Below are 49,899 nucleotides of genomic sequence, written 5' to 3' on the forward strand. Positions count from 1 at the left end.
CACCCCCCCCCCGGGGGCCCCCCCGGCGCCCCCCGGCGGGCCGGGCCGCCGCCCCCCCGGCGGGGGGGGGGGCGCGGCCCCCGGCCCCCCCCCCCCCCGGGGGGGGGCCCCCCCCGCCCCCCCCCCACTCTGCTCGGTCGTCCGCAAGCCTTCCCCACCAGCTGCTTTCCGGCAAGGAGGACGGACGCCCGGCGCAGAAGATGACTCAAGAGGAATGGCGGGCGTTCCTCCCGGCTCCGCCCGGACGGGAACCACGGGACACTTCCGGCGACGGCGGAAGCCCGCGCACCGCCGTGGGCCGGTCGGCGCAGCCGCCCGTCAGTGCGGCCCCGCGGGCGGCCCCACGGAGTCGAGCAGCCGGGCGGTGTGCACCCGCCCGGCGTACTCCACCAGCCTGACCAGCACTTCCTTCCCCGAGTCCTTGTCCCGCGCGTCGCACAGCACCACCGGCGTGCCCTGCTCCAGGTCCAAGGCCCGCGCCACCTCGTTCGCCCCGTACCGCCGGGCGTCCGTGAAGCAGTTGACGGCCACCACGAACGGGATCCGCCGGTGCTCGAAGTAGTCGACGGCCGGAAAGCAGTCCTCCAGGCGCCGGGTGTCGGCGAGCACCACCGCGCCCAGTGCGCCCTGCGACAACTCGTCCCAGAGGAACCAGAACCTGTCCTGCCCCGGCGTGCCGAACAAGTACAGCGACAACCCGGCCCTGATGGTGACCCGTCCGAAGTCCATCGCCACCGTCGTGGTGGTCTTGCGGCCGACGCCTCCCGTGTCGTCGACCAGCTCCCCCGCCCGGCTGAGCAGTTCCTCGGTCCGCAGCGGCCTGATCTCGCTGACCGACCCGACCAGGGTGGTCTTGCCCGCCCCGAAACCACCCGCCACGAGGATCTTCAGCGCGAGCGGAGCCGACTCCGCGTCCGCTCCGGCGTCTGCTCCGGCGTCCGGGGCCGGTCCGTCGTCCTGCAGTCCCATCACAGTGCTCGCAATCCATCGATAACTTCCCGCAGAATCCGCTCGTCGGGCAGCCGGGCGGGCGGTACCGGGCGGCTGACCTTGACGTGGCCGCCCTCCAGCAGGTCGCCCAGCAGCACCCGCACGACGCCCACCGGCAGGTCGGCGTCGGCTGCGAGTTCCGCCACCGACTGCGTCTGCGCCCCGCAGAGCCCGAGCAGTACACGGTGTTCGGGGCCGAGCAGCGCCTCGTCCCCCGCGGCCGGGCCCGCCCCGCCCACCACGACCAGGGCGATCAGGTCGAACCTCACCCCGTGCGGGCCCGGCTTGGTGCGTCCTCCCGTCATGGCGTACGGACGCACGAGCGGACCCGCCTCCGCGTCGTACCAGTGACCTTCCATCCGTGCGGCCGCCGCCCTCAGCCGGCGGCCGGCGGCCGCGCCGGGAAGCGCGGCGGGGTGCGGAGGTGTTCGCCGACGCGCTTCACCAGCCGGGCCATCTCGTAGGCGATCAGCCCGATGTCGGCGCCCGCGGCGCTGAGCACGGCCATGCAGGAGCCTTCCCCGGCGGCCGCGACGAACAGGAACCCGTCGTCCATCTCCACCATCGTCTGGCGCACGCCCCCGGCGTGGAAGTGCCGCCCCGCGCCCTTGGCGAGGCTCTGGAAGCCCGACGCGACGGCGGCCAGGTGCTCGGCGTCCTCGCGGCTCAGCCGACTGGAGGAACCGACCGCGAGGCCGTCGTCGGACAGGACCACCACGTGGCGGACCTCCCGGACCCGCACCACCAGGTCGTCCAGGAGCCAGTCCAGTTCGCCGGATCCGTGGACCGCGCCGAGATCGGGTCTCCGCTGTTCGAACATCAGCATTCTCCTTCGCTGCCGTCATGAGGGGACTCCCCACCGGCTCCGCGCGCCCAGCCGGCCTGGTACGCCGCCGTCCGGTCCCGGACCTGCTCGGGGCTGCGGCCCGGTGGCTCCCCGGAGCGGGTCGCCCCGACGGGCTCGGCCGGGGTGGGGACCTCGCGCAGTTGAGGGACCAGGCTGGCCTGGCGGACCCTGCGCGGCAGTTCGCCCGCCGCCGCGGGATCGGGTGGAGGAGCCGCTTGCGGGACCTGCCCGCGGGTGCCGGCGCCACCGGAGCCGCGCGGCCCGAGCGGGCGTTTCGTGCGGGCGGCCCGTAAGGCGGGGCGGGGCGGGGCGCGCTCAGCGGGCTCCTACGGCGCCGTGCCCGAGGCCGCGCGCCGACGCCGAGGCGGCCCGTTCGTCGGCGGTCGGGGACAGGGCGACGAACGCGCAGGTGAGGAAGAGGTAGGAGCCGAGCCCGACGGCGAGGGGGAAGACGAACTGCATGGCGGTCGCGCCGGGCAGGGCCGTGTCGGAGGGGGTGACGCGGACGGCGACGGCCAGCATCCCGGTGTAGTGCATGCTGCTGACGGCGGCGCCCATGACGAGCGAGGCGGTGGCGACGGCCTGCGGCGACCTGGTGTGGAGCGCGGCCCACAGGGCGACGGTGGCGGCGAGGACGGCGAGGACGGCGATGGCAATCGAGAGCGCGACGGTGAGCGTCGGACGCTAGTGCGGGTGAGGGCGCGAACAAGGGGCGCATTTCGAAAGCCGCTGTAACTGCTGGAATATGACAGAGCTACGTTCGTCTTCGATCAGGCCGCATGTCACCTTGTCCACAGGGCTCGCACGGGGCGGGCGGCAGGTGCGGAGCGGGGGCCGTGCGGCGCCGACGTGGGAGATCATGGGCTCATGAGCGAAGACCACACGCATGTCCGGGAGTTCTTCGGGGCGCGCGCCGCGGACTGGGACCGCAAGTTCCCCGACGACGGCCCCGCCTTCGCGCGCGCCGTGACCGAGTCCGGCCTGCGGCCGGGAGACCGGGTGCTCGACGCGGGCTGCGGCACCGGGCGGGCGCTGCCGGCCCTGCGTGCGGCCGTCGGGCCCTCGGGGACGGTGATCGGTGCGGATCTCACCCCGCAGATGCTCGCCGCCGCGCGGGAGGCCGGCCGGGGCGAGGCGGCGGCCCTGCTGCTCACGGACGTGGCGCGGCTGCCGTTGCGTGACGGTGTGCTGGACGCCGTGTTCGCGGCCGGTCTGATCGCGCACCTGCCGGATCCGGAGTCGAACCTGGCCGAACTCGCACGTGTGGTCCGCCCGGGCGGGCGCCTCGCGCTGTTCTACCCCGTCGGGCGGGCGGCGCTCGCCGCGCGCCAGGGCCGCGAGCTGACCCCGGACGATCTGCGGGCCGCCCACAACCTGGGCCCGCTGCTGTCGGCGGCCGGCTGGGAGATGACCTCGTACGCGGACGAGGACGACCGTTTCCTGGCCCTGGCCGCCCGCCGCCCCTGATCTCGCGCACACCACCGGCCGGGCCGGGCCTCAACTCCTCGCGCCCCCGCCCGGCTTGAAAATCGCGTCCCGCGAGCTCTCGACGGGTGAGTTACCCACTGGTTAAGGTGCGCCGACGAGCGAGCGACCGGATCGGATCGGGAGGAGGCCACGTGTCAGAAGCGGAGGATGACGGGGGTTCGCTGTACGTGCTGACCGCGGTGCTGGTGACCCCCACCCAGTTCCCGGCCGTCCTGGGCGACGACTACCCGCAGGCGTGCGCGCTCCTGGGCGTGGAACCGGTCGCGGACGGGTACGGGCTGGTGCTCGGACAGGACGAGGAAGGCGCGCGCTGGACGGTCGTCGTGGACGACGTCGCGCTGGTGGCCACCGCGATCGCCTCATGGGACTGCGGCATGGAGTACGACCTGTCCCCGGACGAGCGGACCATCGTGGTCTCGCTCGCGGGCTGGCCGCTGGAGCTGACGGTCTCCGCCTCCGGCCTTCCCGAACCGCACGATCCCGAGCAGGGCGCGGACGGTACGGGTCGCGTGCCGCTGGCCCCGCCCTCGGCGGAGGTCTGGGGGCCCGTGCAGCGCAGGCTCGGCGCGGACCAGATCGCCCGGGACTGGGCCGACTGGCGCGAGCGGGTCGCCACGGACGGCGGGGCGGCCGCCGTCGCGCACCCGGGGCTGGCGCGGGCGCTGGCGGAGGCCGCGGGCTACGCGGCGCAGGCGCCTCCGCCGGGCCGGGTGCGGTCCTCCTTCGCCGAGGAGGGCGCGCGGACGCTCCGGGCGGACGGCCCCGGCTGGTCGCTGGTGGCACGCACCGGCGAGACGGCGTTCGTCCTGCTCGACGAGGAGCCGGGCGAGGTCCTTGCGGTCCCCGGGGACGGCCATCCGGACCACCCGGAGCTGCCGAAGCTGCCCGACCTGCTGGCGGCCCTCACCCGTATCGCCGTACGACCCGTCTGAGGGGCCGCCTGCGGCCCGTCTGGGGACCACGGGAGGCTCCGGCCGCCCACCCCCGCGGCCGGCTGCGTCAGACGCGTTCGAGCGGTATGTGCGGGCCCGGCGGCAGGGTGACGGTGATGGGGTCGCCCGGGCGGATGGTGCCGCCGTGCTGGACGACACCCATGACGCCGGCCTTGAGCACCGGACGGCCTTCCTCGTCCCGGCCGACGACCTGCTTGAGCAGCCCCTTGCGGAAATTGTCGATCTGCAGGCACGGGTTGCGCAGGCCGGTCACCTCCACCACCGCCTCCTCGCCGAGGCGCAGCAGCGTCCCGACGGGCAGGGCGAGGAGGTCCACGCCCTCCGTGGTGACGTTCTCCCCCAGCTGGCCCGGTCCGACGGTGAAGCCGGCTCCGGCGACCTCGTCGAAGAGTTCCCGGTGGATCAGGTGGACCTGCCGCAGGTTCGGCTGGCTCGGGTCCTTCGCCACTCGTGAGCGGTGTTTGACGGTGACCCCGGCGTGGACGTCTCCCTCGACTCCGAGCCCGGCGAGCAGCGTGATGCTCTCCCGCCGGGGCTTGGTGAACGAGTAGACGCCGTTGCTGCTGACCGCCGTCACCTGCGCGCTGCCCATGTGCTACCCCCTGGCCGCCGTCAGCGGCCGATCTGCTTCCTGGATATACCGCGGAGCCGACGCCGCTGGGAGGAGTCCAGCACGAAGTACGCCGCGGTGGGCACCCCGATCAGGACCAGGAGACCGGCCCAGAATCCGACCGTCGCGAACAGCACGATGGCTGCCACCACGCCGGCAACCGCGACCTTTCCGCCTGTGGACATCTGCGGACACCTCCTTCTGCCTCGGCCACTGCCCGTTCAACGCGCGGCCTGCGCCATACGTTCCCGTGCTCAGGGTGCGGGAACGCGTACCAGCCCGGTGACGTGGTCGGTGATCATGTCCAGGATCTCGGAGGCGGCCTCTTCGTCTCCGAGGACGAGGAAGCGCAGGGTCAGGCCGTCCGTCATGGCGGCGAGGTAGCGGGCGAGGACCGGGGTCGGGGCGGCGAGTTCGAAGTCCATGGCCGTGCGCAGCTGGTCGATGAGGTCGCCGTAGGTGTCGGAGTACAGCTGGTGCTGGCGTCGGGCGAGGTGGGCGAAGCCGGGCTGGCGCAGGGCGTACTGGGTGAGTTCGTAGGTGAGCATGTGCTCGCCCGGGTGGGCCACCACGTGGTCCCAGTAGGCCTGGAAGCCGGCCCGGATCGTCTCGTGGAGGGTGGCCCGGGGGCGGAGCGCCTCCCGGACCACCCGGATGCAGTGTTCGGTGATCGTCTCGATGACGGATTCCAGCAGTGCCTGCTTCGAGTCGAAGCAGTAGTGGAAGACGCTCAGCGACAGCCCGGCCTCGGCGGCGATGGACCGGGTGGTCGTCCGGGCGACCCCGTCGCGGGTCATCGCCCGGATCGCGGCCTCGGTCAGCTGGCGCCGCCGGTCGGCCAGGGGCATGCGTCCCATGCGTGTTCCTTTCGTACGCGTCGTGCGCGCGCGCCTCGTTCGCGTCGTACGCGCTCGCCGCCGGGGGACGCATGCCGCGCGCGGTCAGCTGCTGTAGACGCCGACCTCCTTGAGGGAGTAACCCCACTGCGTGCCGCGCCCCTGTCCATGGATGCGGACGTAGCGGGCCGGGACGCCGGCGAACTGGGCGGTGTCCAGGCCGCCGTCACCGGTGGTGGTGGACCAGACCGTCTGCCACTCGGCGCCGTCGGCGGAGGTCTCGATGCGGTACGCCTTGCCGTAGGCGCGTTCCCAGTCCAGGGTGACGCGCTTGACCAGCTTCGAGGAGCCGAGGTCGACGCTGAGCCACTGGTCGTCGTTCCAGTCGCTGGCCCAGCGGGTTCCGCGGTCGCCGTCGACGGCCCGGCCGGGTGCGTAGCTGGTGAACGGGTTCCATTCCGAGGCACTGGCCGTCGCCGCCGCACCCGCCGCGAGGTTGACCCCGGCTTGGTGGTGCTCGGACGCGCCCCACGTGCGGAGATACGATTCAGCGCCGCGGAAGAGGTCGTCCACGATGCCCTGTCCCCCGACGATCCGGATGTCCTCGATCCAGTCCGGGACCAGACCGTAGTGCGCGGCTCCGTCGGTGTTGAAGTCCCAGGTGCGCTGCCCGGCTGTCTGCCGGTCGATGACGGAACCCCCGTCGGTGCTGCGGAACGGGTACGTGACGGGGTTCGGGGTGTTGGCGCCGCGCGGGCCGGGCCAGCCGCCGACACCGTTCATGTCGGTGCCGTAGCCGTAGCCGACGCCGTACTTCTCGCGCAGTGCCTGCGTACGCTTCGCCTCCGCGGTGAAACCTTCGGAGCCGTTCATGTACTGGGCGGCGAATCCTCCGAGCTTGTAGAGCCGCTCGGTCCAGCCGAGGTCCATCCAGCTGTGCGAGGAGATCACACCGGGGTAGGACTCGGTCTCCAGGATGTCGAAGGCCTGCCCTGCGGCCTTGACGCTCATGTGGTCGACTTCGAGCATCATCTTGCGTTTCATCATGCCGCGCACCGCGTACTCGCCGAGCGCCGTGAGGCCCCGGGTGTTGCACTGGGCGTCGGCCGCGTACGACGGAACGGTGACGCCCGGCGGCAGTTCCTTCTGCGCCTGCGGCGCGGGGGCGAGGCCGACGGGGTTGTCGTGCTGCGGGCCGGCGCACTTCTCGGTCTGCCAGAAGGTGCCGGTCGACAGGAACTGTCCGACGTTGATGGCCGTGCCGAGGGCGCCTTCGTCGAAGCGGACGCCGCAGAGGGCGTTGTCGAACTTGTGGCAGAGGAACATGCTGCGGACGCCGAGGCGGTAGAGCTCGTCCAGGCCCCGGTCGACGTCCTCCTTGCTGCACTGGGCGACGTCGAGGATCTGCTTGCAGCCGAACGGCTCGGAGGTCTCGACGCCGAGGACGACGGCGAGCTTGCCCTGTTTCACCACGTCACGGGCCTGGGCGGAGTCGGTGACGATACGGAACCAGCCCTTTCCGGGGCCGCCGTACATCTTGTCGATGAAGGCCTGCATGTCGTAGGTCTTCTGCGCTTCGAGGCGGATGGCGTCCATCTCGTTGCAGCCCCGGTCCTTGAAGAAGTAGACGGAGCAGATGACCCCGTTGGTGACGAGGTCGTTGACGAGCACCCGCTGGCCGCCGCGCCAGGCGCGTTCGATCCAGGCGTAGTAGTTCTGCTGGTGGGTCAGCGAGTCGTGGGCGGGCCAGTCCTTGAAGGTGGGCCAGCCGGTCGGGTCGTGCTTGCCGTCGCCGCCCTTGGTGATGAAGTCGAAGACGGCGAGGGAGCCGTCGGGGTAGTGCTCGGGGCAGTCCTTGAGGGCGTCGGCGACGCCCAGGTCGGAGAAGGCCTTGCCGCAGATGAGGCGTCCGCCGAAGCCCTCGTTCGACATGATGTGGTCGTGGGCGTCGACGAAGCCGCGTACGTTGCCTTGCGCGTCGGTGCCCTTGAAGGGCTCTCCGGTGACGTTGATGCCGGAGTCCGGCGCCGGCCGGGCGACGGGGTCCCACCAGCCGGGGTCGGCCGCGGCGGCCCCTTGGGTGGGGCCGAGGACCATGGCGAGCATGGCCAGGAGCAAGGACAGGACCGCGATCGGCCTGCCTCCGCTGTGCGGCTGTCGGGTCACGGCGATCACCATGTCTCCGGTCGGCGGACGGCGGGTGGATTGACATGTCCCGCGCAAGGTCAACCGAGAATCCCGACTGCCGCCACAAGAGTCAATAGTCCGGGACGATTGACCTGACGGGCCGTCGGTTCCCGGTGTGCCGACACCCCGCCGCCGAGCCGACGCCCCGCCGGGCAGGGCGTCGCCTGCCCGGCGGGGCGAGCGGTCCCGCGCCGTCCGGTTCAGCGGCACTGGCCGGAGCGGGGCTCCATGACGGTGTTCTGCGTCTGGCGCGGCGGCGGCTCGTTGCCCTCGCAGCGCAGCGGACCGGTGACCCGGTTGCCCACGATCACCACGCCTCCGATGTTGGCGTCCACGCTCACGGCCCCCGTGAACCGGTTGCCGGCACAGGTCCCGGCGTCCGCGGGGCCGTCCTCGTCGGAGCCGAGCAGCACCGGGCCGGTGCTGCCCCGCACACTGAGCGGACCGGCCAGCGTGGACCGGCAGACAGTGAGCGCGAGGGCGCCGTCGCCGGAGACGGGGCCGGTGACCTCGGCGTCCAGTACGGCGAGCGCGCCCCCGGGCCGTACGGTGACCGGGCCGTCCTGCCTGGCGCCGGAGGAGAGGCAGACCGCCTGGCCGGCGGCTACCGTCAGCGGCCCGGAGCGGGCCGTCGTGACGCAGGGGCCGCTGAACCCCACCGTGATGCCGGCCGGGTCCGCCGTGGTGCTCGCCTCGTCGGCCGCGTCCCCGGCGTAGGAAGCGGTGAGGGCGTGGGCGCCGGGCTGGAGACCGCTCGTGGTGAACGACGCCCGGCCGCCGGCCAGCGGGACGGTCGCCAGCCCCTTCGCCCCGTCGGAGAAGGTGCCGGACCCGGTGGGGCCGCCTGCCGGGTTCGCCGGTGTCACCGTCGCGGTGAGGGTGACGGGGTAGCCGAACAGCGGGGTCCCGGTGTCCGCGATGAGGGTGGTGGCCGTCCCGTAGCGGAACGGGACGACCGCCTTGCCGTCGCGTGGCGCACTCCGGAGAGGAGGACGGCACCGGTCGCGGACGGGGCCGCGAAGCTGCTGCCTCCGCCGCCGCCCGCGGCGTACAGGTTGCCGGGGTTCCCGCCGCCGGAACCGCCGTGCCGTTGATCTTGTTGCCGTTGGACGAGGTGCCGGTGCCGATGGCCTGGTCGATGCCGCCGCCCGCGACGAGTCCGGTGGAACAGTCCTCGTGGGTCGATATCTCGGCGAAGGCGGCGGCAGGCCCGGAGGTGGCGCCGGGCGTCCTGACGGTCACGCCCACGGTGTTGGCGTATGCGGTCGCGGGTACGGCCAGGGCCAGTGCGGCGCCGATGACGAGCGCCTTCCCGGTGACGCGGCGGAGCAGAAGCCCCTTGGACATGGAGTCTCCCTTTGGGATGCGCGGCGGGGAACGGGGCACGGCGGCGTGTGCGGTGGCGCCGTGCCCGCGGAAGTGCCGAACTCTGCGGTGAGGGTGGGCGAACCGGTGTGCCGGGCCGCGGGGAGGGGGCCCGGGATGTGGGGCCGGATACGGAACGGCCGGTTCGCCGCCCTCACCTGCATTGCGCATGCGGGCTCTAACAAGCTTTGAGCACCGCATCTACGATGTCGAGAAGTACCTCGTGATAGCATCTGCGGCGGCCAGATCGGGTCCGGGAGCGGAATGTGACGGAAGTCTGACGGCGCGCCGCTCCCCCTGGTGGCCGGCGGCCGGTGATGGTCGAATCGGTGCGTGAGTACAGAGCAGACCGGCCCCACACCGCCACTCGCGGACCCCGACCCCGACCCCGACCCCGACGCAACCGGAACGCCCGTCGGACGACGGCTGGTCCTCGGCATGGTCGGGCTCGGCGCCGCCGGGCTGCTGGGTGCGCCCGTTCTGCAGCGCGCCCTGGAAACCGCGCTCGGCGCGGCAGCCGACAAGGATCCGACGGGGCTCACGGGGCTGCTGCCGAACGGCGGCGGGTTCCGGTACTACTCCGTCGCCTCCTCGGTGCCCGAACGCGGCCCCGCCGACTACCGGCTGACCGTCGACGGCCTCGTCGAGCGGCCGGCCGCGTACGACCTCGACGCGCTGGGGCGCCTCCCGCAGACCCGCGTGGTGCGGGACGTGCAGTGCGTCACCGGCTGGCGCGTGCCGGGTACCGCCTTCGAGGGCGTCCCGGTGGCACGGCTGCTCGACGCGGCGGGCGTACGGCCGCAGGCGCGCGCCATCCGGTTCACCTGCTTCGACGGCACCTACACCGAAAGCCTCACCCTCGCGCAGGCCCGCAGGGACGACGTGATGGTGGCCTTGCGGATGCAGGACGAGCCGCTGGGCCACGCCCACGGCGGGCCGGCGCGGCTGTACGTGGCTCCGATGTACTTCTACAAGTCCGCGAAGTGGCTCTCGGGCATCACCGTCACCGACGAGGTGGTACCCGGCTACTGGGAGCGGCTCGGATACGACGTCGACGCGTGGGTCGGCAGATCGAACGGACGCGACGATGCCCCTACTGTCTGAAACACCCGTCCGGGTACGCCGGTTCGGCAGGGCCCAGCGGTGGGTCCACCGCGCTACGGCCGCACTGATGGGCGTGTGCGTGGCCTCCGCCGGGTGCCTCTACCTGCCTGCGCTCGCGGAACTGGTGGGACGCCGCCGACTGGTGGTGACCGTCCACGAGTGGTCGGGACTGCTGCTGGCGATCCCCGTCCTGTTCGGCCTGGCGTCCCGCGCCCTGCGCGCCGACCTCGGACGCCTGGGGCGGTTCGGGCCGCACGACGGGGTGTGGCTGCGCAGCGCCCTGCGCCGGCGTGGCGAGCGGCCCGCCGGGAAGTTCAACGCCGGGCAGAAGGTGTACGCGGGCTGGCTGGCCGGGGCGGTGCTGGTGATGCTGGGCACCGGGCTGCTGATGTGGCTGACCGGGCTCGCCCCGTTGGTCCTGCGGACCGGCGCCACCTTCGTGCACGACTGGCTGGCCCTGACGCTGGGCGTCGTCGTCGCCGGGCACATCGGCATGGCCCTGCGCGATCCGGAGGCCCGGCGCGGCCTGCGCACGGGCTCCGTCGACCGGCGTTGGGCGGAGCGCGAGCACCCGCTCTGGCGGCACGGCGGCTGACGGGCGGCCCGACCCGTCGAGGGGGGCCGTCCGCCTCCCGCCGTACCGCCGCCGGCCCGTCAGCCTCCGTCGCGCACCGCGACGATGCCGTTGAACACGCCGATGTAGGCCGTGCCGTCGGGACCGAGGGTGATCGGAGCCCAGTTGTTGTCGTACAGGGGTCCGGTGCCTGTCAGCTGCCGCCAGCGGCGCTCACCGGTGCGGAAGTCCACCGCCGTGAGGTACCAGGCGTCGATGCCCCAGGCGTTGGGTTCCTTCTCGTAGAAGTACAGCAGCCCGTTGCCGGTGGACAGTTTGGGTACGACGGAGGGCGAGCGGACGGCGCTCTGCCAGACCGTGTCGCAGCCGCTCCCGTCGGGGCGGACGTCGATGCGGCTGACTCCCCCGACGACCGACGTGCCCAGCAGCAGGCTGGTGGGGTTCTCGTAGCCGTAGTTGTTCTCGACGACGATGCTGTTGCCCCAGGTGATCAGGGAGTTGTCGGTGATGGCGACGTAGCCGTCACCGAAGAGGTCCGGGGTGGTGCCGGACCCCTGGTTGACGGAGCCGGGTTTGGTTCCCGTCCCGCGGTCGTAGGTCTGGCGCCACTGGGCCTCGGGGGTGCCGTCGGCGGCGGCACGGAAGCTGTACAGCGCGTGGTCGGTGACGATGGAGACGCCGTCCTCGGCTACGGAGAAGGAGTTCTGGATCTCCTCGCCCTCCAGGCGGACGGAACGGATCCGGGAGGTCGTCGGGTCGACGGTGCCCACGCGCCCCTGCCGGGTGACCCACCAGATGCGGCCGTCCCAGTCGGGCATCACGGAGGTGACGGGATCGCAGGTGCCGCTGGGCCACAGGTTGGTCCAGCCGACGCAGTCGTGCGGGACCTGCCCGGTGAGGTCCCAGTCGGCGTCGACGGTGAACTTCCAGCTGCCGTCGGGGGTCTGGGAGTGGGCCAGGCGCAGGATGTGCTGGCGCGAGTCGGCCAGCACGGCGCGGTCCTGGTCGTCGAGGTAGAAGTAGGCGCCGCCCGAGGTGTCCTTGAAGATCTTCGAGAAGTCGAGACATCAGGCCACTGGAACGCCTTGACCTGCAAGAGAGTCCCCACCAGTCAGCTGTGTGGGAAAAGACTGGGAAACCTCTTCGGCTTGGGCGCTCCCAGCCGGCTGCTTCTGCAGTGACAGCCAGCGCTGCTCCAACGTCTTCTGGATGGCCATCTCCATCGCCACCGTCACACTGCTGTAGACGCCCTCGACACCCGGGACTTCGTGCCCCATGCGGGACTCCACCGCGAACTTGCTGTGCCCGTCTTCGTCCAGCCATGCCTTGTGTCCATGGCGCACGAGGTACAAGCGCTTCCCCTGGAACGACGGCACCTTCTCCATCGGCGCCCTCGCGAACCTTCCTTTGCGCTCCGGCGCCCCATCTGCGATCAGCCGCCAGTAGGCGTAGTCGAAGTTCACAGCGGCCAAGGAGCCGCCTTCGATGGCAGGGAACACCCAATCCTTGTCGTGGCTGTTCAGGAGCTCCTCGAGCATGGCCGCAAGGAAGGGCGGCACTACGAGGGTGCGGGAGCTTCCGTACTTCGGTGGGAAAAACTGCAGCTTGCTGTCAGCGTACTGAACTTGGCGTTCAACACGAATGGCCTGCATCAGCCCGACTCCCTTGCCGTAGCGCCCCATGTCCTCCTCATAGCGCTCAGCCTCGTCTGGATCGGGCCGCGGGTCGGAAGCCGGCCAGTTGGGATAGCAGTAGTCGCGCGTCAACCCGTACAGCTCAGACGGGCGCATGCCCGTCATGGCCATCGTCCAGATGAACACGTAACCAGAGCGGCCGAACAAGATCTCTGCGTTGCGCGCCAACCGTTCCACGGCCTCCGGCAGCATGTCCTTCTTCCGCTCCTTCGGCCTCCTGACGAACTTGCCGCGCCGCCTGGTGCGCTCGACCGGGGACGTCTTGATCAGCCTCGGCACCGCATCGTCGAGGATCATCCCGAGGACCATCATGATCTGCCGTGCCGAACGGTCCGCCATGATGCTGTGCACATGCTTACGGAACGCCCTGTACGCCAGGATGTCGATCTCAGAGACCGACTTCCGCTTGAAGTACGGACGGATGTGGGTCTCGACGGCAGAGCGGTAACCCTTTTCCGTCAGGTGCGAGTGGTCCATTGCCGCCAGCCAGCTGTCGAGCCAGTCGCTCATCAGGGTGGACCCGTCGTGGTTGCTGACGTGCACGCCATGCCGGATGTCATGAGTCTGGTCGAGGCCATGCTGGTACGCCTCGTCCTCGTCGGTGAAGCCGCCTTTGGACTCGAACCTCTTACGGCCGTTTGCGTGGTAGGCGCCCGTCCACCACTTCACGCGGCAAGTGCCGCCGCGCCACTCGGTGTACACATCAAGGGCCCTCTTGGCCATGAACGTCCCCTTGTTGTACTCGCCGTCGCGGTGCTCGGCAGCCCCATGCTGCCGAGACTCACGACGTGCTCCCGTGCGTCAGGCCGGGGTGCCGATCGAGCACCTGCGGCAGCTGTCGCAGTTACCGCCAAGCCGTCGAACGAGCTCTCGCATCAGCGGCCTGGCCGTGTCACGGGCTGGTTCCTGGCCTGGTACTACGCAAGCGATCCCGTTGCCGGACCGGACGGCCTCACCGCGGAAGTGAGGCCCATAGTCGACCATGAGCGCGCCGTTGTGAAGCATGGCTCCCCCTAGTGTCAGGGATGGTGCGGGAGCCTCCGAGGACGTGTTCCGACTGTGCCACGTCTTGTGGAATTTGGAACTACTTGAGCCCAAAGTGATCAGAGAAATTCTGGGTGTTACGGCCGGTACCCAAAAGGTTGTACGCGAATCATCTGATTCTGGGCTCAGATCAGGCCGGCGGCGCGAAGATCCTTGACCGCCCGCTCGCTCAGGGCGCGGATCTGCTCGGACGTCAGGCCGTCGGTAGTGGCAACGACGGCCAGCTGGATGACGCCACGAGCTTCGGCGTCGTGCGCCTCGGGCGGGAGCTCAGAGACGACAGTCCCGCGCTCCGCCTTCGATGGGTCGACGGGCACGGGTGCGCCGCCTTCAAGGATGGCGATGCAGCTTCCGGGGGCCCACTGGAGGAGGCCGTCGATCTTGACGTAGTTCGTCTCGCGGATTGCTTCGCCTTTTTCGACCCGCTGCCAGGTGCCCTTCGAGGTGCCTCCGGCCTTGGCATTGAGGTCGTTCAGGGCGAGCCCGAGTTCCCGGCGGCGCTTGCGCGCAGCGATAGCAAGACGGTCGAGGTCACTGGGTGCCATGCCCCCATCTTGGCAGGACTCGGCGGGACCAGCCAGGACTGGACCAGATGTTGGCCACAAGTCGACACCGAATCTCCGCAGGTCAAGGGCATGTAGGGCTATCTCAGTTCCAGATCGGGGTAATCAATGGGCAACTGTGTCTAGACAAGGTGGGCAACTGTGGGTAAGTTCAATGCATGCACCAACCCCCAACCACCTTCGAAGTGGAGGGGGCGGCGATATGTACCAAGCGCATGCAAGCGGGGTTCTCAGTGAGGCAACTCGCTGAGCAGGTCGGCTGCAGTGACAGCTACCTGCGAAAGCTCGAACGAGGCACCCGCAACCACATGGGCCCGCAGTTGTACGTCCGCCTCCGCACCGCACTCCATGCGACCGATGACGACCTCCTTGGACTCCCCAGGAGCGACTGAAAGGAACAACGTGACGACCACCCGGTCCCCTGACACTGACACCGACATCAACGGCGCGAATACGCCGAAGAAGCCGGAAGACCTGAATGCGCTCGTCTTCGACCTCCGCGAGATGGCATGGCTGCTCAAGTGCAGCGTCAAGACAGTGAGGCGGCGCGTCGCCGAAGGCTACCCGCACACCAGGAAGGGACCTCGCTCCCCGATCAAGGTGAACCGGGACGACCTGCCGTACTGGCTGGAGGCCGACCGAATCGGCCCCCCGCTCAACCGAAGCAAGCGCCGGCCGAGTCGCGCCGCCTAGCTGCGGCTATGCGGCCCCGACCGCCGGGCCTTACACCGCCGGCCGAGGCCTACGAGATCCACCCGAATCTCCTGCACCTACATGCAAGAGGAAGAGGACCCCATGTCCCACATCATGCCCGCCTCGTCGGGCGACACCAACCCCACCGCCGAATTGCGCGCCGACATGCTGGCCGAGGCCGACGAGACTCTCGACTGGCTGATGGGCCTCGGCACCAGGGACCGCAACACGATGGCGGGCCTGCTGGAGAACGCCGCGTCCGGCTGGATCCACGAGCTGCACGACGACGACTGCGACGACGACGCCTGCACCGGCTGCGCCGACGCCGAGGTCGGTGAGTCGCGATGACCACGACGCCTCGCCGTATCGCTGACCTGGATCGCCCGCTCGTCGAGCTGGAAGCCGCTGCCCGTACTGCGCCGCGGCCCCCGTACACGCCGTCGCCGGAGGAGCTGGCTCGTCGGGCCGCCGCTGCCGAAGAGCTGGCCGCTGCCGCAGCAGTGCGCGGCCTGTCGCCCGAGGAGTACATCCGGCTCGGCACCCGCGCCGTCGAGGGGCACCTGCTCCACCACGCCGACCCGGCCGACACGACCCGCCCGTTCCCCGACCTGTCCAAGGGCATCCCGGCCCGACTCCTCGACGGAGGCCAGTCGTGAGCGCCCCGACGGAGCCGCGACCTGCGGCAGACGTGGTGCAGGACGCGCTCGCTCGTGCCGACTTCGCCTTCCAGGAGCTGTTCGGCCCGCCCGACCTGTGGTCGGAGGCCGTACTCACCGAATACCGGCTGGATCAGCACATCGCCCGTAGGCGGGCCACGAACTGGGGGGAGGCGGCATGAGCGTCGATGAGGGCACCTGGATCCGCCGAATGAAGCCGGAGGCCGAAGCGGAGCTGATCCGACAGCTCGCCCAGAGGCGCACCGACAACGCGATCGGTCACCGGCCTAGCTGGTGCAGCTGCGACGTATGCCGCATCGAGTGGGCGGCTGTCCGCCGCCAGGTCCGCGCGTACAAGCAAGCCGCGAGGGCGGCGTGATGGCCCGCACCGAGATCGTGACGTCAGTCTTTCTGTCCGACGTGCCGCCTGGACCTGAGGTACCGGACCGCACCGTCGACCCCGACTTCGCGGCCACGGTCGCCGCCGGCTACGTCGAGTCGGACTCCGAGTTCGCCGTCCGCATCGGGGGCCAGCCGTGACCCTCCGCCGCGCCGCTGTCCTGGACGCCCTCGCGGCCCTCGCATCCATCGCGCTCATGCTCCTCGGGCGCCGCATCCACCGAGGAGGACCCCGTGCCTGACCTGTACCCCGTGATCGTCGAGACGCGCGAACGCCATGTCGTCTGGGAAACGGCTGACAGCCTCGAGGACGCGATCGCCCACCTCTCCAAGGACTCCGAGATCTACCTGAGCCTGAGCTCGTCGACGCTGTTGGAGAACGGGCTGGACCTGTACGTCGAAGCTCCGAGTGAGTGGGAGTGGGACGACCTGGTGGACCTGCGACCCGAGGCGGCGGCGCTACGACCGGCAGAAGAGGAGGCCTCCGATGGCCACTGACCGACTCGCCGAGATCGCCGAGTCCCACCCGGGCGACTGGTACAGCGGCGAGTGGCGTACCGAGTACGTCGAAGGAAGGTCCGACGAGCCCAGCTGCTACGTCGTGAAGCACCAGGAGTCCGGCACGGTTCTCGCGGAACTCCCGGACTGGGCGGGACCGATCGCCCTGTTCATCGCGGACGCTCACGACGCCGTCCCCGAACTCGTCGCGGAGGTGCGCAGCCTCAACGACGAGACGAGCAAGCTGGCCAACATCATCGCTGGCACCGGCCTCGCCCTGTGGGAAGAGGAGCGGGACACCGCCCGCCTGCGACTGGCCTGGCAGTCCGCCCGGCAGCGCGCCGCCGCTTACGGCGAGGGCATTCTCCGCGTCGTCAGGGACCGCGAGGCGTGGGAGGGGTGGACCAAGTCCGCCGAGGCCGAGGTGGTCCGGCTTCGGACCGTGCTCGCCGAACGCGACGAGCAGATCGCCTACCTCATCGCGGCCGAGCCCACCCTCGACGACGACCAGCCGGGGGCCCCGCAGTGAGCGACGAACTGACCCGCCTGCAGGCCAAGCTCGAGAAGTACGTCGGCAAGGAGCCGACTCTCCGCGAGGAGATGGCCTACCTGAACCGCTGCCTGAACGCTGTGTTCGAGGTGTGCAGGGAAGCGGAGAAGCAGGCCACTCGCTGGGAGAACCCACTGCCCGTACCGGAATGGGTGTCCATGGTCCGCAAGGCCGCTGCTGGTGAGCGGGAGGACCAGCCCGATGACAGGCGCCGCCGGCTCTACCTCGACGGCGAAGGCAGCGTCTGGGTCGACGGCAGCGTCACCAGCGACGGGACCCAATGGATCGGGTACGTCCACCCCTCGGGCGGCCAGTCGACCCTCGACGAAGTTCGTGCCCGGACCGGCGAGCTGCACGAGATCGGCAGGACGTGGTGAGCCTCCTTCACATATCCCGCCCGCGTGGCCAGCACCGGGCGATCGACCGGGTCGCCGTGCTGGAGCAGCAGCTGGCGGAGGCGAAGGCCCGGGCGTCCGTCCTGCAGTACCGGCTCACCATGGCCACCGCCGAACGGGACGACTTGATCGCGAAGGCCAACCGGCTCCGGGAGGAACTTGCCCGGGCGGTCGAGGCCACGCGACAGAACACCGCCGCCGTCTCGTCGCTGGCCGCGCACCCGGCTGTCGTCGAGACCCAGCCGATCCCGGTCCTGCCGCTGCACCTCTCGCCGCTCGCTGGCCCCAGCCCGAGCCACGTGCCGGGGAGGCAGTGATGGCCGACGAATGGAACGCCTTCGAGCGACTGCGGCACGCGGTACTGACTGAGGTTCCGTCTCTGATGGGCGACGGCACATGGTGCCTAGCGGAGGCGGGGCGCGTGATGAAGGACGCCCCCGATCACCGCAGGCAGCTCAGCTTCATCCAGAAGCAGCTCGACCGACTGGTCCTCAAGGGCCTGTTGCGGGAGGAACGCGGCGTGTATGTGCCCGTCAAGCCGGTGAATCGTCCGGCAGCCGCCTAGAGACCGCCGGGCCGGCGGATGACACCGGCCCCCGAGCCCGGCCCCCAACCACCAGCCCCGGACGGGTGCACGCCGCCCGCCCGCGGCCCGTCACACCCTGAAAGCGAGTGCCATGAGCACCGAACTCGTCAAAGCCCAGCTGCCCGCCCCAGGCAGCATGGCCCTGTCGCTCAGCAGCATGAGCCCCCGCGAAGCATGGCTCTTCTGCGAGTCCCTCGCCGCCACCCCCCTCCTCCCGGACGCCTACCGCAAGCAGCCGGCGAGCGTGCTGTGGGCGATGGAGTACGGCCGCGCGCTCGGCCTCGACGTGGTCACCACCATCACGACCATCCACGTCATCAAGGGGAAGCCCTCCCAGTCCGCCGACCTCATGCTGTCCCGGGCACGAACCGCGGGCCACAAGGTCCGGATCAGTCCCAGCAGCACGTCGTGCGTCGTCAGCATCTGGCGCTCCGACGACCCCGAGTTCGAGAACCGCGTCGAATGGACCCTGGACGACGCCGTCACCGCCCGGCTGTGCGAACTCCGCGACGGTCGCCCATACTCCCGCAGCAAGCAGAACGAGCCTCAGTCCTGGGAGAAGTACCCGAGGGCCATGCTCCGGGCGCGAGCCATCGCGGAGTGCGTGCGTCTCGCCTGCCCCGAGGTGCTACACGGGGCGATCTACACCCCCGAAGAGCTCGGCGCCCGCGTCGACTCCGAAGGGCTGCCGATGGAAGCTGAGGTACAGCAGCTGCGGGTCGTCCGGCAGGGGGAGCCCGACCCGTGGGCCACCCCGGCAGCAACGATCCAGGCTGCCGTCGCCGACGTGCCCGCCGAGTCGCTGACCCCTGGGGGCCGTGACTACCTGCACGAAGCGATGAAGGCCGCCGACGCGGCGACCGTCCGACTGATCTGGAAGGACGCTCAGACCGAGGGCGCCCGCCCCGAGTACCTCGCCCAGATTGCCGAGGTGGGCAAATCCAAGGCGGCTGCACCCGCCACGACGCCGACCGACACGGTCACCGACGCCGAGTTCGTCGACCCAGTGGCCGAGGCAGAGCAGCAGCTCCGCGCGACCGCTGCCCGGGTCGGACTCGACACCCTCGACGCCGACTTCGAACAGTCCTACGGCCTGCCGATCTCTAAGGCTGGCGCGCAGCAGCTCAAGGAGATGAACAAGATCCTCGGCGGGGCGGCGGCATGAGCCTCAAGGACGCAGCCGCCCGCGAGGCCACGCTGAGGACGCTCCTCGACGTCATCGACGGCGAGTACAAGGCCGCCCGCGCCGAAGTGCAGGAACTCCTGGACGCGGCCTCCGCGGAGACCGGCACCACGCAGATCAAGGCCACGCTGCCGGACGGCACGCCGGTCGCCACCGTCAGCATCTCCAGCGGCTCCGCCGAAGCCAGGGTCACCGATCCCGAGGCGTTCACGGCCTGGGTCCTGGCCAACGCGTCTGGGGAGATCGAGCGTCGTTTCGTCACGGAGGTCCGGCCGGCGTTCACGAAGAAGCTCCTCGCCGAGCTGACCGCGACCGGCGGAACGGAGTGGGCGGACCCGGAGACCGGCGTCATCCACGAGGTACCCGGGGTGGCCATTCAGCCGGCGCGGGCCCGCGGCCACCGGGTCCTGTTCACAAAGACCGGCCGCGACCAGGTGATGGCTGCCTGGCGTGCGGGCCAGCTCGCTGGCGTGGCCCTGCCGGAACTGGCCGCGGAGCCGGAGCCGATCCGCTGCTCCCGCTGCCAGGGCGACGACGGCCCGTTCACCGGATCAGGGCCGGACGCGCTCTGCGACGCCTGCGCCCGCCCCGTCCCGTAGCAGCACCTGGGGGTCGGCCGCAGGCAGCGCGGCCGACCCCGCCCCAAGCAGACCACATCGAGAGGACACCGTCATGACCATCTCGCTCTGCAAGCACAGCCACTCAGTGCTTCCGCCGCACGGATCGATCTTCTACCCCGGGCCGTGCACCGGCTGCGGCGCCGCCTTCGAAGCCATCCAGGCCGAGCTCCACCGCCAGGAAGAGGCCCACATCCTCGCGACGGCGCACGACGGCACCTGCCCCAACTGCTTCCAGCCTCGCCGTCTGTTCCGGTTCCAGCCCGCGGCGCGCCCATGGCACGAGTTCGACTACGAGCCCCCCGTCACCTTCCTGTGCATGGGCTGCTGGAACGACGCGGCCATCGCCGACGAGGAAGCCGCCGACGCCCTCATCAACAGCATCTAACCCGGCCCCACCCCGGAGGCAGTCATGAACGCCGTGCAGCCCGCCCTCGACGGAACCATACCCACCCCCAAGATCCCCGCAGCCCGCCGCAAGGCCGAGGACTTCGAGACCTGGCTCGACGAAGTCTGGCCGTACTACGTAACCGCCGCCGCGACGGGCCGCACGTACACGATCTACGAAGTTGCCGAGGAGCATCGGCTGCCCGAACCCCCGGACAGTCACATGTGGGGCAGGCTCGCCACCCTGTTGCGTGAAGCCGGCTACCACCGGCCGGTCGGCTGGACCACCTCCCCACGGCCCACCTCCCACGCTTCGGGCCTTCGCACGTGGAGGGGCACCGCAGCCGCACGCAGGGAGCAGGCCGCATGAGCGCCGGGGACACGGCACTCGCCTGCATCGGCGTCGCCATCGGACTCGCCTGCCTCGCGCCCGCCGTCTTCGACGCCTGGCACAAACCCCGCACACACCGTCGCTTCCAGCGCAGCGCCCAGCAGGCCGCCCGGGCCCCGCGCACCGAAGCCGAAGTCCGTGCGGACCTCGCCGCGGCCCGAGCCCTCGTCGAGCAGCACGTCACCGACATCAAGTTCGCCCGCATCATCGCCGACCAGTTCCCGGCCGGCATCCCCCACCAGACCCGCCGGACGGAGGAAGACCAGTGACCACCCGTCGCGAAGCTCCGCACCACAACACGCTGACCTGCTACACCCGCTATGGATGCCGCCTCCCCGCCTGCGTGGAACGGAAGCAGAACTGGGCGGAAGAACGTACCGCAGCCATGCGCAACGGCACTTGGAAGCCCTACGTGGACGCCGCTCCGGTCCGCCAGCACATCAAGGCCCTTCTCGCTGCTGGTCTGACTCAGGACCGTATCGCCGCGCTCGCCGAGCTCCCCCACCAGAGCGTCGCTGACTTCACGGGCGGTATCCGGGGCCGAGGGATCCGTCACCGTACCTCAGCTGACATCGCAGCCCGCATCCTCGGCATCGACCCCAAAGTGGCCTCGCCCGTCCGCATCGGGGCCACGGGCACCCATCGGCGCATCCAGGCTCTCATCGCAGTCGGCTGGCCCCTGACCCACCTCTCGACGCGGTCCGGTCTGCACGCAAGCCGAGCCGACCAGATCCTGCGCCAAGACACCGTGCGCATCGAGACCGCCCAGCGCATCCAAGAGGGCTACGACACCCTGCGGCGACTGAGGCCGGAGCGCCACGGGGTCCCGGAACACAAGGCACGGCTCTCCCGAGACCGCGCCGCAGCAGCCAAGTGGCCGCCGCCGAAGTACTGGGATCGCTTCCCCGACGCAATCGACGACCCGCACTTCACGCCCGAGTACGGCCGGACGAAGGCGGACCTGCTCGCAGAAGAGGCGACGTGGCTCGTCACCACTGCTGGCCTGACACGAGCTGAGGCCGCCATCCGCCTCGGCAAAGACAAGACGTACATCGACCGGGTCCTGGGACCCCAGCGCAAAGACATGCGAAAGGCCGCCTGATGTCCTACCGCAACGACGACACCGAGCTCACGGTCATGGACTGGTTCTGCGGTGCCGGCGGATCCAGCCAGGGCGCCCACGCCATCCCCGGCGTCCGCGTCGCCCGCGCCGCGAACCACTGGGAGCGGGCCATCGAGTCCCACGCCGCGAACTTCCCCGAGACCGACCACTACCGCGGCGACATCCGCGAAGCCCCCGTAGACCGCTGGCCCGTCACCGACATCTTCTGGGCCAGCCCCGAATGCCCCCAGTGGTCGAACGCCCGCGGCAAGAAGCGCGACTTCGCCGACAGCCTGCAGGGCGACCTCTTCGGCGACGCCTTCGCCCCCTCCGAGGAAGTCGAGCGTTCCCGCGCCCTCATGGAAGAAGTCCCCATGTACCTGCGCGGAGTCCAGGAACGCGGCGGCCTCGTCAAAGCCGGAGTCGTGGAGAACGTCGTCGACGTCCGAGCCTGGGACCAGTGGGACCGCTGGATCGGCGAGATCAAGAAACTCGGCTACCTCACCCGCACCATCGCCCTGAACAGCATGCACGCCGACCCGCGGGCCCTGCACGCAGCACCGCAGTCCCGAGACCGGCTGTACGTCGCCTACTGGCACCAGAGCCTGAACCGCACGCCCGACTGGAACAAGTGGCTGCGACCCCGCGCCTGGTGCACCGGCTGCGAAGCCTGGATCCGGGCGGTCCAGGTCTTCAAGGACCCCGCCAAGGACATGGGCCGCTACCGGCAGCAGTACGTGTACCGCTGCCCGCAGGTGAAGTGCCGGAACCAGATCGTCGAACCGTCCACCCTCCCGGCCGCCGTCGCCATCGACTGGAGCATCCCCGGCCAGCGCATCGGCGACCGGACCAAGCCCCTCGCCGACAAGACGCTCGCCCGCATCCAGGCCGGCCTCGACAAGTTCGCCCGCCCCATGGTCGTCCCCGCAGGCGGCACCTGGCGCGACGTCGGCACGCCCCTCGACGAGCCGATGCCGACCCGGACCACCCGCGAGAATGACGGCCTCGCTATCCCACCGCTCCTCATCCCGGTCGAAGGCCGCGACGGCAAGGAGCCCGCGTCCGCTAATAGCCCGCTGCGAACCCAGACCGCACGCAACGAGACCGGACTCGCCTGGCTCCCCTTCATGGTCACCATGCGCGGAGGCGGCGACCAGCTCCGAGGCCGCGCCATCCACGAGGCCCTCGGCACAGTCTCCGCCAACGGCAACCACCACGGCCTCGTCACGCCGAACGTGCCCGCCTTCGTCATGCGGAACAACGGCAGCCGGAGCGGACCCGGTGGCGAGCACTGCACCTCCGCCGCGGAATACCTCCGGACGATGACCACCGCCGGACACCAGTCGCTCGTCACTTGGGATCACCTGCTCGTCCCCTACTACGGGAACGGCACCGCCCGCCCGGTCGCCGAACCGGTGGGAACGCTCTCCACCCGCGACCGGTACGCGCTCGTCACCGGAGACGTCGACGTCCAGGACGTGCTGTTCCGGATGCTCGAGCCGCACGAAATCGGCCGGGCCATGAGCTTCGCCGACCAGTACATCGTCCTCGGCAACAAGCGCGAACGCGTCCGCCAGTACGGCAATGCCGTCACCCCGAACGCCGCCGAAGTCATCCTCTGCGCCCTCACCGAAGCCATCAGCGGCGAGGAACTCGACCGTCACGTCGAGCCGGCGCTCGCCACCGCCGCCTGACCGCGGCACCACCACCCGCACCAGCCAGCCAGCCAGAGAGAAGACGCCCGTGAGGATCCGCCGCAGCAGGCTGACGAAGGACTTCCTGCAGGTCCCTAACGCCACCGTGCGCGACGACCGCCTCAGCCACATGGCCCGCGGCATCCTCGCCGAGCTCCTCAGCCGACCCGACGGATGGCAGGCCACCGCAGACGACATGTGGCAAGCGTCAGTTGCCAAGCACGGTAAGGCCAGCCCCGGCCGACGCCAGTTCCGAGCCGCGTTCGCCGAACTCAAAGAGCACGGCTACCTCCAGACCGAGCGGGAGCTCGTCGCCCGTGGACAGCACGCCACCGTTCTCATCCTGAGTGACGTTCCCGCAGGTCGCACCGACGTACCACACGCTGGCACGTCGGCCCCACCAGCCAAAAGAGAAGAAATCCCAGGTGGGACCGACGTACCACACGGTGGTACGTCGGAGGGGTCCGCCGACGTACCACACGCCGGTACGTCGGCCCCACCTGCGGAAACGAACGAAGAAGCAGGTCGCACCGAGGTGCCACCTGGTGGCACCTCGGTCCCACCTGCGGAAACAAGCATCAGCGCAGATCGCGCCGACGTACCACACGCTGGTACGTCAACTACAGAAAACGGTGAGAAGAACACGGGGAAGAACACGTCTTCTTCTGCCGGCTCGACTCCCACAACCGAGGACGAGGAAGACAACCACCTCGACGCCTTCGGAGCCTTTTGGATCGTCTACCCGAAGAAGATCCACATGGCGAAGGCCAAAACCGAGTGGATCGCGGCAATCCGCCGAGGGGCCGACCCCAACCACATGGTTGCCGCCGCCCAGTCCTACGCCCGAGCAGTCGCCGGCAAGGACCCGCAGTACACGAGCTATCCGCAGAACTGGCTCCACTACGAACGGTACTTCGACGAGTACCCCGAAGCCGACGGCCGCCCCGGTCTCCGCGCCGTTCCCGGGACCAACCACAGCCGCCAGCAGCAAGACACCGACGACCTCTTCGACCGCGCCATGCAGCGCGCCAAGGCCCGCATGCAGCAGCAGGAGATCTCATGACACCCGACGAGACAGTAGTCCTCGCCCGCTACGTGCGGGCGCTGTGTCCCCAGCAGAAGTTCGACGAGTACACCCCCGACGCCTGGCACGACGTCCTTGGCGACTACCCCTTGGCCGCGGCCCGGCGAGCGGCGGCCACGGTTGCCAGGAGGCAGCCGTTCATCAGCCCCGCCGAGATCATCGAGGTCATCGAGCAGCAGCGGGCCGAGGCCGCCTCCGACTTCCAGGGGCCCGGCCTTCCCGCCGAGGTGCCGGACGCCAACCCCGACGACCCGGCCGCGTACATCGCCGCCCTCCGCGCCCAGCGCTATCGGGCAGCGAACGGCCACGAACTCAAGCCCCGGCCCATGAAGCAGCTGATGACAGGCGTCAGTCGGAAGATTCCGAAGCAGCCCAACCCCGAGCTCGACACAGTCCGCCGGCCCGGCCCGCTCGGGATCGCCTGCCCTCGCTGCAAGGCGGCCCGAGGTCGCCCGTGCAAGAAGCCCGGTTCCAGCGAGCGGTTCCCGCTCGGCGAACCGATGCGCGAGCCGCACCCGATCCGGATCGCCGTGGCCACCGATCAGCCCATCCCTGCCGGCCATGACGCCCACGCAGAGGCGGCTGGCAAGGAAGCCTCCCGCCTCGCCCTGCTCGACCTGGCCGACGCCGAGATCGTCGAACCCGAAGGAGAGACCGCATGACCGTCGACAACTTCCCCGCCATCAACTGCGACGGGCCGGGCTGCACCAACGCCACCCACGCCGTCCAAGTTCGGACCGCGACCGAGGTCCGCCGCCTCCGCCGAGCCGACGGATGGCGCACCCGCCCGAAGGGCCGCGACATCTGCCCCGACTGCTGGAAGGCAGGCCACCGATGACCGCCCGCCCCCGCTCGGCCCCGATGCCCGCCAGCCTCCGTAGCGGCCGGCCCCGGCACCCCGCCTACGACCACCGCTGCCCCCACTGTGGCGCCGCCGAGAAAGCCCGCTGCACGACGATCTCCGGCCGCCACACCAAGACCGACCCGTGCCCCGCCCGCATCGCCGCCTGGGTCGTCGCCACCGCCGTCTGCAGCACGTGCCAGGTGACCCCCGGCGTCGACTGCCACGACAACGGCCGCCCCATCGAGGGCCACCACCCCGCCCGCGAGACCGAAGCGAAGGAGACCGCAGCGTGAACGAGACCACGCCCAAGCCGTTCGAAGTCACCCAGTTCGAGGAGGCCGGCTGCCGCACCTGGCAGCTCACCCCCCGCAACATCAGCCGCGTGGACAACGACGTCGACAAGTGCGGCGTCTTCGCCAAGGGGTACTACGCCGCCGGGGATGACGGCCGGCCCGAGTGCATCGGGCTCCGCATCGGCGACCGCCCCAACCACGTCATCGCCTTCTACGGCGACTGGATCATTCGCCACCCCGATGGTCGCTTCACTGTCCACCCCGTCGACGAGGCCGACCGGTGAGCCCGCTGGAGCGTCTCCTCTCCGAGGAGTGGCCCGACGGCACCTTCGGCGGCCCCGCAGCCCTCAACGCCCCCGTCACGCCCCGCGGATGGTGTGCCTGGTGCGGACGGCAGGCAGCCCTCAACGCCGACGGCACCCTCCGCGCCCACCGCACCGCCAGTAACGACCCGGCCCGCTGTACGGGCAGCGGCTACCGGCCCACCAGCGTCCTGCGCACCACCCCGACCCGCGACGAAATCGCCGCCCGGCACCGCGCTGAGCTGCTCGCCGCCCTCGACGACACCGGCCGACGCCAGCCCACCCGCCAACCGGCATCCCGCCAACGAAAGGCAGCCGCCTGATGATCACCAAGCTGATCCGTGACCGGATCCCCGAGATCGCCGCTGCCCGAGGCCACGACCTGGCCGTCCACACCGCCTCCCCCACCGAGGCCGCCGAACTCCTCCTCGAAAAGCTCCACGAGGAAGCCGACGAGGTGGCCGCGGCCGACGAGCCCCGCGAGCTGCTCGACGAGCTGGCCGACGTCCTCGAGGTCGTACACGCCCTCGCCGCCATGACCGGCTGGACCCCCGAGGACATCGAGGCCGCCCGCCTCCGGAAGTACGCCGAGCGCGGCGGATTCGACCGGCGGCTCGTGCTGACCCACGAATCCGCCGACGGAGAGGCAGCCTGATGACTGCCCGGGTCGAGCACCTGATCAGCTGCGACGGCGAGGAGCGCGGGGAACCGTGCCAGACCGAGTGGGGTGGCCCCATCCCCGGCATGACCCGGGCCGAACTGCGCCGCCACCTCAAGTCGGTTGGCTGGTCCCGCGCAAGTGACGGCCGCGACCTCTGCCCCGAATGCACCGCCGCCCCTGACGCCTGAACGCAGGACGACCCCGCCCATGCAGCGGGCGGGGTCGCCCGACCACCATCTCACGAACGGAGAACACGATGCCGAACCGCATCCAGCGCAAGCGCACCGCCGGCTGGCGCCTACCCGAAGGTGCCGTGATCGTCAGCCGCCCCAGCCGATTCGGGAACCCCTTCACGATCCAGCAGGCCGAGGAAGCCGAGATGGGCAACCCGCGCAGCGCCGTCACGTCGGCCTACCGAGAGTGGCTCCGCGTCGGAACCGCGGGCGGATGGTTCGAGCAGACCTACCGCATCGGCAAGCAGACCTTCGACCGGCGCCGAATCCTCGCCGAACTCCACACCCTCCGCGGCAAAGACCTTGCCTGCACCTGCCCGCTGCCGGAGCCGGGCGAGCCCGACCACTGTCACGCCGCAGTCCTGCTCGAGCTGGCGAACTCCATTTGGGCCAGTCAGTGACCGCCCCGCGCCCGATCCGGCTGATCGCCACCTCCCGCACTGCTGCGATCCTCCGCCGCTGCTACCGCGGTCAGATCCCCGCCGACGTCCTTGAGCGGGCCCTGCTCCTCCTCGCCACCGCCGACGGCCACCTCGACGCCACCGGCACCCCCGTACCCGAGCAGCACCGGAGGCGGTCGTGAGCGGGCCGCAGCGGATGCCGCTGACCCGCCCGCAAGCCGCAGTGCTTGAAGCCGCCGCGGACGGGGCCACGCTCACCGTCGTCGCTGCCCGCCTCGGCCGGCCCCGCCCTTGGGTAGCCGCCCGGCTCTCCGAGGCATACAAGCGCCTCGACGTCGCATGGATGGGCCGCGATGAACGACGAACCGCAGCAGTCCGCCTGGCCCGCAAGCGCGGGCTGATACCTCCGGCGGGCGGCCAGGCGGCCCCGAGGAAGCCACAGGACCCCGTCTCCCGGCCGAACTAGCTCCGTAGGCCCCCGACTTCATCCGGCCCTCAAAACGCCCCGCACAGCCCCGCACAGCCGCCCGCACCCCAACGCCATCCGAAAGGCCCGACATGACCCACACCGAGATCATCACCATCCTCCCTCCGGCCGGCGCCGCACCCCACCCCAGCCGCTACTCCCACACCGACATGGACGGGGACCGGCTCCTCATCAGCACCGCCCTCTTCGACGACGGGACCCCCGGCATCTACTTCCGCACCGACCCGAATGGCTCCGGTGTCCCGCTGGCGGACCTGCCCGCGCTGATTGCGCAGCTCCAGGTGATCGCCGACGCATCCCAGGTTGAGGCCCAGGAAGCCGCCGCCCGCACCTGACCCCGCTCGACCGCCCCGGTTCGACCGCCCTCGCGCACACCGAAGGAGACCCGCCCCCGTGACCTACATCGCCCCCGACTTCATGACCAACGCCAGCCCCGAAGCCATTGAGCGCGCCATCCGCGAGGCCGAACTCACCCGTGAGCGCTACGCCAAGAAGGCCAGCGTCCTGCGGGGGTTGCTGGCCACGCGACGCGACCAGATCGCGGCAGGCACCTGGCCGCCCGCCGCCTGACCCGCCCCGGCCGGCCCGTCACCCGCGGGCCGGCACCCCACCAACCAGCCCAGGAGCCCACATGCACGAGACCGACGACCACGTCCACGAGGTCTGGATCATGACCCGCGACACCGAAGAGCTGACGATCGAACTGTGGAAGGACCTCGAATCCATCCACGTCCACGGCGGCGACGGCGAGGCCTATACCTGCTGCCGCGAGGAGATCGTCACCGTCACCGTCCCGAAATACGAGCGGGCCGGCTGGACGCTCACGGCCAACTACGAGGTGGCGTGATGGCCGACTTCGTCCCCATCGAACCCCCGCCCGACGACTGCCCTGAGTGCGGCACCGAGGCCTTCGAGCTCGAACACCCCACCGCCGACCGCCCCTTCCCCGCGTGGATGTGCACCGGCTGCAAGTGGGGCGAAGCCGCCTACTGACCCCCGCCCCGGCCGGCCCGTCACCCGCGGGCCGGCACCACCCCGCACCCACCAGGAGCCCGCATGCACCACGCCCACCCGCCCCGCGTCCGCTGGCACGTCGAGACCTACGACCCGACCGCCGCCGAGTGGTCCTCCGGCCTGCCGTTCACCCGCTGCCAGGACGCCACCGACAAGCGGACCCGCCTCGACCGGAACCACCCGACGTGGCGGGACGGAACGCCCGTCCGCCGGCGCCTCGTCCTGGAGACCACTACCTACGAGGACTTCGACGCCGACGTCAGCCACCTCGCCCTGTTCCCGAAGTCCGGGTTCGTGATCACCGGCGTCGGCGGCCAGGACTTCGCCGCGCTCCCCGACCAGACCCCGGACGGCCGGCCCGCGATCCGGTACGCCGTCGGCAGCTCGGAGACCGGTCACGCGGACGTGGTCGTGCCGCTCGATCAGCTGGAGGAGGTCATCGCAGGGATGCGCGACATGGCCCGGCAGACCGGCGAACAGCCCGCGCCGCTCCCCATCCCGGCCGGCACCCGCACGACGGTCTTCCACTGGGCCGCCGACCTCGTCGCCGCCTACACCGGCAACTCCGTGGACGCGACCGCGCTGATGCTGCGCCGCGTCGCCGACGGGCGTCCGCGGCCCACCGACCCGCAGCTCGACGGGCCCGCTCTCACCCCGCGCCGCCAGCTGACCGAGCTGGAGCACGACCGGGCCTGGCACGCCATCGAAGGCATCGACTGGGAGGCCGGCCCCGACCCGGACACCGTGCTCAACGCGGTGCTGGCCGCGCTCGCCATCGACCCGCCCGAGGTTGACGAGATGGCCGCCAGCCTCCGCCGCGACGGCTTCGGCGACGACGAGATCGCGGAAATGCTGGCCGACACCACCATCGCCGGCGAGGGGGCCGGAGCATGAGCCAGCAGCCCGACCCCGACCTCCGCGCCTGCGACGACCAGCAGAACGGCTGGACCTGCAGCCTCCTCGACGGCCCCCACCCCGAGCACAAGCACTGGGACCAGCAGGCCGGGCGCTGGTGGGCGCAGCGGAGCGAGCCGCCGTACAGCAACCGCGACCGGCTGGCGGCCGAGCTCACCAGCGACGGGAGCGCCCGATGACCGACCACGAGTTCCTCGTCGAAGTGTTGACGATCTTCGCCAAGGCCGAGAGCCACGACACCCTCCTCTGGTGGGCCAAGGGCGACAGCATCGAACTCTGGGCCAACGTCTCCGACATTTTCGACTGGGGCAGCGCCGACGCTGAGGCGATCACCCCCGACCGCCTCCCGATCCTGCAGCAGGCCCTCGCCGACCTGATCGAGGCGGGGTCCACGGCCTGGCTCGCCGAGCTTTACGCCGCCCGCATCCGCGGCATGCGGCCCCAAGGCGCCGCCTACCCGGCCGCGCCTGGAGTGCAGGCGCTGCTCAACGCCTGCGGCCCGGCCCGCGCCACCGGTCTGGGCAACCCGAAGCCGATCCCCGAGCCCGCGCCGTGACCAGCGAACTCGACGTGTGGGGGCCGGGCTGGGACATCGAGCCCTGCGACACCAGCCCGACCCCCGACCGCTGCGCCGAAACCCGCTCGGGCCACGGCCTCGACCATCCCGACCCGCGGCCCCGCTACATCCCCGGCGACCACGGGCGCGCGGCTGGCCGGCCCAGCTACATCGAGAAGGTCACCATCCACACGCTGACGATCTTGGGAGATGTTCTGTGACCGCCGACCCGCTCCGCGACGCGATCGCCGCCGACTGCCCCCACCGCCTCGACGACTACGACCAGCACCTCGCAGGCCGCCAGCTCACCCCCGCCTTCCAGATCTTGTGGCGGATGGAACACCGCATCAGCAGCAGCGACCTTGAACAGAAGATCAATGATCTGTATCGGCGCGCCGAAGCCAGTCTCACTCGCGAGGAAGCCCGCAGTTACTTCGAGCAGGTCAGCCAGATCCGGAATCAGGTCAAGCAGGAAGTGATCAAGGAGATGGGAGATGAATGAGATCACCCTCCGCCAGATCGGCGATCGCCTCATGCAGTGCAAGGACATCCCCGACCAACTCGTCATCGAGGCCGTCGCCAGCGCCGATGACGGTTGGGCGATCACGGCAGAGGTTCGGAAGTTCCTCGAGGCCCGCGTAGGACCCGTTCCGTGGAACCTGCTCCTCGCCAAGCTGCGCCGACTCATCGCCCGCCAGCTCATCGACGGATGCGCCTGCGGATGCAGCGGCGGGTTCAGGATCCCCGGCGTTCAGGTCCAGCGTCACGCGGCCGCTGCGCGAACGGTCGACCGGTGGCTCGCAGCCCAGCGCGCAGTCTCGACGTCCGACGTCCCCGCCGCCCTCCGCGGACCGAACTGGAAGGCACGACTGTGACCAAGCCGCAACCCGCCCGCGCCCTCGACGCAGCCCACCGCCTCGTCGCCGCTGGCCAGCACGTCCACTACGTCGCCGACGGAGCCGTCCGCTGCCTGTCCGGCCACTGCACCCAACCCGCCGCCTGACCGACCGCACCGCCAGCACGAGGAGCCCCAATGGAACCGGTAGACCCCATCACAGCCCTCGCCACCGTCGCCGTCCAACTCCACGAAATGTACGCAGCACTTCTCGAAGCCGGCTTCACCGAGGACCAGGCGCTCGAGCTCACCAAGGCCGCACTCCTCGTCGGACGGTAGAAACCCGGGCAGGGGCGCGCACACGTCGCTAGCGTGCCCCCCTACCGGACAGTTCCGGCCCCACCCAGCCCGAAAACGCCCGAGGATGAACCCCGCGACCCTGGCCACCCGCGGACCCCTCGAGGAGACGAGCCCCATGGGAATGCTCGACCAAGCTGTCCTACAACAGGCTAAGAAGGCCCAAGGCGAGACAAACCAGCGCCTCGAGGCGCTCATCGCCGAACAACAGCGAACGAACCAGCTCCTCACGCACCTGATCGGCCTGCTCACGCCACAGTCGGCAGCACCCGCAGCCGCCAGCTGGGGCAGCCAGAGCCGCTGAACCCGACGCAGACCGACCGGTGCACTACCGGGAACCGGTAATCGGCAATGAGGTAATCACCGCCCACTACGCCGCACCGTTAACCCGCTAACGCCTGCTGCGCTACGGTGGAATCACCAGTCGTGATTCCACCGTGGGAGGCAGGTCGTGGGCGAGACCCCCTGGACCATCGAACGGATCTGCGACGCCCTCGGCCACCCGGCACTCAGCCAACGCTGCCTCAGCGAGATCAACCGAGCGCCAGCCCACGAACTCCTCACCGTGTTCGCCAAGTGGGAACGCATCGCCAAGAACGGGCTGATCGCCGTCGAGCGGGCCCGCGCCCTCGCCGGCCACGACGAACGCGGCGAACAACTCCCCGGCAACTGGGCCGACGCCACCCACCGAATCCTCGGAGAACCCGGACCCGCCCGCGGCGCCGCCTGAAACTGACAGTATGGGCCCGTGTACGCGCTGAAACTGGACCCAGCCGCCGAGGCCGTCTACGACGCCCTCCCACCGCACGCCAGCGAGAACCTCACCCGCGCCCTCGCCCAAGCCTGCGCACGGCCCCTCGACGCGACACACCCCTACGGCGTCGACGACAAAATCATCCGGCAGATCATCACACCGGACGTCCGCGCCATCCTCCTCGTCGGACACAACACGCGGACCGTCGCCGTGCTCCAGCTCGACTACCTCGGCTAAAGCCAGGCCCCCGCCGCCCGCACCAGACACACCGCCGCACTACCGAAAGGCGCCGCCGTGATCGAGTTCATGCCACGAAGCGGACCCCCCGAAGCGATGCACTGCGCCACCGTCATCTGCGACGCCTGCCGCCAACAAGTCCACGGCGCCGGCAACCTGGTCTGGGGCAGGCGGATGGGCAGCGACGAAACAGGCAAGATCGAACACACGCCACTGTTCGCAGCCCACAAAGGCGCCTGCGACCGAGCCCTCGACAACTGGCTCAAGAAGCAGTACCCCCAAGGTCAGTGGCTCCTCATGTGGGAAGAACTCGGCGACTTCCTCAAGCAGCTCGCCTACAACTCCGAACACGCTTTCACCGACGACACCAAGGGCGAGTACCACAAGACCATCCTCAAGATGCCGTCCAGCGACCTGCACGCCGAAACCCCCACTTTCGACCCGCAGCGCTGAACACGAAGAAGGCCCCGCCCATCACGGGCGGGGCCTTCACTGCTGTCTGGAGTCAACTGTCGCCACCGCCCAGGACGGAGAGCTGCGGCGCGAAAGTTCCCTCCGCGAAAGGAATGCGCCCGCCAGCTGCAGCGCCATACGTTGGTCATCCAACCCGAAGAACAGGCGGACCGCATGACCCAGGCCGACAACCGAACCCAACTCGCCGACAGCTACACCCAGCTGGTCGCCAAGCTCGAGACGCACCTCCGCGCCGTCCCCGGCCCCGACCAGCACGAACTCGCCCGCTGGCAGACGCTCTACGCGCCCGAAGTCGAGGCCGCCATCAAGCGGCGCGACTCCATCACCCCCAACGGATCCGGACCCGCGAAGGTGTTCCCGTCCAGCAGCCAGCTCCGGGCATGGATGACCGAGGCCGAGCTGATCCCGAGGCCCGACCAGGCCTGACCAGGGCAACGAAGAAGCCCCGCCACGTCGGGTGGCATGACGAAGGGCCCCCACCATCACGGTGGGGGCCCTCCCGTGCGATCAGGGTCAGGAGCTGAGCGCGGCCCGATCCCCACCCATCTGCCGGCGCAGAACGCGCAGGGTGTCAACGAAGGCCTGCGCCTGGAGGATGAACACGTCCGCCTCGTCCGCCGTGAGCTCCACGTCCCCATCGCCGGCGATGTAGAGCACCGTGCGGCTTGCCTGGTCGCAGCGCTCGACCCTGGTCAGCTGCGTTCGCAGCATGACCTCGGGATAACCCTCCAGCGGAGCCGGGTTCGCGAGGCCGTACTGCGTTGACTGGTGCGTTGCCAACCACCCCGTCACCCCCGGACCGTGCACTTCGCGACACCATGACGGACACGCCTGCCCGGCACTGGTGACGGCGGGCACAGGGACGTCTGCCGCCTCGGGCAGTACAGTGGTCATCGAGAACTCCTTCTTCGAGGTTGGACTCTCTTGATCAGCGAGGTGATGACTCGCTGGTTGAACAGGCCGGGCGGGTGATGACCGCCCGGCCGTTCTGTTGAACGGCTACCTGACGAAGAAGCCTCCGCCACGCCGTTTGGTGAGTGCGCGTGGTGCAGCCGAGGTGCACTTCGAAGCGGGCGTTCGGGTCGTGTGAGATCCCGACGCAGAAAAGTGCTCCGTCAGCGGCGAAGTGCCGGTAGAGCACTGTTCGCCCCTGCGGAGCTTGCGTCATCGCCTGACTCCTATCGCGTCGCCCGCCCCCGACCCTCGTTCCACGTGGAGGTTCTGCGTACAGTGGTCGAGAGGGCAGGCAGGCATAGCCCGCTGGCATGCATATCGCAGGTCAGTGGCTGTGAGTACCGGTGGAACTACTGGAATAAACGGTCCCCAACTTCTACGTGGAAGTCAAGCCGTTCGGTAGTTCTGCGGGGCCGGCGCCTCAACTGCCCACGAGTAGGATCCCGCCGGGAGGTGCCTTGACCAGCAAGAAGCGTGACGTCGGATACGAAGCGATTGCCGACGAACTCCGTGCCCGCATCGAGAGTGGCGAGCTGCCCCCAGGCGCCAAGGTCCCCGGCGAGAAGGAGCTCATGGCGCAGCACGGCGTCAGCCGAGACACCGCATGGAAGGCGCTCCAAGTCCTCCGCGATGAAGGCCTGACTCACACGAGCCAGGGTGCGCCAACCAAGGTGCGCAAGTTCGAGCGCATCCGCCGCCCAGCGAATCAACGTCTGTCCCGGGAGGTCTGGGGGGCTGGCAGATCCATGTGGAGTGCCGACATCGTTGACAAAGAGCCGACGCTTCTGGATCTTCGGGTGGAGCGAGTCGACGCAGACGAGCGGGTCGCGGCCATGCTCGGCGTGCCGCAGGGCACCCCAATCTGGAGGCGCCGCCGCCGATACGCCGTGGAGGGTAAGCCTGTCCTCAAGGCGACCTCGTACATTCCTGCCGACATTGCCGACGGCACGGAGATCGCCGCGGAGGACACGGGCAGGGGTGGGGTGTACGCGCGCCTTGAGGAACTCGGGCACGGGCCGACACTCTTTCGCGAAGAGGTGAGATCTCGGATGCCGAACAAGGAGGAGAAGGAGCAGTTGGATATCGCCCGAGGTACTCCTGTGATCGAGATCCACCGCTTCGCGGCCGAGGAGAGCGGTCGCATCGTCGAGGTGAACGAGATGGTCCTCGACTCGGCCAGCTACGTCCTCGAGTACGTGATTCCAGCCTGACCTGCAAAGACGCGGCCCCTACCCATCCGGGTGGGGGCCTTTTCGTGTTTTCGACGCCGATTCTCGTTGACTTCTACGTGGAAGTTGGCGCACTCTTGGAGCACGCAGAAAACTTCCACGTGGAAGTTGAAAGCGGTACCCCACTCATGCCTTCTCCGGGAGCGTCCATGCGCCACGAGACCCCGGCCGCGGAGAACGTGGCCACCGAACCGCCCGAGTTCCTGAACGCCTCCGAGGTCGCCCTGCGGCTTCGGGTCTCTCGCTCCACCGTCTACAACCTGATCGCCGCCGGTCGCCTGCCCGCACATTGCAACGGCGGCGGCAAGATCCGCCCCCGCGGCTACCGCGTCCCTGAGTCGGCGGTCGCCGAGTACCTGTCCGGATCGCTCGTCTCCCCGATGCAGACGGAGGTGGCCTGATGGCCAGCACGCTCACCACCCAGCCCACCCCGGCCCGGCGTCTCGTCGCCGCCGACTCCGACCCGTCGATGGATGAGGCTCTGGCCCGCGTCCGCCGGATCGAAGCACTCGACGAGGACACCCGCCGCGCCGCCTCCTACGTCCGCCGCCAGTCGAGCGCCGCCTGATGGCCGCTTCCGCCCCGTCGGGCCACAGCATCATCGACCAGCCGGCAACACCCGCGGACTGCAACGCCGAGTACCGGGCGGCGCAGGCCCAGCGCGCCGAGTCCGCCGGCGCCCAGCGCGACCAGCTCGGCTCCGCCACCGCAGCCCGGCCCCACACCTACCGCTAGCCCCCGCCTGACCAACGGAAGGACCACCGTCATGCCGACCTTCATCCTGATCAAGACGCCGCTCGAGACCGAGTCCGCTTGGGCCGAGCACCAGGTCCGCCAGGACATCAAGGCCCGCTACTTCGCCGCCATCCACCGCAGTGACCTCGACACCGCCGCCGAAGTCTGGCTCGAGGCCAGCGCCTACGACGCCGAGAACCGGCGTTCCAGCAGCCTCCTGGCGGAGCTCGACGACCAGCCGCTCGCCGACGTCGCCTGATAGCGACCAGCCTCACTTGAAAGGAGGAACAGTGGACCGCATCGAAGGCTGGATGGGCAGGCTGAGCGCCTTCGCCATCCTCGAGAAGCTCTTCACGGCCGCTGCACTGGTACTGACGGCCGTGACCGTCGGCCCCCAGGCAGGGCATCGGATCGGTCTGGACGCGGAGGCTGCGACAGCCGCCGGTTGGACGATCGCCCTCGTCTACGACGCCCTGTGGATCGCCTCCATCCGCATGTCGGAGGTCGCCATCCGGCAGCGTTCCAGGATCGGCATGGTCGTCTTCCTCGGGATTTCGACGCTCGCCCTTGGCGCTTCCGTAGCCGCCTTGCTGCTCCTCGGTCACGCACAAGCCTTCGCCGGCGTGCCTGCCGCTGCAGCCATCTTCATGGGCCTGCGTCTCTTCGCCGACAACGCACTGGCCGACGCGGAGACATCCGCACGGATCGCAGGCCAGTCCGCTGCTGCACGCAACGCCCGAGCTCTGGCTGCGGCGGATGCCCGGCAGTTGGCATCCGAGGCCTGCACTGACGTGGTCGGCGAGACCGCCGAGCACCTTGCGGAGATGGAGCGGCAGATCGCCCGAGCCAAGGTCTTGACCAAGGCCCAGAAGAAGATCAGCAAGGCCCGCGCCGACGCCGAGAATGTCCTGGAGGCGGCCGACAAGCAGCACGGCGAGAAGGCCGCGGCCTTCATGTCCCGGGAGCTCCTGACGGTCGGGCCACGCCCCGTGGCCACGGCCATTGGCCGCACCTCGCCTGAACAGGGTGGCCACACGGTGGCCACGCAGGTAATCCCGGAAATCGAGCCCGCGGCCACGACTCCCGTGACTCCGGACGAAACGGACAGCGAACCCGGGGTGGAGCAGGTCCCCATCGAGGACGCCATGAGCCTCAAGGATCTGGCGCGAGCCGCAGGCGTTGAGATCCCGAAGCCCAAGACGACTCTCAGCGACGAGCAGCTCGAGGTCGTCGTGCGGTGGCTCCGCTACGCGATGGAACCGCCTCGCTCCTACCGCCAGGCGTATGCCGCCTTCCTCGAAGCCGACTTCAAGGCCCGCGAAGGACGCATCCGCCGCATCTGGGGCGAGATCGAGACCCGCGAAGCCGAAGCCGTACCCGCCTAGAACCGCACCCCGGCATAGCCGGTAGGGCCCAGCGGCCGTAGCCCCTGGACCCTACCGAGACTGCCGGAAGCAGTCGAAGACAAGAAACCGCAGGTCAAAGCCCCGACGAGTAACCCCGACGAGCGGAACGTTCGCAGACCCGGCAAGCAGACCCGGAAGGCACGCCTGCCCGACTCATTCGTAAAGGAGGCCAAGGATGACCGCTGAGAGCACACCGCGACTGAGGAGCCGCGACCGGCGGACAGCGAACCGCTCTCGGCACTTCGCTCAGAAGCGGACCACCGCCGAACAGGCCGGCCCGCGGGCGGTGGCCGACGCCGCCTTCGATCAGGTCCGAGGACTGATTCTCGACCTGCCGGCGGCGGACCAGGATCGCGCCTACGCGGACCTGACCGCCGCCCTCGACGACTGGCGCCTGCGTCACGTTCGGTGAAAGTGACGAAGTGACGAAGTGACACCCAACTCCACTTTCCTGCCTTCAACGCGTGCGCGTCGCGCCAGCGCGCGTGCGCGCGCGAGGCTCCCACATCGATTACACACCGTCAAGACCCTGACCACCCCGAGGGGGAGAGATCCGATGCTCGAATCGACGGTTTCCGTCGCCTCAGCAGGGGCCTGCGCGTCCACCGCCGCAGTCCTCTACTGCGCCGAGCGACTGCCCGGCATCAAGAAGGCCACGAACAAGCTGCACACCGACCGCGCTCAAGCCCTGCTGATCACGACAGCGGTCGTCGGCCTTGCCAGCTCCGGTGTCGGCGGGTGGTGGCAGGACAACGTCACCGCTCTCAACGACTGGGCGACGAGCGCCGTCGGGGCATGGACCGGGCTCGTGCTGACCGGCGTTGCCGGCCTGGTGTGCGGCCTCTACTACATCAACGACCTGGTCACCCGGAAGGTCGAGACCCGCACCCTGGTTCTCGCCGCGCTGCTCCCGGTTCTCGTGCTGAGCATTCCGGGCCCCGTGGGTGAGTTCCTGAACCGGGCTCTCCGCCTGATCTCCGGCTTCCTCGCCGGTCTGGTAGCGCAGCTGTTCGGCTTGGGGGGCTGAGCCGTGCTGGAGCTGCTCCTGCTGGCAGCGATCGCGAGCGCCGCGGCGCGCGGCATCGAAGGATTCATCGACGACCACAAGGGCGCCGCCACCCCCCGTCACAAGGAGACGGTGGCGAAGGTCGCGGCCCAGAAGCCCGCCACAGCAGAGGGAAAGGCGAAGACAGCCGAACCCGCCGGAGCGCCCGCGACGTTCGGGCGTACCGCTGCCAAGCTCACCGCCCGCACCGTGGCCGGTGGTGCCACCTGGGGCCGAGACGCTGCGGCCTCTTACCGGCAGACCCTCGCCGACTTCTATCGCGAAGAGGCACAGAAGGCCCGCGCCCGCCGCACCACCAAAGCCGCCACCAAGAGCGCCAAGCAGGCTGCGGCCACATCCGCCAAGGCCAACGACCCCCAAGTGCCCGGCCCCAAGGCGGCCATGATCCCCGCGCCGCCGGCGTACCCGCCGCTCGTTGGCGATCCGGCCGCCGAACCGCGGACCGCACCACGCCTCCGCGTCGTCCAGGGCGGCGCCACCCCCGACACAGGAAGGGACCTGATGACGATCCTCTCGGGCGGCGAGATCACCTCGCTCGCCGGACTGACCCGCTACCTGCGGGCCGTATCCACCGTCAGCCAGATCAACGCCGACACCGCCTCCATCATCGCGGACAAGGACGCCAAGCTGGCCGGCCGCCTCGACAGCATCAGCGCCCAACTCCGCGGCCTCAACGTGGACGACGAAACCGTCGGCGAGGTCACCCAACTGCAGGACCTGGTGGAAGCCCAGGCCTCCGCCGCCCTCCTCTGCGCCGAACGATCTCGAGCGGCAGCCGAAGCCGCGGTCGTCGCCTCCGCCGGCGCGCAGGTCCGCCATGGATCGATCGCCGAGGCCGTCGCAGACGCCGACCTCGACACCCCCGCCGAAGCCGCCTACTACGCCGAAGGGAAGTAGCCATGTCGGACATCACCACCCACGCCGATCTCCTGCGCGTTCTCGCCGAGATGCGTGTCGAGATGGAAGCCCAGGCCGAGGACCTGAACGAGCTCGTCGGACGGATCGACCTGCTAGCCGACCGGACGCTGTCCGCCGCCGATGGACTAGCCGAACTCGATGTCGACGAGACCACCACGGACCAGATCCGGGAAGTCGCCGACGCACTACATGGTCAGCAGGCCGCTGCCCGCACCTACCAAGCCACCGTCGAAGCCGCCCAAGCCCAGGCCGGTCGCGCCGCGGTCACAGCCCACCGCAAGCACGGCGCGATCGCAGACGCCGTCGCCGCGTCCCCCGTCCCCATGGCAGCCGGCGCCTTCTACGAAAACGACTGACCACGCAGTGAGGGCCGGCGAACTCCGCCGGCCCTGCCCTTCCTGAGAGAGAGGAACTGGCCATGGCCCGGACCACCCGGCGCAGCAAGACCGAAGCGAACAAGGAGCTGCCCTCCTGGGTGAAGAGCGTCGGCCGGGTCTACTGGGCGAGCAAGGGCAAGACGGCTCTCCTCCAGGCCGGGCCCGGGATGTGCATGGCCGCCGACGCCCTCGCATCCGTACCCGACGGAACAAAGACCGCCGCCGTGATCGGTGCGCTCGCTGTCAGCGGCACCGCCGCCTGGGCCCGCTTCCCGTCGATCTCCCTGCACCTGCCGCTCATCAAGAAGTCCATCGGCTGGAAGCGCGCCCTTCCCACCCGCCGGAATGCCATCTGCGGCATCTCCGGCGCCGTTACGGCAGCCGCCCTGATGACCGGGGCTACTGCCGCTGGCGGTCCTGAGCTGGGCCAAAACGCCTTCTGGGGCCTTGGCCTCATGTGGGGTGCCACCTACGGCACCTGGTGGTGGCGCTTTCGCAGCCGCGGCGATCAGGCCCCGGAGCTGGCCGGCGCGGAACGGATCATCGCCGCCTGGGCCGAACATGTCACCGCCGACCGGGGCCTGCACCCTGGCACCCGCCTGACCGAGGTCGTCGTCGCCGACAATGGTTCCTGGGAAGGTGTTGCAGTCGCCCTTCCCGGTCGGACCGCGTCCGTCACGGCCGAACAGGTCGCCTCCCTGTACGGCGTCCCGCTCCAGCAGGTCGCCGTCCACGCGGTCCCCGACGCAGCCCCCAACCTCGCCCGTGTCCGCCTATTCGCCAGCGCCCGGCAGGTCGTCGAACTGACCGGCATCGAGGAGAAGCTGCACACCTGGCGAACGGTGATCGCCGCTCGCGGCGGCCAGCTGCCCGGCTCGCGTCTGGAAGAGGCCGTCGACACCGATAACGGCTGGCGTGCCACCGTGATCGCCGAACGTGGCAAGCAGGTCGGCTCCCTCAAGATCGAAGACATCGTCTCCGCCTACCAGGTCGACACCTCCTGCGTCTCCTACGTCGGGGTCCCCGGCCGCCCATACCTCGCCGAACTCACCGTCATGGAACGCAATCCACTGCAGGACGGCGTCCTGTTCACCAACACCCGCGTTCTGGACCCGGAGACCGGCCAAGCCACCGTCGGAATCCGCGCAGACGGCAGCCCCGCCCTCTACCGGTTCTGGCGACCCAAGTCCGGGGTGGTGCACTCCCTGATCGTCGGCTGCACCGGCTCCGGCAAGTCCCGTCTCCTCGATGAACTGCTGGTCATCGAACGCCACAACGGGATCGTGTCATGGGTCTTCGACGCCCAATCCGGCCAGTCCGTCCCCGACTGGGCTCGCGACGTCGACTACTACGCGGCCGGGGCTCTCGCCGCCTACCGAGGCCTCAAAGCTGCCCACGCCGTCATGCTCAGCCGCTCCGCCCGCTACGCCGCCCACCGCTGGACCGACGACAAAGGCCGCACCCGGCGCGGTCTCAAAGCATTCGTCCCCGGCCAGCCCGACGCCATCCTGTCCGTGACACTCGAAGAAGCAGCCTTCCTGTTCCGCGAGTTCCCCGATGCCGCTGACATGGCCGCAGACATCGCCAAGATGGGCCGCAAATGCGGCGTCCGCATCCGGATCGTCCTCCAAGACCCGAAGGTCGACGAACTCGGCTCCAGTACGCTGCGCGGCCAGCTCCGCATGGGCAACGTTGTCCTACTGCGTACCGACGGTGACCAGACGAACCGGCTTGCCCTCGGCGGTTCCCTCGACGCCGTCAGCCCCTCCCAAATCCCGGAAAGGTTCCCCAACGGCACCGGCACTGAAGGACTCGGCTACCTGTCCTCTGGTGAGGAGAAAGGCGGAATGTTCCGAGGCGCCCTTGTCGAGGACCCCCTCGACTGGATCGAGGAAGGTGCGGAGAACCGCGTGGAGCGCGCCTCCCGCGACGGGGCCGGTAAGTGGTACGCCGCCTACCGTGACTGGCTTGACGCCGCACGGCGCGGCGAGGACGTGGCCGACGAGCCGCCCGGCAACGAAGCCGAGGACAGTGACGCCCACGAAATCCCCGTACCTCGCCCCGCGATCCGGCGTGGAGGCGGCAAGTCGGCTGACGCGGCCGTGAACAAGGCCCGCGCCGCTGCTTCCGAAGTCCCGCCCCGACTTCCCGAACGGATCACGGCTCTCCTGCAGCGGACCGGCGGCCCGCTCGAGCGGCAGCAGATCGTCGCCGCCCTTGCTAGCGAAGGCTTCGAAGTCAAGGCCAACGCCGTCTCGGCCGCCCTCAAGCGGCTACGGGAGCGCGGCGAAGTGTCCAACCTCGGGCACGGCCTGTGGGCCCACACCCAGCACGCCGCAACTCTCGCCGCCTAACCCCCCAAGGGAGACCAGCCATGACCAAGCCGCAGCACGCCGACCACGAGCACGCCGAGCAGCTCATCGCCGCCGTCAACGACGCGCTCACCGCCACTGCCTACCGCGACCCCAGCCCCATCCCCGCTGTAGGCCCAACCCCGCCCGTACCGCAGCCTGGCCGGCCGCCCATGAGCCAGAAGGCCACGGACGCCAGCGCCCTCATGCTCTGCGGCAGCGCCGTCGCCTTGTCCGTCGGCGGCGCGACTTCACTCGTGCTCTACACGCTCGGGCAGGTCGACCCGGTCACCCTCGCCATCGGCGCTGCTGGTGCCGTCGCCCTCGTCCTCGCAGTCGGGGCACTCATCAGGACCGCCACGAGCGGACTCCAGGGCGTCCACACCGAGACGCACCACCACTACAGCGGGCCTGTCAGCCAGGAGCACCACACTGTCAGCACGCAGACCCGCGGCTTTTTCGCCAAGACGATCAACAAGTAGAGGAGACCATCATGGGAAACATGCACTACGAGATCACCCGCAACGGCGAGAAGATCGAAGCCGGCTACGGCGTCGCGGCCGTCTGCGAGCTGGATGGCTGCGAGGCGGACATCGACCGCGGCCTCGCCCACCTCTGCGGCGAGCGCCCCGGCGGAGACGAGCACGGATGCGGCGGCTACTACTGCACCAGTCACCTGTACATGAGTGGCGAGCCCGAGGTAGGCGACCTCTGCGGGCCGTGCATCGCCACCTATCGGCGCGAACACCCTCTGGCGGACGACTGATCCATCGCCCTAGTCGCGGCCCTGGCCCTCACCGGCCGGGGCCGTTTCCGTTTCCACGGCCCGCGCGATCCAGCCTCCGCCCAGAGACTCCGCAGGCTCCGACGTCGGGACCGCGCCCAGCCGGTGGCACAGCCGCTCGAGCCGCGTCTGGCACAGCTCCCGCGTCCGGCCCCGAACCATGTACGAGACGTCAGAGACCCCCATGCCGGCATTCTGCCGCGCATGGGGGTCTCCGTGTGTACAGACGAGCGGACTACCCCTGATCGGGCGCCCACTCCGGGCGGAAGTCGGGGTGTGAGGCGTAGGGAAGGGCGAGCAGACGAACCCTGCGCTCCACCTGCTCGTCACGGCCACAGTCGCAAGGGCCGCCAGCGCGACTCTCGTCAATGCAGACCGGTTCCCCTTCATGGTCACGAGCGGCGGCACACGAGTACCAGTGGTCCTCCTCGTTCCATTCATGGCCTGCGCGAAGGATGTCAGCGAGCAGACGCCGCTTGGCGTCGACCTCGGCGAGGACGCGGGCCGGACTGTGGCGGGCGATGTGCGCCTGATCCCCGGAGCGCGGCACGAACGCAACGGTTCCAGCGTTCTCGTCGCGGATCTCATTGGCCATGTCGTCTTGGTGCCAGCTGGCAGACCACTGCTGGTGACCGTTCGCGATCTGCTCGTCCTCATCGAGGCGAGCGCGGAGGAAGGCGAGCAGGGCGGCGGTCATGAGGAAGCCTTCGGCGTCGTCGCAGAGCACTCGGTACACGTGAATCCGCGCGGAGGATGGCCAGAGCACGTCTCGCACTGGGCCGCCTCAAGCAGGGATGCGGGAGGGACGCCGAGGGCCGAAGCCAAGGCGGCCAAATCGTCGACATCGACACGTCGGCTCATGAGCTCGATCCTGGTGATGGCAGTGGCATGCAGTGGATGTCCGATCTCGGCCAAGGCCTGAGCGAGATCGTGCTGGGACATCTGACGCACCTTCCGCAGGCGCGACAAATTCTCAGCCACCGCGGCGCCCGTTGCGCCAATCGCGTTCGGTGTCTTTGACTTCCGCTGCCGTCTTTCACTCACCGTGCGAGCCCCTTCTTGTTGCGGCGGCAGCGGACCGTTGATACGCGCGGAAACGGTACGGGCGCACTCGTGGTTGACCCCAGCCCAGTTGCCGATCTCGCGGAACGAGTGTCCATCTCGTCGGGCACCTGCGATGGATTGGTCGAGTGCATTCGACTCGCGCTCCACTGCTGCCGCAAGCCGAGAGAGGCGATACTCGCACTCCTCGCTGGTCAACGCAGGACGGGCCTGGACGTTCCAGATCGGCCGCTCCTTCTGGATGGCCACCCTTTCCGCACGCAAGGCCGTTGCGCGATTCGGGTGGCGCTCCATCTCCTTACGTGCCACGTCTGGCCACCACGGCTTGCGCACGTGCTGCATAAGGCGGAAGCGAGCGCTGTGGCTTATGCCGATGTAGAGCAAACGCCCATCCTCCGCGAAGAGGCGGTAGAGCTCGTGGGAGCCGCGGTGTCGTTGCACAGCATGGCCCGCAATTTCCTTGGCGGCGCGTCCCACTACTGGCCACCCTTCTTCGATTCGGCCTCGCGCTTGGCACGGGCCCTCACGACAACGTCGCGGCTCGGGCGCTCGGGGAGCGCGGCTCCCGGCTCGCGGATGTACCAGTCGATCAGGTCGCGGATGACCGCCGCGCGCTCTGTGCCCATGGCCTTAGCGGCTGCGTCGAAGTCGTACCAGGCGTCACCGATGCGGACCTGGCGGGCGGGGGTCTTAGGCGAGTTCGGCGACATGCGATCACCGTAGCTAGGTGTAGCTACCTGCGTCATCTTCGTCTCCTTTGAGGTGTAGCTACAGATTCTGGGTTGAACGGGTTGCGGTGTAGCTACACCCGAGCCTAAGGTGTAGCTACACCGCAAGCAAGGGGGACGCCGTGAACGCCAAGGCCCGCACCGCCCGTCAGACCCTCCGCCAGCGCGCGATCAACTTCCGCGCCGCCCGTAAGGCCCGCCGTGCTGTCGCCTCTGGGACCCCGCAGACCGCCCGGACTCACCTGGTCGCCGCCGGTATCGAGACCAGCGTCGCGAAGCGGTTCGCCGGCGCGTTCTCCAACCGCGTGACGCCAACTACGACGACCACCGCGCCGATCAAGCTCAAGGGCAGGGTCCGGAAGGCCGCCGTCGTGAAGCTTTACGACTTCGCCGCGTTCGCCGCGCGTCTCGCCGTGTACCGGCCGAAGGACCGCGCGGCTGCCGCCCGCTTCGAGCGGGCCGCCCACCAGCTCGCCGCCTAGGAGGCCGCCATGCCCTCGGAACCCACCGCCCGCGAAGAGGCCGACGCCGACCGCGCCTACTGGGACGACGTGTACGACCACGACTACGACACAGACGAAGACTGAGGAGACCCCATGTCCGTGAACTACTACGCGTTCGGCCCCTTTCCCGGCGGTGAGGCTGGCGGCGAAGGCCTGCACATCGGCCAGTACGCGCAGGGATGGCGGTTCCTCATGCGATCTCATCCCGACCGGGGGCTCACCAGTCTCGAAGCGTGGCTGGAGTTTCTCCGGCAGTCGCACGTCGTCATCCGTGCCGAACACGGCGTGCAGTACACCCCTGCGGAGATGGAGGAGACGATTCGCGAGCGGACCGACTCATGCGGTTGGCCGCGCAAGGCCCGTATCCGGCAGGGCTACGAGAGGGCCGGCTACCACGTCGATGCCGAGGGTTACGACTTCTGCGCGCTGGAGTTCTGCTGATGCCTGGCGATGGTAGCAATGGCGGCTTCTGTCAACCCGGCTACACCTACCGCGATGGGGGCCGTTGGGCCTTCCGCTGCGACGTGATCACTACCCATCCGGAGGATGGCTCGCAGGTCGCCCTTGGGTGGTGTCTCCTCGGGGGAGAAGTGTGGGAAGCGCGGGGCTACACCCGCGATGACTGGGAGTACGTGGCCGCCTGTGGCTTCTCGGACATCGAGGCGGCCGACGGCCTCCCGCCGCTGGTCACCGCCGAGGAGCTGGATGAGATGCGGGCTCGCCTGGCGGAGCTGGAGGTCGGGCCTGGATACCTCCATGAGTGCATCGCCGCCGCAATTGATCAGGGCAAGGCCGCTATGGGAGTTTCCGTGCCTCGCCTGCCCGACCCCTACGGCTGCACGCACTGCGGCGAGAGCGAGGGCCACCACGGCCGGCAGTATCACCCAGAAGTCGGATGGCACTCGTGGGTGACGCCGTCGAGCGCGCAGATCCTCGCTCGGATGAAGGCCCGTCGCACGAACCGCGCTTCCCGGGAGGGCCAGTGACTGGCGGCGGCCCCATCTACTGGGCCAACCACTACGCCCAGCAGCGCGAGCGGCCGACCGCCGAGCAGCCCGTCCGTTATATCGTCGCAACGATCACCAGCGACGTCCTCGACCAGCTGTACGCGCGACTGGTCAAGGCCGAGCAGGATGCCAAAGACTCGATCACTGCCGCTGCCCACCTCACCACCCTCGTAGGACGCCGCTCCGAACGTGCCGAGCAGGCCGCCAAGGCTGAACGCCGCCGCGCCGACACCGCCCAGACCGAACTTCGCACTCTTCGGGCAGGCCTTCGGGCGAATGGTGCCGAACCGACTCAGCTCCAGAATCTGTGGGCTCAGATCAGCCTCCGCAACCGTCAATGGCGGGCGGCGAAGCAGCGCGCCGAGCAGGCCGAAGCCGTGCTCGTCCGCGTCCGTGCCGAATGCGACCGCATAGAAGCCGCAGTCCGCGACACCCCGACCAGCGCCGACCTGACGGGCGGCTACCTCGCAGCGCTCCGCCACATCCGCGCCGCCCTCGACCCGCAGGAGCCCACCCCGTGACCAAGCCCACCGCGCTTAGCGCTGACCAGCGCGACACCGTCCTCCGCGAACTCGGCCGGTTCACCAGCCTCGCCGCGCAGCTTCTTGCCGGCCTCGCCCCGGCGGCCGAGGCCGCACCCCAACTCCGGGCGGTCCATGACCGGCTGCGCGCCGCTGGGCTCGCCGACCCGCTGCCGTCCGAACCCTGCGACTGCGGCCACCGGATCGACGAACACCAGTACGGCCACTGCAACGCCGACCCCGACTGCTATTGCGAGGCCGGCCAGCCGCCCCCGTGAGCACGAGCGGCACCCGCAGGAGCGACAACCAAGTCTTGCCCCCTGCGCCATCGTGCAACTGCCTTGTCTGCACGTCATGCCATTCTGGGCGCGTGGGTGATCGCCGCCGCCAGGTCGCCCCGCGTCCTCCGCACCACCGCTGTCGAGGAGCCACCGTGCACACCACCGCCCCTTGTCCCGGCCTCTGTAATTCGGCCTGGCGTCGCGCCGAGACTCTTCTCGAGGAGACTGGCGCCCAGCATCATCTGACCCCCGCTTGGGGGCGTCCCGTCCAGTGCGACGCCTGTACGGAACGGGCTCGCCATCAGCTAGCCGAGCTGCCCGAACTCATAGCCAGCATCTACCTCGAGGCCCTGTACGCCACCCGTTCCCCGAGCACGGCCACCCTTGGCTCCCGTTCCAGCGACACTCCCGCATGGCCCGGACAGGCCGCACGCCTCCTCACCGAGCTGATCCTCGGTGAGATGGAGGAGCTGGAGACGGACGTCCTCGTCCGCCGCGGAATCTGGCAAGACGACGCCGACCCGAACCACGCTGGCATCACGGAAGGTCGGCGCATCACCGACTGCACCCGGGTTCTGAGCGGTCACCTCGACTGGATGATGCAGTACCACCCGGCGGCCGGTGAGCCGCACGAGCGGGGGAACGGTAATCCGGCGGCGCAGATCCGGGGCTGGCACGGTGCCGCCCAGCGGTTCGTCAAGGCCCACCCGCAGCACGACGTCCGCAAGCTCGCCCCGTGCCCTGGATGTCATGGACCGTATCTCGCCGAGTCCCGAGACCTCCGACTCGTCGGCGATCGGCCGTACATCGAATGCCGTGACCCCGACTGCCAGCGCATCCTCACGGACGCCGAATACAAGGTCTATGTCAAGGCGCTTGCGGCAGTTGTCACCCAAGTGGCTTGATTTTCACGCCATCACGCGTGATGATTGCAGCACGCGCAGCATGCCCATACGTGCTCAAGGCCCTCACGACTCACATCGTCAGGGCCTTTTGCCGTTCCGGGGGCCGGATCGGGAGGAGCCTCAATGGTCGACCTGGACGTGGACCTCACCACGACCCTCTGGTCCGTCGCCGATGCTGCGGAAGCCGCCCGCGTCAGCCCGAACGTGGTCCGGAACTGGGCCTACCGGGGCCGCCTTGAAGCCGCGGGCAGCGACTACCGGGGCCGCCCCCTGTACCGGGCCATCGACGTGATCCGCGCCGAGAAGGCAACCCGGGAACGGGCCCGCCGCACCTACAGCCTGCAGGCCGCCTGACCTTTCATCGCTGATCGGGGGTGGCCGATGCCCGAGCTGCCTCTGCGTTGGCGGACGTCGACTGTGGCTGGCGCCCAGTGGAGCGCGACATTCACGCTCCGGGACGACGACGGCCAGCCGATGAACATCACCGGCAAGACGTTCGAGTTCGCCATCCGCCCGTCTGCCACAGATGCCGCCGTGCCCGCCCTTGTGGCAGTCGCCGCGACAGCCACCAGCCAGGGCTACATCACCGCCGACACCACGACAGCAGTCGTCCAGGTCGTTCTCACAGCCACGGCCACCGCGTCCCTCGGCACCGGCTGCCGGCCATTCGCCCTGTGGATGGACCCCGGTCTCCCCACCCAGATCTGCCTCGTTGAGGGCGCCTTCTACAGCCGACTGGCCAGCAGCCCGTAGGGAGGCCGACATGACCAGCGTGATCGTGTCCTCCGCCGGAACCTCCGGCCCCCGCGGCAACAGCATCCTGACCGGATCCGGCGCCCCCGCGTCCAGCCTCGGCATCGACGGCGACTGGTACATCAACAACGCCACCCCGTCCTCGCTCGTCATCTACGGGCCGAAGACCGCCGGCGCATGGGGCAGCGGACAGCCGATCAGCGGCGGCGGGGCAGCCGGGGCGCTCCTCGTCGCGAACAACCTGTCCGACCTGCTCTCACCGCTCGCAGCACGCGCAGCCCTGGGCCTCGGCAGCGCCGCGACCGCGAACGTCGGAACCTCGGCGGGAACCGTCGCGGCCGGCGACGACAGCCGCATGACGAACGCCCGAACCCCCCTCGCCCACGCCGCCAGCCACGGTTCCGGCGGCAGTGACCCGGTGAGCCCGGCAGCGATCGGCGCCTACCCGGCGTCCGCGGGCAGCACCCTCGAGGGTCGCGTCACCGCGGTTGAGAACACTGCGCTGACCAAGGCCGACAACCTGGCCAGCCTCGGATCGGCATCTACCGCACGCACGAACCTGGGGCTCGGTTCGGCGGCCGTCGCGAACATCGGCACGGGAGCCGGGAGCGTCGCCGCCGGTAACGACTCGCGTCTCTCCGACGCGCGCACTCCCACCGCGCACAAGGCCAGTCATGCCACCGGCGGTAGTGACGTGCTCAGCCCGGCGGACATCGGCGCGTACACATCTGCTGCTGGTGCGACCCTTGAGGGGCGGGTCAGTGCCGTCGAAGGGTCGGCCCTGACCAAGACCGACAACCTCGCCAGCCTGAACTCGGCGGCCACGGCACGCACGAACCTGGGCCTTGGGAACTCGGCGACTCGCGCCGTCGGAACAGTCGCTGGCACCGTCGCAGCAGGGGACGACTCCCGCCTGTCAGACGCCCGGACGCCGACCGCCCACAAGGCCAGCCACGCGACCGGGGGCAGCGACGCCCTCACCGCAGCCGACATCGGCGCAGACGCTGCCGGGGCTGCCAGTGCCGCGGTCGGTGCACTGTCCGCGCTCACGCAGACTGTGGTCAAGGCGGTCGACGAGTCGCGGACCTCAACGACGACGGTCGCTGACGACGGGCATTTGTTCGCGTCTTTGGAAGCGAATTCGGTCTATCGATTCTCGTCCACGCTGCTGTTCGACGGCCCGGAGTCGGCGGACGCGACGATCACCTACACCGTCCCATCCGGGGCGACCGGCGGATGGGCTCCGTTCGCGGGCACTCTCGGCACGACCGTCCCTGACGGGTCGGCGCAGCTCAAAGTCGCCGCTCGCCAGTTCGGCTCCGGCAGTGACATCGGCGTGATGGCCAGTTCGGCGACCCTGGCAGGGATCATCGCAACCCCGCGAGGCATCGTCACGACCGGCGCGACCCCCGGCCTGCTGCGGCTGCGGTGGGCGCAGCAGACGAGCAACGCGAGCCCAGTCCTCC

86 protein-coding genes and 2 pseudogenes (1 of these 88 only partly in view) are annotated in these 49,899 nt (G+C 69.8%); 71 read left to right on the forward strand and 17 right to left on the reverse strand.

All coding sequences use genetic code 11. From position 1 onward, the window contains the following. Positions 1–318: 318 nt before the first annotated feature. The 4 genes and pseudogenes from ACIA6C_RS27705 to ACIA6C_RS27720 all read right to left on the reverse strand — a co-directional run. The gene (locus tag ACIA6C_RS27705; protein WP_399279842.1) at positions 319–969 is read right to left on the reverse strand and encodes a GTP-binding protein; all 651 of its coding nucleotides are present in this window, start codon (positions 967–969) and stop codon (positions 319–321) included. Beyond that, on the reverse strand, positions 969–1,349 hold the full coding sequence (locus ACIA6C_RS27710; protein ID WP_399279844.1) for a DUF742 domain-containing protein: 381 nt from the start codon (positions 1,347–1,349) through the stop codon (positions 969–971). Before ACIA6C_RS27710 ends, ACIA6C_RS27705 begins: the two co-directional genes overlap by 1 nt. 17 nt (positions 1,350–1,366) lie before the next feature. Beyond that, positions 1,367–1,810 (reverse strand): roadblock/LC7 domain-containing protein, encoded by a 444-nt coding sequence (locus ACIA6C_RS27715; RefSeq protein ID WP_366083484.1) that lies wholly within the window; start codon positions 1,808–1,810, stop codon positions 1,367–1,369. A 342-nt stretch (positions 1,811–2,152) separates the two neighbouring features. Continuing rightward, positions 2,153–2,506 (reverse strand): annotated as a pseudogene (locus ACIA6C_RS27720) (MHYT domain-containing protein); the annotation flags it as partial. A gap of 198 nt (positions 2,507–2,704) precedes the next feature. Between ACIA6C_RS27720 and ACIA6C_RS27725 the strand changes: the two are divergent. Further along, a complete protein-coding gene (locus ACIA6C_RS27725) occupies positions 2,705–3,304 on the forward strand; it encodes a class I SAM-dependent methyltransferase (RefSeq protein WP_399279846.1) in 600 nt (199 codons plus the stop codon). A 152-nt stretch (positions 3,305–3,456) separates the two neighbouring features. Beyond that, complete coding sequence (locus tag ACIA6C_RS27730; RefSeq protein WP_399279848.1) at positions 3,457–4,257, forward strand: hypothetical protein; 801 nt, start codon at positions 3,457–3,459, stop codon at positions 4,255–4,257. Positions 4,258–4,324: 67 nt separating this feature from the next. On the opposite strand, the gene ACIA6C_RS27735 is transcribed toward ACIA6C_RS27730, so the two are convergent. The 5 genes from ACIA6C_RS27735 to ACIA6C_RS27755 form a co-directional block, all read right to left on the reverse strand. After that, positions 4,325–4,870 (reverse strand): MOSC domain-containing protein, encoded by a 546-nt coding sequence (locus ACIA6C_RS27735; RefSeq protein ID WP_399279850.1) that lies wholly within the window; start codon positions 4,868–4,870, stop codon positions 4,325–4,327. 20 nt (positions 4,871–4,890) lie between these two features. Then, entirely contained in the window at positions 4,891–5,073 is a 183-nt protein-coding gene (locus ACIA6C_RS27740) for a hypothetical protein (protein WP_399279851.1), read from the reverse strand. A gap of 69 nt (positions 5,074–5,142) precedes the next feature. Then, the gene (locus tag ACIA6C_RS27745) at positions 5,143–5,745 is read right to left on the reverse strand and encodes a TetR family transcriptional regulator (RefSeq protein WP_361137485.1); all 603 of its coding nucleotides are present in this window, start codon (positions 5,743–5,745) and stop codon (positions 5,143–5,145) included. An 84-nt stretch (positions 5,746–5,829) separates the two neighbouring features. After that, complete coding sequence (locus tag ACIA6C_RS27750) at positions 5,830–7,821, reverse strand: discoidin domain-containing protein (protein WP_399280226.1); 1,992 nt, start codon at positions 7,819–7,821, stop codon at positions 5,830–5,832. Positions 7,822–8,111: 290 nt separating this feature from the next. Continuing rightward, positions 8,112–9,119 (reverse strand): Ig-like domain repeat protein, encoded by a 1,008-nt coding sequence (locus ACIA6C_RS27755; RefSeq protein WP_399280228.1) that lies wholly within the window; start codon positions 9,117–9,119, stop codon positions 8,112–8,114. Between the two features lie 595 nt (positions 9,120–9,714). On the opposite strand from ACIA6C_RS27755, the gene ACIA6C_RS27760 reads away from it, so the two are divergent. Both ACIA6C_RS27760 and ACIA6C_RS27765 read left to right on the forward strand, forming a co-directional pair. Beyond that, positions 9,715–10,380: a molybdopterin-dependent oxidoreductase gene (locus tag ACIA6C_RS27760; RefSeq protein WP_399280230.1), complete on the forward strand. Its 666-nt coding sequence runs from the start codon at positions 9,715–9,717 to the stop codon at positions 10,378–10,380. After that, positions 10,364–10,975, forward strand: a complete 612-nt coding sequence (locus tag ACIA6C_RS27765; RefSeq protein WP_399279852.1) for a cytochrome b/b6 domain-containing protein — start codon at positions 10,364–10,366, stop codon at positions 10,973–10,975. Before ACIA6C_RS27760 ends, ACIA6C_RS27765 begins: the two co-directional genes overlap by 17 nt. Before the next feature lie 59 nt (positions 10,976–11,034). Here ACIA6C_RS27765 and ACIA6C_RS27770 read toward each other — a convergent pair. The 3 genes and pseudogenes from ACIA6C_RS27770 to ACIA6C_RS27780 form a co-directional block, all read right to left on the reverse strand. Continuing rightward, positions 11,035–12,018: pseudogene (locus tag ACIA6C_RS27770) on the reverse strand (hypothetical protein); the annotation flags it as partial. 3 nt (positions 12,019–12,021) lie between these two features. Next, the gene (locus ACIA6C_RS27775) at positions 12,022–13,371 is read right to left on the reverse strand and encodes an integrase (RefSeq protein ID WP_399279854.1); all 1,350 of its coding nucleotides are present in this window, start codon (positions 13,369–13,371) and stop codon (positions 12,022–12,024) included. Between the two features lie 446 nt (positions 13,372–13,817). Beyond that, on the reverse strand, positions 13,818–14,237 hold the full coding sequence (locus tag ACIA6C_RS27780; RefSeq protein ID WP_399279856.1) for a hypothetical protein: 420 nt from the start codon (positions 14,235–14,237) through the stop codon (positions 13,818–13,820). Between the two features lie 233 nt (positions 14,238–14,470). Between ACIA6C_RS27780 and ACIA6C_RS27785 the strand changes: the two genes are divergently transcribed. From ACIA6C_RS27785 to ACIA6C_RS28005, 45 genes are all read left to right on the forward strand, one after another. After that, entirely contained in the window at positions 14,471–14,647 is a 177-nt protein-coding gene (locus ACIA6C_RS27785; RefSeq protein ID WP_399280232.1) for a helix-turn-helix domain-containing protein, read from the forward strand. 10 nt (positions 14,648–14,657) lie between these two features. After that, entirely contained in the window at positions 14,658–14,948 is a 291-nt protein-coding gene (locus ACIA6C_RS27790; protein ID WP_399279858.1) for a hypothetical protein, read from the forward strand. Between the two features lie 102 nt (positions 14,949–15,050). Next, positions 15,051–15,296 carry a hypothetical protein gene (locus tag ACIA6C_RS27795; protein ID WP_399279860.1) on the forward strand — a complete coding sequence of 82 codons (246 nt, stop codon included), beginning with the start codon at positions 15,051–15,053 and terminating at the stop codon, positions 15,294–15,296. Next, positions 15,293–15,604: a hypothetical protein gene (locus ACIA6C_RS27800; protein ID WP_399279862.1), complete on the forward strand. Its 312-nt coding sequence runs from the start codon at positions 15,293–15,295 to the stop codon at positions 15,602–15,604. The genes ACIA6C_RS27795 and ACIA6C_RS27800 overlap by 4 nt, the downstream gene beginning before the upstream one ends. Continuing rightward, on the forward strand, positions 15,601–15,786 hold the full coding sequence (locus ACIA6C_RS27805) for a hypothetical protein (RefSeq protein ID WP_399279864.1): 186 nt from the start codon (positions 15,601–15,603) through the stop codon (positions 15,784–15,786). The genes ACIA6C_RS27800 and ACIA6C_RS27805 overlap by 4 nt, the downstream gene beginning before the upstream one ends. Continuing rightward, positions 15,783–15,983 carry a hypothetical protein gene (locus tag ACIA6C_RS27810; RefSeq protein ID WP_399279866.1) on the forward strand — a complete coding sequence of 67 codons (201 nt, stop codon included), beginning with the start codon at positions 15,783–15,785 and terminating at the stop codon, positions 15,981–15,983. The genes ACIA6C_RS27805 and ACIA6C_RS27810 overlap by 4 nt, the downstream gene beginning before the upstream one ends. A gap of 254 nt (positions 15,984–16,237) precedes the next feature. Then, the gene (locus ACIA6C_RS27815; RefSeq protein ID WP_399279868.1) at positions 16,238–16,501 is read left to right on the forward strand and encodes a hypothetical protein; all 264 of its coding nucleotides are present in this window, start codon (positions 16,238–16,240) and stop codon (positions 16,499–16,501) included. After that, on the forward strand, positions 16,491–17,030 hold the full coding sequence (locus tag ACIA6C_RS27820) for a hypothetical protein (RefSeq protein ID WP_399279870.1): 540 nt from the start codon (positions 16,491–16,493) through the stop codon (positions 17,028–17,030). The genes ACIA6C_RS27815 and ACIA6C_RS27820 overlap by 11 nt, the downstream gene beginning before the upstream one ends. Next, positions 17,027–17,428, forward strand: a complete 402-nt coding sequence (locus tag ACIA6C_RS27825; protein WP_399279872.1) for a hypothetical protein — start codon at positions 17,027–17,029, stop codon at positions 17,426–17,428. Before ACIA6C_RS27820 ends, ACIA6C_RS27825 begins: the two co-directional genes overlap by 4 nt. Then, positions 17,425–17,763 carry a hypothetical protein gene (locus tag ACIA6C_RS27830; RefSeq protein WP_399279874.1) on the forward strand — a complete coding sequence of 113 codons (339 nt, stop codon included), beginning with the start codon at positions 17,425–17,427 and terminating at the stop codon, positions 17,761–17,763. The genes ACIA6C_RS27825 and ACIA6C_RS27830 overlap by 4 nt, the downstream gene beginning before the upstream one ends. Next, positions 17,763–18,011, forward strand: a complete 249-nt coding sequence (locus ACIA6C_RS27835) for a hypothetical protein (RefSeq protein ID WP_399279876.1) — start codon at positions 17,763–17,765, stop codon at positions 18,009–18,011. Before ACIA6C_RS27830 ends, ACIA6C_RS27835 begins: the two co-directional genes overlap by 1 nt. 112 nt (positions 18,012–18,123) lie before the next feature. Next, the gene (locus ACIA6C_RS27840; RefSeq protein ID WP_399279878.1) at positions 18,124–19,197 is read left to right on the forward strand and encodes a recombinase RecT; all 1,074 of its coding nucleotides are present in this window, start codon (positions 18,124–18,126) and stop codon (positions 19,195–19,197) included. Beyond that, positions 19,194–19,814: a hypothetical protein gene (locus ACIA6C_RS27845; protein WP_399279880.1), complete on the forward strand. Its 621-nt coding sequence runs from the start codon at positions 19,194–19,196 to the stop codon at positions 19,812–19,814. Before ACIA6C_RS27840 ends, ACIA6C_RS27845 begins: the two co-directional genes overlap by 4 nt. 73 nt (positions 19,815–19,887) lie before the next feature. Beyond that, a complete protein-coding gene (locus tag ACIA6C_RS27850; protein WP_399279882.1) occupies positions 19,888–20,220 on the forward strand; it encodes a hypothetical protein in 333 nt (110 codons plus the stop codon). Between the two features lie 24 nt (positions 20,221–20,244). Continuing rightward, positions 20,245–20,589 (forward strand): hypothetical protein, encoded by a 345-nt coding sequence (locus ACIA6C_RS27855; protein ID WP_399279884.1) that lies wholly within the window; start codon positions 20,245–20,247, stop codon positions 20,587–20,589. Next, the gene (locus ACIA6C_RS27860) at positions 20,586–20,879 is read left to right on the forward strand and encodes a hypothetical protein (protein WP_399279886.1); all 294 of its coding nucleotides are present in this window, start codon (positions 20,586–20,588) and stop codon (positions 20,877–20,879) included. Before ACIA6C_RS27855 ends, ACIA6C_RS27860 begins: the two co-directional genes overlap by 4 nt. Continuing rightward, a complete protein-coding gene (locus ACIA6C_RS27865; protein WP_399279888.1) occupies positions 20,876–21,712 on the forward strand; it encodes a hypothetical protein in 837 nt (278 codons plus the stop codon). The genes ACIA6C_RS27860 and ACIA6C_RS27865 overlap by 4 nt, the downstream gene beginning before the upstream one ends. Then, a complete protein-coding gene (locus tag ACIA6C_RS27870) occupies positions 21,712–23,406 on the forward strand; it encodes a DNA cytosine methyltransferase (RefSeq protein WP_399279890.1) in 1,695 nt (564 codons plus the stop codon). Before ACIA6C_RS27865 ends, ACIA6C_RS27870 begins: the two co-directional genes overlap by 1 nt. A 49-nt stretch (positions 23,407–23,455) precedes the next feature. Beyond that, entirely contained in the window at positions 23,456–24,469 is a 1,014-nt protein-coding gene (locus tag ACIA6C_RS27875) for a hypothetical protein (RefSeq protein WP_399279892.1), read from the forward strand. Next, positions 24,466–25,152 (forward strand): hypothetical protein, encoded by a 687-nt coding sequence (locus ACIA6C_RS27880; RefSeq protein ID WP_399279894.1) that lies wholly within the window; start codon positions 24,466–24,468, stop codon positions 25,150–25,152. The genes ACIA6C_RS27875 and ACIA6C_RS27880 overlap by 4 nt, the downstream gene beginning before the upstream one ends. After that, positions 25,149–25,328, forward strand: a complete 180-nt coding sequence (locus ACIA6C_RS27885; RefSeq protein WP_399279896.1) for a hypothetical protein — start codon at positions 25,149–25,151, stop codon at positions 25,326–25,328. Before ACIA6C_RS27880 ends, ACIA6C_RS27885 begins: the two co-directional genes overlap by 4 nt. Continuing rightward, the gene (locus tag ACIA6C_RS27890; protein WP_399279898.1) at positions 25,325–25,627 is read left to right on the forward strand and encodes a hypothetical protein; all 303 of its coding nucleotides are present in this window, start codon (positions 25,325–25,327) and stop codon (positions 25,625–25,627) included. Before ACIA6C_RS27885 ends, ACIA6C_RS27890 begins: the two co-directional genes overlap by 4 nt. Beyond that, on the forward strand, positions 25,624–25,911 hold the full coding sequence (locus tag ACIA6C_RS27895; RefSeq protein ID WP_399279900.1) for a hypothetical protein: 288 nt from the start codon (positions 25,624–25,626) through the stop codon (positions 25,909–25,911). The genes ACIA6C_RS27890 and ACIA6C_RS27895 overlap by 4 nt, the downstream gene beginning before the upstream one ends. Further along, positions 25,908–26,252 (forward strand): hypothetical protein, encoded by a 345-nt coding sequence (locus tag ACIA6C_RS27900; RefSeq protein ID WP_399279902.1) that lies wholly within the window; start codon positions 25,908–25,910, stop codon positions 26,250–26,252. The genes ACIA6C_RS27895 and ACIA6C_RS27900 overlap by 4 nt, the downstream gene beginning before the upstream one ends. After that, positions 26,252–26,584 (forward strand): nucleoside triphosphate pyrophosphohydrolase, encoded by a 333-nt coding sequence (locus tag ACIA6C_RS27905; RefSeq protein WP_399279904.1) that lies wholly within the window; start codon positions 26,252–26,254, stop codon positions 26,582–26,584. Before ACIA6C_RS27900 ends, ACIA6C_RS27905 begins: the two co-directional genes overlap by 1 nt. Beyond that, on the forward strand, positions 26,584–26,778 hold the full coding sequence (locus ACIA6C_RS27910; RefSeq protein ID WP_399279906.1) for a hypothetical protein: 195 nt from the start codon (positions 26,584–26,586) through the stop codon (positions 26,776–26,778). The genes ACIA6C_RS27905 and ACIA6C_RS27910 overlap by 1 nt, the downstream gene beginning before the upstream one ends. Positions 26,779–26,846: 68 nt before the next feature. Further along, positions 26,847–27,224, forward strand: a complete 378-nt coding sequence (locus tag ACIA6C_RS27915; protein WP_399279908.1) for a DUF4326 domain-containing protein — start codon at positions 26,847–26,849, stop codon at positions 27,222–27,224. Next, positions 27,221–27,406, forward strand: a complete 186-nt coding sequence (locus ACIA6C_RS27920; protein WP_399279910.1) for a hypothetical protein — start codon at positions 27,221–27,223, stop codon at positions 27,404–27,406. Before ACIA6C_RS27915 ends, ACIA6C_RS27920 begins: the two co-directional genes overlap by 4 nt. Before the next feature lie 376 nt (positions 27,407–27,782). Beyond that, entirely contained in the window at positions 27,783–28,046 is a 264-nt protein-coding gene (locus tag ACIA6C_RS27925) for a hypothetical protein (RefSeq protein ID WP_399279912.1), read from the forward strand. A 58-nt stretch (positions 28,047–28,104) separates the two neighbouring features. Next, a complete protein-coding gene (locus ACIA6C_RS27930; protein WP_399279914.1) occupies positions 28,105–28,281 on the forward strand; it encodes a hypothetical protein in 177 nt (58 codons plus the stop codon). A 61-nt stretch (positions 28,282–28,342) separates the two neighbouring features. Beyond that, positions 28,343–28,558, forward strand: coding sequence for a hypothetical protein (locus ACIA6C_RS27935; RefSeq protein ID WP_399279916.1), 216 nt, complete (start codon positions 28,343–28,345; stop codon positions 28,556–28,558). Continuing rightward, positions 28,558–28,704 carry a hypothetical protein gene (locus ACIA6C_RS27940; protein ID WP_399279918.1) on the forward strand — a complete coding sequence of 49 codons (147 nt, stop codon included), beginning with the start codon at positions 28,558–28,560 and terminating at the stop codon, positions 28,702–28,704. Before ACIA6C_RS27935 ends, ACIA6C_RS27940 begins: the two co-directional genes overlap by 1 nt. A 63-nt stretch (positions 28,705–28,767) precedes the next feature. Continuing rightward, complete coding sequence (locus tag ACIA6C_RS27945) at positions 28,768–29,619, forward strand: hypothetical protein (protein ID WP_399279920.1); 852 nt, start codon at positions 28,768–28,770, stop codon at positions 29,617–29,619. Then, positions 29,616–29,819, forward strand: coding sequence for a hypothetical protein (locus ACIA6C_RS27950; protein ID WP_399279922.1), 204 nt, complete (start codon positions 29,616–29,618; stop codon positions 29,817–29,819). Before ACIA6C_RS27945 ends, ACIA6C_RS27950 begins: the two co-directional genes overlap by 4 nt. Further along, complete coding sequence (locus tag ACIA6C_RS27955) at positions 29,816–30,196, forward strand: hypothetical protein (protein ID WP_399279924.1); 381 nt, start codon at positions 29,816–29,818, stop codon at positions 30,194–30,196. The genes ACIA6C_RS27950 and ACIA6C_RS27955 overlap by 4 nt, the downstream gene beginning before the upstream one ends. After that, positions 30,193–30,417 (forward strand): hypothetical protein, encoded by a 225-nt coding sequence (locus ACIA6C_RS27960; protein ID WP_399279926.1) that lies wholly within the window; start codon positions 30,193–30,195, stop codon positions 30,415–30,417. The genes ACIA6C_RS27955 and ACIA6C_RS27960 overlap by 4 nt, the downstream gene beginning before the upstream one ends. After that, entirely contained in the window at positions 30,414–30,698 is a 285-nt protein-coding gene (locus ACIA6C_RS27965; protein WP_399279928.1) for a hypothetical protein, read from the forward strand. Before ACIA6C_RS27960 ends, ACIA6C_RS27965 begins: the two co-directional genes overlap by 4 nt. Continuing rightward, a complete protein-coding gene (locus ACIA6C_RS27970; protein ID WP_399279930.1) occupies positions 30,691–31,071 on the forward strand; it encodes a hypothetical protein in 381 nt (126 codons plus the stop codon). Before ACIA6C_RS27965 ends, ACIA6C_RS27970 begins: the two co-directional genes overlap by 8 nt. Further along, positions 31,068–31,199, forward strand: a complete 132-nt coding sequence (locus tag ACIA6C_RS27975; protein WP_399279932.1) for a hypothetical protein — start codon at positions 31,068–31,070, stop codon at positions 31,197–31,199. The genes ACIA6C_RS27970 and ACIA6C_RS27975 overlap by 4 nt, the downstream gene beginning before the upstream one ends. A 30-nt stretch (positions 31,200–31,229) precedes the next feature. After that, a complete protein-coding gene (locus ACIA6C_RS27980; protein WP_399279934.1) occupies positions 31,230–31,370 on the forward strand; it encodes a hypothetical protein in 141 nt (46 codons plus the stop codon). 136 nt (positions 31,371–31,506) lie between these two features. Then, on the forward strand, positions 31,507–31,692 hold the full coding sequence (locus tag ACIA6C_RS27985; protein ID WP_399279936.1) for a hypothetical protein: 186 nt from the start codon (positions 31,507–31,509) through the stop codon (positions 31,690–31,692). Positions 31,693–31,839: 147 nt separating this feature from the next. Beyond that, entirely contained in the window at positions 31,840–32,118 is a 279-nt protein-coding gene (locus tag ACIA6C_RS27990; RefSeq protein ID WP_399279938.1) for a hypothetical protein, read from the forward strand. Between the two features lie 18 nt (positions 32,119–32,136). After that, positions 32,137–32,379, forward strand: coding sequence for a hypothetical protein (locus tag ACIA6C_RS27995; protein ID WP_399279940.1), 243 nt, complete (start codon positions 32,137–32,139; stop codon positions 32,377–32,379). A 57-nt stretch (positions 32,380–32,436) separates the two neighbouring features. Beyond that, positions 32,437–32,832 (forward strand): hypothetical protein, encoded by a 396-nt coding sequence (locus tag ACIA6C_RS28000; protein WP_399279942.1) that lies wholly within the window; start codon positions 32,437–32,439, stop codon positions 32,830–32,832. A 174-nt stretch (positions 32,833–33,006) separates the two neighbouring features. Next, positions 33,007–33,279, forward strand: coding sequence for a hypothetical protein (locus ACIA6C_RS28005; protein WP_399279944.1), 273 nt, complete (start codon positions 33,007–33,009; stop codon positions 33,277–33,279). Positions 33,280–33,366: 87 nt separating this feature from the next. On the opposite strand, the gene ACIA6C_RS28010 is transcribed toward ACIA6C_RS28005, so the two are convergent. After that, positions 33,367–33,747, reverse strand: a complete 381-nt coding sequence (locus ACIA6C_RS28010; RefSeq protein WP_399279946.1) for a DUF6907 domain-containing protein — start codon at positions 33,745–33,747, stop codon at positions 33,367–33,369. 518 nt (positions 33,748–34,265) lie between these two features. Here ACIA6C_RS28010 and ACIA6C_RS28015 point away from each other — a divergent pair. The 13 genes from ACIA6C_RS28015 (at position 34,266) to ACIA6C_RS28075 (ending at position 42,655) form a co-directional block, all read left to right on the forward strand. After that, positions 34,266–35,018, forward strand: coding sequence for a GntR family transcriptional regulator (locus ACIA6C_RS28015; protein WP_399279948.1), 753 nt, complete (start codon positions 34,266–34,268; stop codon positions 35,016–35,018). A 167-nt stretch (positions 35,019–35,185) separates the two neighbouring features. Next, on the forward strand, positions 35,186–35,437 hold the full coding sequence (locus ACIA6C_RS28020; protein ID WP_399279950.1) for a helix-turn-helix domain-containing protein: 252 nt from the start codon (positions 35,186–35,188) through the stop codon (positions 35,435–35,437). Further along, on the forward strand, positions 35,437–35,604 hold the full coding sequence (locus ACIA6C_RS28025) for a hypothetical protein (protein WP_399279952.1): 168 nt from the start codon (positions 35,437–35,439) through the stop codon (positions 35,602–35,604). Before ACIA6C_RS28020 ends, ACIA6C_RS28025 begins: the two co-directional genes overlap by 1 nt. Further along, positions 35,604–35,771, forward strand: coding sequence for a hypothetical protein (locus ACIA6C_RS28030; RefSeq protein WP_399279954.1), 168 nt, complete (start codon positions 35,604–35,606; stop codon positions 35,769–35,771). The genes ACIA6C_RS28025 and ACIA6C_RS28030 overlap by 1 nt, the downstream gene beginning before the upstream one ends. Positions 35,772–35,802: 31 nt before the next feature. After that, positions 35,803–36,030 carry a hypothetical protein gene (locus ACIA6C_RS28035; RefSeq protein ID WP_399279956.1) on the forward strand — a complete coding sequence of 76 codons (228 nt, stop codon included), beginning with the start codon at positions 35,803–35,805 and terminating at the stop codon, positions 36,028–36,030. Between the two features lie 31 nt (positions 36,031–36,061). Further along, positions 36,062–37,156: a hypothetical protein gene (locus tag ACIA6C_RS28040; RefSeq protein WP_399279958.1), complete on the forward strand. Its 1,095-nt coding sequence runs from the start codon at positions 36,062–36,064 to the stop codon at positions 37,154–37,156. 196 nt (positions 37,157–37,352) lie between these two features. After that, positions 37,353–37,589, forward strand: coding sequence for a hypothetical protein (locus ACIA6C_RS28045; RefSeq protein ID WP_399279960.1), 237 nt, complete (start codon positions 37,353–37,355; stop codon positions 37,587–37,589). A 144-nt stretch (positions 37,590–37,733) separates the two neighbouring features. Continuing rightward, positions 37,734–38,204: a hypothetical protein gene (locus tag ACIA6C_RS28050; protein ID WP_399279962.1), complete on the forward strand. Its 471-nt coding sequence runs from the start codon at positions 37,734–37,736 to the stop codon at positions 38,202–38,204. Between the two features lie 3 nt (positions 38,205–38,207). Then, positions 38,208–39,140 (forward strand): hypothetical protein, encoded by a 933-nt coding sequence (locus tag ACIA6C_RS28055; RefSeq protein ID WP_399279964.1) that lies wholly within the window; start codon positions 38,208–38,210, stop codon positions 39,138–39,140. A 2-nt stretch (positions 39,141–39,142) separates the two neighbouring features. Next, a complete protein-coding gene (locus tag ACIA6C_RS28060; RefSeq protein WP_399279966.1) occupies positions 39,143–39,517 on the forward strand; it encodes a hypothetical protein in 375 nt (124 codons plus the stop codon). A 62-nt stretch (positions 39,518–39,579) separates the two neighbouring features. Next, complete coding sequence (locus ACIA6C_RS28065; protein ID WP_399279968.1) at positions 39,580–41,892, forward strand: hypothetical protein; 2,313 nt, start codon at positions 39,580–39,582, stop codon at positions 41,890–41,892. A 20-nt stretch (positions 41,893–41,912) separates the two neighbouring features. Next, on the forward strand, positions 41,913–42,371 hold the full coding sequence (locus ACIA6C_RS28070; RefSeq protein ID WP_399279970.1) for a hypothetical protein: 459 nt from the start codon (positions 41,913–41,915) through the stop codon (positions 42,369–42,371). 11 nt (positions 42,372–42,382) lie between these two features. Continuing rightward, complete coding sequence (locus tag ACIA6C_RS28075) at positions 42,383–42,655, forward strand: hypothetical protein (protein WP_399279972.1); 273 nt, start codon at positions 42,383–42,385, stop codon at positions 42,653–42,655. 9 nt (positions 42,656–42,664) lie between these two features. On the opposite strand, the gene ACIA6C_RS28080 is transcribed toward ACIA6C_RS28075, so the two are convergent. Genes ACIA6C_RS28080 through ACIA6C_RS28095 form a run of 4 tightly spaced genes read right to left on the reverse strand, consistent with a single transcriptional unit; the run spans position 42,665 to position 44,445 of the window. Beyond that, positions 42,665–42,859, reverse strand: coding sequence for a hypothetical protein (locus tag ACIA6C_RS28080; protein ID WP_399279974.1), 195 nt, complete (start codon positions 42,857–42,859; stop codon positions 42,665–42,667). A gap of 49 nt (positions 42,860–42,908) precedes the next feature. Then, a complete protein-coding gene (locus ACIA6C_RS28085; protein WP_399279976.1) occupies positions 42,909–43,370 on the reverse strand; it encodes a DUF6221 family protein in 462 nt (153 codons plus the stop codon). After that, positions 43,367–44,212, reverse strand: a complete 846-nt coding sequence (locus ACIA6C_RS28090) for a helix-turn-helix domain-containing protein (RefSeq protein WP_399279978.1) — start codon at positions 44,210–44,212, stop codon at positions 43,367–43,369. Before ACIA6C_RS28090 ends, ACIA6C_RS28085 begins: the two co-directional genes overlap by 4 nt. Further along, positions 44,212–44,445 (reverse strand): hypothetical protein, encoded by a 234-nt coding sequence (locus ACIA6C_RS28095; RefSeq protein WP_399279980.1) that lies wholly within the window; start codon positions 44,443–44,445, stop codon positions 44,212–44,214. Before ACIA6C_RS28095 ends, ACIA6C_RS28090 begins: the two co-directional genes overlap by 1 nt. A gap of 140 nt (positions 44,446–44,585) precedes the next feature. On the opposite strand from ACIA6C_RS28095, the gene ACIA6C_RS28100 reads away from it, so the two are divergent. The 9 genes from ACIA6C_RS28100 to ACIA6C_RS28140 form a co-directional block, all read left to right on the forward strand. Continuing rightward, positions 44,586–44,945 carry a hypothetical protein gene (locus ACIA6C_RS28100; RefSeq protein WP_399279982.1) on the forward strand — a complete coding sequence of 120 codons (360 nt, stop codon included), beginning with the start codon at positions 44,586–44,588 and terminating at the stop codon, positions 44,943–44,945. A gap of 114 nt (positions 44,946–45,059) precedes the next feature. Beyond that, positions 45,060–45,407 (forward strand): hypothetical protein, encoded by a 348-nt coding sequence (locus ACIA6C_RS28105; RefSeq protein WP_399279984.1) that lies wholly within the window; start codon positions 45,060–45,062, stop codon positions 45,405–45,407. After that, positions 45,407–45,952 carry a hypothetical protein gene (locus ACIA6C_RS28110; protein WP_399279986.1) on the forward strand — a complete coding sequence of 182 codons (546 nt, stop codon included), beginning with the start codon at positions 45,407–45,409 and terminating at the stop codon, positions 45,950–45,952. The genes ACIA6C_RS28105 and ACIA6C_RS28110 overlap by 1 nt, the downstream gene beginning before the upstream one ends. Further along, a complete protein-coding gene (locus tag ACIA6C_RS28115; RefSeq protein WP_399279988.1) occupies positions 45,949–46,494 on the forward strand; it encodes a hypothetical protein in 546 nt (181 codons plus the stop codon). The genes ACIA6C_RS28110 and ACIA6C_RS28115 overlap by 4 nt, the downstream gene beginning before the upstream one ends. After that, positions 46,491–46,772: a hypothetical protein gene (locus ACIA6C_RS28120; RefSeq protein ID WP_399279990.1), complete on the forward strand. Its 282-nt coding sequence runs from the start codon at positions 46,491–46,493 to the stop codon at positions 46,770–46,772. The genes ACIA6C_RS28115 and ACIA6C_RS28120 overlap by 4 nt, the downstream gene beginning before the upstream one ends. A gap of 464 nt (positions 46,773–47,236) precedes the next feature. Next, positions 47,237–47,680, forward strand: a complete 444-nt coding sequence (locus tag ACIA6C_RS28125) for a hypothetical protein (protein ID WP_399279992.1) — start codon at positions 47,237–47,239, stop codon at positions 47,678–47,680. Between the two features lie 123 nt (positions 47,681–47,803). Next, positions 47,804–48,034 carry a MerR family transcriptional regulator gene (locus tag ACIA6C_RS28130; RefSeq protein WP_399279994.1) on the forward strand — a complete coding sequence of 77 codons (231 nt, stop codon included), beginning with the start codon at positions 47,804–47,806 and terminating at the stop codon, positions 48,032–48,034. A 63-nt stretch (positions 48,035–48,097) separates the two neighbouring features. Beyond that, the gene (locus ACIA6C_RS28135; RefSeq protein ID WP_399279996.1) at positions 48,098–48,433 is read left to right on the forward strand and encodes a hypothetical protein; all 336 of its coding nucleotides are present in this window, start codon (positions 48,098–48,100) and stop codon (positions 48,431–48,433) included. Between the two features lie 10 nt (positions 48,434–48,443). Next, positions 48,444–49,899 carry the 5' portion of a hypothetical protein gene (locus ACIA6C_RS28140; RefSeq protein ID WP_399279998.1) on the forward strand. The gene runs 635 nt beyond the window's last position, so 1,456 of the gene's 2,091 nt are visible here — the first part of the coding sequence; the start codon lies at positions 48,444–48,446; the stop codon falls past the right edge of the window.

Origin of the sequence: Streptomyces sp. NPDC051578, from assembly GCF_044454045.1 — a bacterium.
Classification (GTDB): domain Bacteria; phylum Actinomycetota; class Actinomycetes; order Streptomycetales; family Streptomycetaceae; genus Streptomyces.

Coding starts and splice junctions, on each gene's coding strand:
- ACIA6C_RS27705 (WP_399279842.1), bottom strand. CDS start 969: ATGGGACTGCAGGACGACGGACCGGCCCCGGACGCCGGAGCAGACGCC.
- ACIA6C_RS28065 (WP_399279968.1), top strand. CDS start 39,580: ATGGCCCGGACCACCCGGCGCAGCAAGACCGAAGCGAACAAGGAGCTG.
- ACIA6C_RS27905 (WP_399279904.1), top strand. CDS start 26,252: ATGATCACCAAGCTGATCCGTGACCGGATCCCCGAGATCGCCGCTGCC.
- ACIA6C_RS27725 (WP_399279846.1), top strand. CDS start 2,705: ATGAGCGAAGACCACACGCATGTCCGGGAGTTCTTCGGGGCGCGCGCC.
- ACIA6C_RS27750 (WP_399280226.1), bottom strand. CDS start 7,821: ATGGTCCTCGGCCCCACCCAAGGGGCCGCCGCGGCCGACCCCGGCTGG.
- ACIA6C_RS27970 (WP_399279930.1), top strand. CDS start 30,691: ATGAATGAGATCACCCTCCGCCAGATCGGCGATCGCCTCATGCAGTGC.
- ACIA6C_RS27870 (WP_399279890.1), top strand. CDS start 21,712: ATGTCCTACCGCAACGACGACACCGAGCTCACGGTCATGGACTGGTTC.
- ACIA6C_RS27780 (WP_399279856.1), bottom strand. CDS start 14,237: ATGGCACCCAGTGACCTCGACCGTCTTGCTATCGCTGCGCGCAAGCGC.
- ACIA6C_RS28070 (WP_399279970.1), top strand. CDS start 41,913: ATGACCAAGCCGCAGCACGCCGACCACGAGCACGCCGAGCAGCTCATC.
- ACIA6C_RS27915 (WP_399279908.1), top strand. CDS start 26,847: ATGCCGAACCGCATCCAGCGCAAGCGCACCGCCGGCTGGCGCCTACCC.
- ACIA6C_RS27890 (WP_399279898.1), top strand. CDS start 25,325: ATGACCGCCCGCCCCCGCTCGGCCCCGATGCCCGCCAGCCTCCGTAGC.
- ACIA6C_RS27885 (WP_399279896.1), top strand. CDS start 25,149: ATGACCGTCGACAACTTCCCCGCCATCAACTGCGACGGGCCGGGCTGC.
- ACIA6C_RS28130 (WP_399279994.1), top strand. CDS start 47,804: ATGGTCGACCTGGACGTGGACCTCACCACGACCCTCTGGTCCGTCGCC.
- ACIA6C_RS27745 (WP_361137485.1), bottom strand. CDS start 5,745: ATGGGACGCATGCCCCTGGCCGACCGGCGGCGCCAGCTGACCGAGGCC.
- ACIA6C_RS27785 (WP_399280232.1), top strand. CDS start 14,471: ATGCAAGCGGGGTTCTCAGTGAGGCAACTCGCTGAGCAGGTCGGCTGC.
- ACIA6C_RS27940 (WP_399279918.1), top strand. CDS start 28,558: ATGGCCGACTTCGTCCCCATCGAACCCCCGCCCGACGACTGCCCTGAG.
- ACIA6C_RS27850 (WP_399279882.1), top strand. CDS start 19,888: ATGACCATCTCGCTCTGCAAGCACAGCCACTCAGTGCTTCCGCCGCAC.
- ACIA6C_RS28125 (WP_399279992.1), top strand. CDS start 47,237: ATGGAGGAGCTGGAGACGGACGTCCTCGTCCGCCGCGGAATCTGGCAA.
- ACIA6C_RS28030 (WP_399279954.1), top strand. CDS start 35,604: ATGGCCGCTTCCGCCCCGTCGGGCCACAGCATCATCGACCAGCCGGCA.
- ACIA6C_RS28105 (WP_399279984.1), top strand. CDS start 45,060: ATGTCCGTGAACTACTACGCGTTCGGCCCCTTTCCCGGCGGTGAGGCT.
- ACIA6C_RS28075 (WP_399279972.1), top strand. CDS start 42,383: ATGGGAAACATGCACTACGAGATCACCCGCAACGGCGAGAAGATCGAA.
- ACIA6C_RS27980 (WP_399279934.1), top strand. CDS start 31,230: ATGGAACCGGTAGACCCCATCACAGCCCTCGCCACCGTCGCCGTCCAA.
- ACIA6C_RS27925 (WP_399279912.1), top strand. CDS start 27,783: ATGACCCACACCGAGATCATCACCATCCTCCCTCCGGCCGGCGCCGCA.
- ACIA6C_RS27735 (WP_399279850.1), bottom strand. CDS start 4,870: ATGGGCAGCGCGCAGGTGACGGCGGTCAGCAGCAACGGCGTCTACTCG.
- ACIA6C_RS27715 (WP_366083484.1), bottom strand. CDS start 1,810: ATGTTCGAACAGCGGAGACCCGATCTCGGCGCGGTCCACGGATCCGGC.
- ACIA6C_RS28005 (WP_399279944.1), top strand. CDS start 33,007: ATGACCCAGGCCGACAACCGAACCCAACTCGCCGACAGCTACACCCAG.
- ACIA6C_RS28020 (WP_399279950.1), top strand. CDS start 35,186: ATGCGCCACGAGACCCCGGCCGCGGAGAACGTGGCCACCGAACCGCCC.
- ACIA6C_RS27855 (WP_399279884.1), top strand. CDS start 20,245: ATGAACGCCGTGCAGCCCGCCCTCGACGGAACCATACCCACCCCCAAG.
- ACIA6C_RS27835 (WP_399279876.1), top strand. CDS start 17,763: ATGGCCGACGAATGGAACGCCTTCGAGCGACTGCGGCACGCGGTACTG.
- ACIA6C_RS27985 (WP_399279936.1), top strand. CDS start 31,507: ATGGGAATGCTCGACCAAGCTGTCCTACAACAGGCTAAGAAGGCCCAA.
- ACIA6C_RS27760 (WP_399280230.1), top strand. CDS start 9,715: ATGGTCGGGCTCGGCGCCGCCGGGCTGCTGGGTGCGCCCGTTCTGCAG.
- ACIA6C_RS27840 (WP_399279878.1), top strand. CDS start 18,124: ATGAGCACCGAACTCGTCAAAGCCCAGCTGCCCGCCCCAGGCAGCATG.
- ACIA6C_RS27860 (WP_399279886.1), top strand. CDS start 20,586: ATGAGCGCCGGGGACACGGCACTCGCCTGCATCGGCGTCGCCATCGGA.
- ACIA6C_RS27775 (WP_399279854.1), bottom strand. CDS start 13,371: ATGGCCAAGAGGGCCCTTGATGTGTACACCGAGTGGCGCGGCGGCACT.
- ACIA6C_RS28110 (WP_399279986.1), top strand. CDS start 45,407: ATGCCTGGCGATGGTAGCAATGGCGGCTTCTGTCAACCCGGCTACACC.
- ACIA6C_RS27845 (WP_399279880.1), top strand. CDS start 19,194: ATGAGCCTCAAGGACGCAGCCGCCCGCGAGGCCACGCTGAGGACGCTC.
- ACIA6C_RS28025 (WP_399279952.1), top strand. CDS start 35,437: ATGGCCAGCACGCTCACCACCCAGCCCACCCCGGCCCGGCGTCTCGTC.
- ACIA6C_RS27935 (WP_399279916.1), top strand. CDS start 28,343: ATGCACGAGACCGACGACCACGTCCACGAGGTCTGGATCATGACCCGC.
- ACIA6C_RS27740 (WP_399279851.1), bottom strand. CDS start 5,073: ATGTCCACAGGCGGAAAGGTCGCGGTTGCCGGCGTGGTGGCAGCCATC.
- ACIA6C_RS28060 (WP_399279966.1), top strand. CDS start 39,143: ATGTCGGACATCACCACCCACGCCGATCTCCTGCGCGTTCTCGCCGAG.
- ACIA6C_RS28095 (WP_399279980.1), bottom strand. CDS start 44,445: ATGTCGCCGAACTCGCCTAAGACCCCCGCCCGCCAGGTCCGCATCGGT.
- ACIA6C_RS28050 (WP_399279962.1), top strand. CDS start 37,734: ATGCTCGAATCGACGGTTTCCGTCGCCTCAGCAGGGGCCTGCGCGTCC.
- ACIA6C_RS27795 (WP_399279860.1), top strand. CDS start 15,051: ATGTCCCACATCATGCCCGCCTCGTCGGGCGACACCAACCCCACCGCC.
- ACIA6C_RS27945 (WP_399279920.1), top strand. CDS start 28,768: ATGCACCACGCCCACCCGCCCCGCGTCCGCTGGCACGTCGAGACCTAC.
- ACIA6C_RS27765 (WP_399279852.1), top strand. CDS start 10,364: ATGCCCCTACTGTCTGAAACACCCGTCCGGGTACGCCGGTTCGGCAGG.
- ACIA6C_RS28080 (WP_399279974.1), bottom strand. CDS start 42,859: ATGGGGGTCTCTGACGTCTCGTACATGGTTCGGGGCCGGACGCGGGAG.
- ACIA6C_RS27910 (WP_399279906.1), top strand. CDS start 26,584: ATGACTGCCCGGGTCGAGCACCTGATCAGCTGCGACGGCGAGGAGCGC.
- ACIA6C_RS27950 (WP_399279922.1), top strand. CDS start 29,616: ATGAGCCAGCAGCCCGACCCCGACCTCCGCGCCTGCGACGACCAGCAG.
- ACIA6C_RS27880 (WP_399279894.1), top strand. CDS start 24,466: ATGACACCCGACGAGACAGTAGTCCTCGCCCGCTACGTGCGGGCGCTG.
- ACIA6C_RS28085 (WP_399279976.1), bottom strand. CDS start 43,370: ATGACCGCCGCCCTGCTCGCCTTCCTCCGCGCTCGCCTCGATGAGGAC.
- ACIA6C_RS27810 (WP_399279866.1), top strand. CDS start 15,783: ATGAGCGTCGATGAGGGCACCTGGATCCGCCGAATGAAGCCGGAGGCC.
- ACIA6C_RS28035 (WP_399279956.1), top strand. CDS start 35,803: ATGCCGACCTTCATCCTGATCAAGACGCCGCTCGAGACCGAGTCCGCT.
- ACIA6C_RS28045 (WP_399279960.1), top strand. CDS start 37,353: ATGACCGCTGAGAGCACACCGCGACTGAGGAGCCGCGACCGGCGGACA.
- ACIA6C_RS27710 (WP_399279844.1), bottom strand. CDS start 1,349: ATGGAAGGTCACTGGTACGACGCGGAGGCGGGTCCGCTCGTGCGTCCG.
- ACIA6C_RS27800 (WP_399279862.1), top strand. CDS start 15,293: ATGACCACGACGCCTCGCCGTATCGCTGACCTGGATCGCCCGCTCGTC.
- ACIA6C_RS28010 (WP_399279946.1), bottom strand. CDS start 33,747: ATGACCACTGTACTGCCCGAGGCGGCAGACGTCCCTGTGCCCGCCGTC.
- ACIA6C_RS27820 (WP_399279870.1), top strand. CDS start 16,491: ATGGCCACTGACCGACTCGCCGAGATCGCCGAGTCCCACCCGGGCGAC.
- ACIA6C_RS27955 (WP_399279924.1), top strand. CDS start 29,816: ATGACCGACCACGAGTTCCTCGTCGAAGTGTTGACGATCTTCGCCAAG.